The organism is Actinoplanes sp. DH11 (assembly GCF_020873875.1).
In the GTDB taxonomy this organism is placed as follows: Bacteria; Actinomycetota; Actinomycetes; order Mycobacteriales; family Micromonosporaceae; genus Actinoplanes.
In genome coordinates, this window is the sequence record NZ_JAHWGU010000013.1 from 1 (window position 1) to 55331 (window position 55331).

At 71.2% G+C, this 55331-nt stretch carries 60 protein-coding genes and 1 riboswitch (1 of these 61 running past the window's edge); of the genes, 30 read left to right on the forward strand and 30 right to left on the reverse strand.

The features are described from left to right. Positions 1-212 precede the first annotated feature (212 nt). Both rpsT and LPA41_RS19810 read right to left on the reverse strand, forming a co-directional pair. A complete protein-coding gene (gene rpsT / locus LPA41_RS19805; protein ID WP_229072134.1) occupies positions 213-479 on the reverse strand; it encodes a 30S ribosomal protein S20 in 267 nt (88 codons plus the stop codon). Between the two features lie 185 nt (positions 480-664). Beyond that, on the reverse strand, positions 665-1642 hold the full coding sequence (locus LPA41_RS19810; protein ID WP_229072135.1) for a phosphotransferase family protein: 978 nt from the start codon (positions 1640-1642) through the stop codon (positions 665-667). A 202-nt stretch (positions 1643-1844) separates the two neighbouring features. Between LPA41_RS19810 and LPA41_RS19815 the strand changes: the two genes are divergently transcribed. The 4 genes from LPA41_RS19815 (at position 1845) to LPA41_RS19830 (ending at position 5823) form a co-directional block, all read left to right on the forward strand. Continuing rightward, positions 1845-2381: a DUF4240 domain-containing protein gene (locus tag LPA41_RS19815; RefSeq protein ID WP_229072136.1), complete on the forward strand. Its 537-nt coding sequence runs from the start codon at positions 1845-1847 to the stop codon at positions 2379-2381. 287 nt (positions 2382-2668) lie between these two features. Next, positions 2669-3475 carry an MOSC domain-containing protein gene (locus LPA41_RS19820; protein WP_229072137.1) on the forward strand — a complete coding sequence of 269 codons (807 nt, stop codon included), beginning with the start codon at positions 2669-2671 and terminating at the stop codon, positions 3473-3475. A gap of 101 nt (positions 3476-3576) precedes the next feature. Further along, positions 3577-5457 (forward strand): translation elongation factor 4, encoded by a 1881-nt coding sequence (gene lepA / locus LPA41_RS19825; protein ID WP_229072138.1) that lies wholly within the window; start codon positions 3577-3579, stop codon positions 5455-5457. A gap of 84 nt (positions 5458-5541) precedes the next feature. After that, positions 5542-5823, forward strand: coding sequence for a GlsB/YeaQ/YmgE family stress response membrane protein (locus LPA41_RS19830; protein ID WP_229072139.1), 282 nt, complete (start codon positions 5542-5544; stop codon positions 5821-5823). Between the two features lie 144 nt (positions 5824-5967). On the opposite strand, the gene LPA41_RS19835 is transcribed toward LPA41_RS19830, so the two are convergent. The 3 genes from LPA41_RS19835 to LPA41_RS19845 form a co-directional block, all read right to left on the reverse strand. After that, on the reverse strand, positions 5968-7608 hold the full coding sequence (locus LPA41_RS19835) for a PAS domain S-box protein (protein WP_229072140.1): 1641 nt from the start codon (positions 7606-7608) through the stop codon (positions 5968-5970). A 114-nt stretch (positions 7609-7722) separates the two neighbouring features. Then, entirely contained in the window at positions 7723-8589 is an 867-nt protein-coding gene (locus LPA41_RS19840) for a hypothetical protein (protein ID WP_229072141.1), read from the reverse strand. 62 nt (positions 8590-8651) lie between these two features. Further along, complete coding sequence (locus tag LPA41_RS19845) at positions 8652-9395, reverse strand: enoyl-CoA hydratase-related protein (RefSeq protein WP_229072142.1); 744 nt, start codon at positions 9393-9395, stop codon at positions 8652-8654. A 27-nt stretch (positions 9396-9422) separates the two neighbouring features. Between LPA41_RS19845 and hemW the strand changes: the two genes are divergently transcribed. After that, positions 9423-10622 carry a radical SAM family heme chaperone HemW gene (gene hemW / locus LPA41_RS19850; protein WP_229072143.1) on the forward strand — a complete coding sequence of 400 codons (1200 nt, stop codon included), beginning with the start codon at positions 9423-9425 and terminating at the stop codon, positions 10620-10622. 3 nt (positions 10623-10625) lie between these two features. Here the strand turns inward: hemW and LPA41_RS19855 are convergent, their stop codons facing one another. Then, the gene (locus tag LPA41_RS19855) at positions 10626-11141 is read right to left on the reverse strand and encodes a DUF4870 domain-containing protein (protein WP_229072144.1); all 516 of its coding nucleotides are present in this window, start codon (positions 11139-11141) and stop codon (positions 10626-10628) included. Positions 11142-11270: 129 nt separating this feature from the next. Here LPA41_RS19855 and hrcA point away from each other — a divergent pair, with 129 nt between their 5' ends. From hrcA to LPA41_RS19870, 3 genes are all read left to right on the forward strand, one after another. Next, positions 11271-12293, forward strand: a complete 1023-nt coding sequence (gene hrcA, locus LPA41_RS19860; RefSeq protein ID WP_229072145.1) for a heat-inducible transcriptional repressor HrcA — start codon at positions 11271-11273, stop codon at positions 12291-12293. A 34-nt stretch (positions 12294-12327) separates the two neighbouring features. After that, positions 12328-13464: a molecular chaperone DnaJ gene (gene dnaJ / locus LPA41_RS19865; RefSeq protein ID WP_229072146.1), complete on the forward strand. Its 1137-nt coding sequence runs from the start codon at positions 12328-12330 to the stop codon at positions 13462-13464. A gap of 826 nt (positions 13465-14290) precedes the next feature. Then, positions 14291-15019 carry a 16S rRNA (uracil(1498)-N(3))-methyltransferase gene (locus LPA41_RS19870; protein WP_229072147.1) on the forward strand — a complete coding sequence of 243 codons (729 nt, stop codon included), beginning with the start codon at positions 14291-14293 and terminating at the stop codon, positions 15017-15019. Positions 15020-15255: 236 nt separating this feature from the next. Here the strand turns inward: LPA41_RS19870 and LPA41_RS19875 are convergent, their stop codons facing one another. Further along, positions 15256-17667 (reverse strand): beta-glucosidase, encoded by a 2412-nt coding sequence (locus tag LPA41_RS19875; RefSeq protein ID WP_229072148.1) that lies wholly within the window; start codon positions 17665-17667, stop codon positions 15256-15258. Positions 17668-17736: 69 nt separating this feature from the next. Here LPA41_RS19875 and LPA41_RS19880 point away from each other — a divergent pair, with 69 nt between their 5' ends. From LPA41_RS19880 to LPA41_RS19915, 8 genes are all read left to right on the forward strand, one after another. Continuing rightward, the gene (locus LPA41_RS19880) at positions 17737-18081 is read left to right on the forward strand and encodes an HIT domain-containing protein (RefSeq protein ID WP_229072149.1); all 345 of its coding nucleotides are present in this window, start codon (positions 17737-17739) and stop codon (positions 18079-18081) included. A gap of 68 nt (positions 18082-18149) precedes the next feature. Continuing rightward, positions 18150-19598, forward strand: a complete 1449-nt coding sequence (locus LPA41_RS19885) for a serine hydrolase domain-containing protein (protein ID WP_255690006.1) — start codon at positions 18150-18152, stop codon at positions 19596-19598. A 171-nt stretch (positions 19599-19769) separates the two neighbouring features. Further along, positions 19770-20846, forward strand: a complete 1077-nt coding sequence (locus tag LPA41_RS19890; protein WP_229072151.1) for a PhoH family protein — start codon at positions 19770-19772, stop codon at positions 20844-20846. Between the two features lie 24 nt (positions 20847-20870). Next, positions 20871-21341, forward strand: coding sequence for an rRNA maturation RNase YbeY (ybeY, locus tag LPA41_RS19895; RefSeq protein ID WP_014441299.1), 471 nt, complete (start codon positions 20871-20873; stop codon positions 21339-21341). A 2-nt stretch (positions 21342-21343) separates the two neighbouring features. Beyond that, positions 21344-22714: a hemolysin family protein gene (locus LPA41_RS19900; RefSeq protein ID WP_229072152.1), complete on the forward strand. Its 1371-nt coding sequence runs from the start codon at positions 21344-21346 to the stop codon at positions 22712-22714. Then, positions 22707-23087 carry a cytidine deaminase gene (locus tag LPA41_RS19905; RefSeq protein ID WP_229072153.1) on the forward strand — a complete coding sequence of 127 codons (381 nt, stop codon included), beginning with the start codon at positions 22707-22709 and terminating at the stop codon, positions 23085-23087. Before LPA41_RS19900 ends, LPA41_RS19905 begins: the two co-directional genes overlap by 8 nt. Positions 23088-23557: 470 nt before the next feature. Next, positions 23558-24487, forward strand: a complete 930-nt coding sequence (gene era / locus LPA41_RS19910; protein ID WP_229072341.1) for a GTPase Era — start codon at positions 23558-23560, stop codon at positions 24485-24487. Positions 24488-24570: 83 nt separating this feature from the next. Next, positions 24571-25653 (forward strand): acyltransferase family protein, encoded by a 1083-nt coding sequence (locus tag LPA41_RS19915; RefSeq protein WP_229072154.1) that lies wholly within the window; start codon positions 24571-24573, stop codon positions 25651-25653. On the opposite strand, the gene LPA41_RS19920 is transcribed toward LPA41_RS19915, so the two are convergent. After that, positions 25612-26376, reverse strand: coding sequence for a DUF4097 family beta strand repeat-containing protein (locus tag LPA41_RS19920; protein ID WP_229072155.1), 765 nt, complete (start codon positions 26374-26376; stop codon positions 25612-25614). The two genes, LPA41_RS19915 and LPA41_RS19920, sit on opposite strands and share 42 nt — an antisense overlap. A gap of 163 nt (positions 26377-26539) precedes the next feature. Here LPA41_RS19920 and recO point away from each other — a divergent pair, with 163 nt between their 5' ends. Both recO and LPA41_RS19930 read left to right on the forward strand, forming a co-directional pair. Beyond that, complete coding sequence (gene recO, locus LPA41_RS19925; RefSeq protein ID WP_229072156.1) at positions 26540-27316, forward strand: DNA repair protein RecO; 777 nt, start codon at positions 26540-26542, stop codon at positions 27314-27316. Continuing rightward, complete coding sequence (locus LPA41_RS19930) at positions 27313-28095, forward strand: isoprenyl transferase (protein WP_229072157.1); 783 nt, start codon at positions 27313-27315, stop codon at positions 28093-28095. Before recO ends, LPA41_RS19930 begins: the two co-directional genes overlap by 4 nt. Here LPA41_RS19930 and LPA41_RS19935 read toward each other — a convergent pair. Together LPA41_RS19935 and LPA41_RS19940 are read right to left on the reverse strand one after the other, a co-directional pair. Continuing rightward, positions 28082-28768 (reverse strand): HAD family hydrolase, encoded by a 687-nt coding sequence (locus LPA41_RS19935; protein WP_229072158.1) that lies wholly within the window; start codon positions 28766-28768, stop codon positions 28082-28084. The two genes, LPA41_RS19930 and LPA41_RS19935, sit on opposite strands and share 14 nt — an antisense overlap. Continuing rightward, positions 28765-29058, reverse strand: a complete 294-nt coding sequence (locus LPA41_RS19940; protein WP_229072159.1) for an MTH1187 family thiamine-binding protein — start codon at positions 29056-29058, stop codon at positions 28765-28767. The genes LPA41_RS19935 and LPA41_RS19940 overlap by 4 nt, the downstream gene beginning before the upstream one ends. Before the next feature lie 180 nt (positions 29059-29238). On the opposite strand from LPA41_RS19940, the gene LPA41_RS19945 reads away from it, so the two are divergent. Genes LPA41_RS19945 through LPA41_RS19955 form a run of 3 tightly spaced genes read left to right on the forward strand, consistent with a single transcriptional unit; the run spans position 29239 to position 30088 of the window. Further along, positions 29239-29457: a DUF2191 domain-containing protein gene (locus LPA41_RS19945; protein ID WP_229072160.1), complete on the forward strand. Its 219-nt coding sequence runs from the start codon at positions 29239-29241 to the stop codon at positions 29455-29457. Next, positions 29454-29876 (forward strand): PIN domain nuclease, encoded by a 423-nt coding sequence (locus tag LPA41_RS19950; protein WP_229072161.1) that lies wholly within the window; start codon positions 29454-29456, stop codon positions 29874-29876. The genes LPA41_RS19945 and LPA41_RS19950 overlap by 4 nt, the downstream gene beginning before the upstream one ends. Positions 29877-29899: 23 nt before the next feature. Then, positions 29900-30088, forward strand: a complete 189-nt coding sequence (locus LPA41_RS19955; protein WP_229072162.1) for a DUF2191 domain-containing protein — start codon at positions 29900-29902, stop codon at positions 30086-30088. On the opposite strand, the gene LPA41_RS19960 is transcribed toward LPA41_RS19955, so the two are convergent. The 7 genes from LPA41_RS19960 to LPA41_RS19990 all read right to left on the reverse strand — a co-directional run bounded on the left by LPA41_RS19960 (position 30076) and on the right by LPA41_RS19990 (position 36648). Then, positions 30076-30450 (reverse strand): PH domain-containing protein, encoded by a 375-nt coding sequence (locus tag LPA41_RS19960; RefSeq protein ID WP_229072163.1) that lies wholly within the window; start codon positions 30448-30450, stop codon positions 30076-30078. The two genes, LPA41_RS19955 and LPA41_RS19960, sit on opposite strands and share 13 nt — an antisense overlap. Before the next feature lie 27 nt (positions 30451-30477). Next, on the reverse strand, positions 30478-31407 hold the full coding sequence (locus tag LPA41_RS19965) for a 5,10-methylenetetrahydrofolate reductase (RefSeq protein WP_229072164.1): 930 nt from the start codon (positions 31405-31407) through the stop codon (positions 30478-30480). Positions 31408-31432: 25 nt separating this feature from the next. Then, positions 31433-31945, reverse strand: coding sequence for a hypothetical protein (locus LPA41_RS19970; RefSeq protein ID WP_229072165.1), 513 nt, complete (start codon positions 31943-31945; stop codon positions 31433-31435). Beyond that, positions 31942-33651, reverse strand: coding sequence for a PHP domain-containing protein (locus LPA41_RS19975; RefSeq protein WP_229072166.1), 1710 nt, complete (start codon positions 33649-33651; stop codon positions 31942-31944). Before LPA41_RS19975 ends, LPA41_RS19970 begins: the two co-directional genes overlap by 4 nt. Positions 33652-33825: 174 nt before the next feature. After that, entirely contained in the window at positions 33826-34629 is an 804-nt protein-coding gene (locus LPA41_RS19980; RefSeq protein WP_229072167.1) for an energy-coupling factor transporter transmembrane protein EcfT, read from the reverse strand. Continuing rightward, complete coding sequence (locus tag LPA41_RS19985) at positions 34626-36056, reverse strand: ABC transporter ATP-binding protein (RefSeq protein ID WP_229072168.1); 1431 nt, start codon at positions 36054-36056, stop codon at positions 34626-34628. The genes LPA41_RS19980 and LPA41_RS19985 overlap by 4 nt, the downstream gene beginning before the upstream one ends. A 1-nt stretch (position 36057) precedes the next feature. Then, on the reverse strand, positions 36058-36648 hold the full coding sequence (locus tag LPA41_RS19990; protein ID WP_229072169.1) for an ECF transporter S component: 591 nt from the start codon (positions 36646-36648) through the stop codon (positions 36058-36060). 70 nt (positions 36649-36718) lie between these two features. Continuing rightward, a riboswitch (TPP riboswitch) is annotated at positions 36719-36822 on the reverse strand. A 91-nt stretch (positions 36823-36913) separates the two neighbouring features. Here LPA41_RS19990 and LPA41_RS19995 point away from each other — a divergent pair. Together LPA41_RS19995 and LPA41_RS20000 are read left to right on the forward strand one after the other, a co-directional pair. Further along, entirely contained in the window at positions 36914-37732 is an 819-nt protein-coding gene (locus LPA41_RS19995; protein WP_229072170.1) for an alpha/beta fold hydrolase, read from the forward strand. 30 nt (positions 37733-37762) lie between these two features. Beyond that, positions 37763-38329 (forward strand): DUF6328 family protein, encoded by a 567-nt coding sequence (locus LPA41_RS20000; RefSeq protein WP_229072171.1) that lies wholly within the window; start codon positions 37763-37765, stop codon positions 38327-38329. On the opposite strand, the gene LPA41_RS20005 is transcribed toward LPA41_RS20000, so the two are convergent. The 7 genes from LPA41_RS20005 to LPA41_RS20035 are packed head-to-tail and all read right to left on the reverse strand — an operon-like array spanning position 38262 to position 42586. Further along, a complete protein-coding gene (locus tag LPA41_RS20005) occupies positions 38262-38903 on the reverse strand; it encodes a hypothetical protein (protein ID WP_229072172.1) in 642 nt (213 codons plus the stop codon). The two genes, LPA41_RS20000 and LPA41_RS20005, sit on opposite strands and share 68 nt — an antisense overlap. A gap of 17 nt (positions 38904-38920) precedes the next feature. After that, on the reverse strand, positions 38921-39322 hold the full coding sequence (locus LPA41_RS20010) for a Fur family transcriptional regulator (protein WP_229072173.1): 402 nt from the start codon (positions 39320-39322) through the stop codon (positions 38921-38923). Next, positions 39319-39618 (reverse strand): helix-turn-helix transcriptional regulator, encoded by a 300-nt coding sequence (locus LPA41_RS20015; protein ID WP_229072174.1) that lies wholly within the window; start codon positions 39616-39618, stop codon positions 39319-39321. Before LPA41_RS20015 ends, LPA41_RS20010 begins: the two co-directional genes overlap by 4 nt. A gap of 30 nt (positions 39619-39648) precedes the next feature. Then, positions 39649-40515 carry a metal ABC transporter permease gene (locus LPA41_RS20020; RefSeq protein ID WP_229072175.1) on the reverse strand — a complete coding sequence of 289 codons (867 nt, stop codon included), beginning with the start codon at positions 40513-40515 and terminating at the stop codon, positions 39649-39651. Further along, complete coding sequence (locus LPA41_RS20025) at positions 40515-41303, reverse strand: metal ABC transporter ATP-binding protein (protein WP_229072342.1); 789 nt, start codon at positions 41301-41303, stop codon at positions 40515-40517. The genes LPA41_RS20020 and LPA41_RS20025 overlap by 1 nt, the downstream gene beginning before the upstream one ends. After that, positions 41297-42283, reverse strand: a complete 987-nt coding sequence (locus tag LPA41_RS20030; RefSeq protein ID WP_229072176.1) for a metal ABC transporter substrate-binding protein — start codon at positions 42281-42283, stop codon at positions 41297-41299. The genes LPA41_RS20025 and LPA41_RS20030 overlap by 7 nt, the downstream gene beginning before the upstream one ends. A 48-nt stretch (positions 42284-42331) precedes the next feature. After that, positions 42332-42586: a DUF6703 family protein gene (locus LPA41_RS20035; protein ID WP_229072177.1), complete on the reverse strand. Its 255-nt coding sequence runs from the start codon at positions 42584-42586 to the stop codon at positions 42332-42334. 34 nt (positions 42587-42620) lie between these two features. On the opposite strand from LPA41_RS20035, the gene LPA41_RS20040 reads away from it, so the two are divergent. The 4 genes from LPA41_RS20040 (at position 42621) to dusB (ending at position 46210) form a co-directional block, all read left to right on the forward strand. Next, entirely contained in the window at positions 42621-42962 is a 342-nt protein-coding gene (locus LPA41_RS20040; RefSeq protein ID WP_229072178.1) for an antibiotic biosynthesis monooxygenase, read from the forward strand. 16 nt (positions 42963-42978) lie between these two features. Next, positions 42979-43536 (forward strand): hypothetical protein, encoded by a 558-nt coding sequence (locus LPA41_RS20045; RefSeq protein WP_229072179.1) that lies wholly within the window; start codon positions 42979-42981, stop codon positions 43534-43536. A 68-nt stretch (positions 43537-43604) separates the two neighbouring features. After that, complete coding sequence (locus LPA41_RS20050; RefSeq protein WP_229072180.1) at positions 43605-44984, forward strand: glycine--tRNA ligase; 1380 nt, start codon at positions 43605-43607, stop codon at positions 44982-44984. A 92-nt stretch (positions 44985-45076) separates the two neighbouring features. After that, positions 45077-46210 carry a tRNA dihydrouridine synthase DusB gene (gene dusB, locus LPA41_RS20055; RefSeq protein ID WP_308036583.1) on the forward strand — a complete coding sequence of 378 codons (1134 nt, stop codon included), beginning with the start codon at positions 45077-45079 and terminating at the stop codon, positions 46208-46210. A gap of 135 nt (positions 46211-46345) precedes the next feature. On the opposite strand, the gene LPA41_RS20060 is transcribed toward dusB, so the two are convergent. The 6 genes from LPA41_RS20060 to LPA41_RS20085 all read right to left on the reverse strand — a co-directional run bounded on the left by LPA41_RS20060 (position 46346) and on the right by LPA41_RS20085 (position 51851). Then, entirely contained in the window at positions 46346-47449 is a 1104-nt protein-coding gene (locus LPA41_RS20060; RefSeq protein WP_229072181.1) for an MFS transporter, read from the reverse strand. 54 nt (positions 47450-47503) lie between these two features. Further along, positions 47504-48580 carry a DUF2786 domain-containing protein gene (locus LPA41_RS20065; protein ID WP_229072182.1) on the reverse strand — a complete coding sequence of 359 codons (1077 nt, stop codon included), beginning with the start codon at positions 48578-48580 and terminating at the stop codon, positions 47504-47506. A gap of 763 nt (positions 48581-49343) precedes the next feature. After that, entirely contained in the window at positions 49344-49715 is a 372-nt protein-coding gene (locus tag LPA41_RS20070) for a hypothetical protein (RefSeq protein WP_229072183.1), read from the reverse strand. 73 nt (positions 49716-49788) lie between these two features. Continuing rightward, entirely contained in the window at positions 49789-50277 is a 489-nt protein-coding gene (locus LPA41_RS20075) for a roadblock/LC7 domain-containing protein (RefSeq protein WP_229072184.1), read from the reverse strand. Positions 50278-50316: 39 nt separating this feature from the next. Continuing rightward, entirely contained in the window at positions 50317-51471 is a 1155-nt protein-coding gene (locus LPA41_RS20080; protein ID WP_229072185.1) for a DUF4388 domain-containing protein, read from the reverse strand. 32 nt (positions 51472-51503) lie between these two features. Continuing rightward, the gene (locus LPA41_RS20085; RefSeq protein WP_229072186.1) at positions 51504-51851 is read right to left on the reverse strand and encodes a hypothetical protein; all 348 of its coding nucleotides are present in this window, start codon (positions 51849-51851) and stop codon (positions 51504-51506) included. A gap of 273 nt (positions 51852-52124) precedes the next feature. Between LPA41_RS20085 and LPA41_RS20090 the strand changes: the two genes are divergently transcribed. The 3 genes in view from LPA41_RS20090 to dnaG are tightly spaced (at most 50 nt apart) and all read left to right on the forward strand, a layout consistent with a single transcriptional unit that may run on beyond the window. Next, the gene (locus LPA41_RS20090; protein ID WP_229072187.1) at positions 52125-52484 is read left to right on the forward strand and encodes a VOC family protein; all 360 of its coding nucleotides are present in this window, start codon (positions 52125-52127) and stop codon (positions 52482-52484) included. Positions 52485-52534: 50 nt separating this feature from the next. Continuing rightward, positions 52535-53749, forward strand: a complete 1215-nt coding sequence (locus tag LPA41_RS20095) for a deoxyguanosinetriphosphate triphosphohydrolase (RefSeq protein ID WP_229072188.1) — start codon at positions 52535-52537, stop codon at positions 53747-53749. A gap of 43 nt (positions 53750-53792) precedes the next feature. Further along, positions 53793-55331: the 5' portion of a DNA primase gene (gene dnaG, locus LPA41_RS20100; protein ID WP_229072189.1), read on the forward strand. It continues 312 nt past the right edge of the window; the window shows 1539 of its 1851 coding nt (coding positions 1-1539); its start codon is at positions 53793-53795; its stop codon lies beyond the right edge, outside the window.

Consider the following 55331-nt stretch of genomic DNA (forward strand, 5'->3'; position numbering starts at 1 on the left):
CGGGCATCCGTCGCCTACACCCCGGTGCGGCCGGGCGTGTGTTGAAACTTGGGGACGGAGGGTGTGCGGTTGGTTACGGCAGGTACGCGTACGAAGAAATGCAGAAGCCGGGCACTTGGCGTGCCCGGCTTCGCAAAGCTTGCCCACTGATGAGGTGGGCTGTTGTCACAGGTCGCGTCCGTGCGACCGTGACCTGATCCAGAACGAGCGGATCAGGCCGACAGCGAGGCGATCTTCTTGGCGATGGCCGACTTGCGGTTGGCCGCCTGGTTCTTGTGAATGACGCCCTTGCTGGCAGCCTTGTCGAGCTGACGCGAGGCGTCACGCAGCAGAGCGGTCGCCGTCTCGACGTTGCCCGCGTTGCCCGCCTCGTGCAGCTTGCGGATCACGGTCTTCAGCGACGACTTGACCGACTTGTTGCGCAGACGGGCCTTCTCGTTCTGCCGGTTGCGCTTGATCTGGGACTTGATGTTCGCCACGCGACAGCCTTGTCCTGACTAGGTTCGGAAACGGTCTTCAGCGAAGGTGACCGCGATGCTTGCCCCGACCGGCTGGCCGGTAATGCCTGACCCGACCGGCTGGCCGGTGCAGACATCAACAACGCGTCACCACACGCGATGAGCCAGACTACCAGGGCCGCTGCGGGCCACCAAAACGAGACCCGTCAGCGGGTGGGCCAGCCTCGGCGTTCGGCCAGCCAGGCCAGGGCCTGCCCGCCACTGAAACGTTGATGTTGGCGACTGTGCGGTGAAGCGCTGCTGGGGGCGTCGGCGGCGCGCACCAGCCAGTACCCGGCGAGTGCGGCCAGGGCGCCGTCCACCCCGGCGTCCGGTGCCGGCCAGGCGCGCAGGCGGGCGTCGGTGTCGAGACCACTGGCGTACGCGCTGATCAGCAAAGTGACCGCGTCGTACCACTGTGCGCCCAAGCACGGCCATGTCCAGTCGCAGAGCCAGGCACGGCCGGAACGGTCGATCATCACGTTGTCGACCCGCAGGTCACCGTGGCAGAGGGCGGTTCCGGTGGCCAGGTCCGGCAGGGCGCGTTCGAGGGCGGCCAGCTCGCTCAGGTGGGACGGGGCGAGGGTGTCACGGGCGGTGGCAGGCATCGGCCCGTGACCGGATTCGATCAGGGACCACCAGGACATCTCGTGGCGCAGGATGTCCGGCAGGAGGGGCAGCCCGGCATCGCGGATCTGTGGTGGTGGGACGGTGAGGGCCGACGCTGCGGTGGACCAGGAGGCGAGCGCGGCGTCGAGGTTCGCGGCCGACCAGGGCAGCGCCGGGATCCGGCCGTCGATCGGTTCCAGGGCCAGTACGAACCAATCGTTGTCGGTCAGCGTCCAGAGCGGGCGGGCGGCGTTCACCTCGGCCGGGAGAGCGGTGGTGATCGCGTGTTCCCGGGCGTACCACTCGGCTGTCGGGTCACCCAGCGGTGCCGCCTTCACGAATGCGCTGGTCCCGGCCTCGGTGGTGAGGAGCGCGGCGAAGGCCCGGGTGAAGCCGCCACCTGCGCTGCGCGCGTCGGCGACCGGCGAGCCGAGGCGTCGGCTGATCGATGTGCGCACTCGTCGGGGGAGATCGGTCCAGGAGGGGCGTACGGAGGTGGCGTCGTACGGCACGTCCGGGAGCGTGATCGGGCGCATGAGTCCATCCTGACGCGCGTGGGGCGGTCGGGATGAGGTGGGTTCCGGCTGCGGACCCGGCCGGGGAGTGGGGTTCCGGGGCCGAGCGACGTGGGCCGGCCCGGCCGGAGCTCGTCACCCGGGGGCGGGCGGTTGTGGGCGCTGGATCGGGGTTCGCCCCGGCGCGTGCGGAATTGTCGTACCCGGCTGGGAGGATCCAGCCATGAGAACCGACGATTTCTGGGCGGTCATCGACCGCGCCACCGCACAGCGGCCCGCCACCCCGGCCGAGGTCGCCGAGCGGGCCGTCGCCGACCTGGCCGCGCGTGATCCGGAGGAGATCGTCGCTTGGGGGCGTCACCTCGACAAGGTGCTCGCCGCGTCCGGCACGGAAGACCTGTGGGCCGCGGCCTACCTGATCAACGGCGGGTGCACCGAGGAGGGTTTCGACAACTTCCGCGGCTGGCTGGTGGCGCACGGGCGCAAGGCCGTCGCGGCCTCGGTGCAGTCACCCGATGTGCTGGCCGGCATGCCGGCGGTGCGCGCCGCGGCGGAGACGGGCGCGGTCTTCGAGGCGGAGGAGGTGCTGACCATCGCGGCGCGGGCCTACGAGCAGGCGACCGGAGGGCCGCTGCCGGCGGCGGCCGAGCGCCCGCGGACCCGTCCGGAGGTGGCCGATCTGTGGGACTTCGACAACGAGGACGAGATGCGCCGCCGGCTGCCGCGGCTCGCCGAGCTGTTCCTGGAGCCGCCGGACTGACGGGCGCGGGACTGGCAGGCGCCGGCTTGGCAGGCGCCGGCTTGGCAGGCGCCGGATTGGCGGTCGGCGGACTGGCGGGCGGAACTGACGGGCGCCGGATTGGCGGGCGCCGGATTGGCGGGCGCCGGATTGGCGGGCGCCGGATTGGCGGGCGCCGGATTGACGGGCGCCGGATTGGCGGGCGCCGGATTGGCGGGCGCCGGAGGGCGCCTGGTCGGGCGGCGCCGGGCTCGCTGGGTGGGAATCGCGGTTCGGGTGGGTTGGCGTGTCCGGCGAGAATCGGCGGCATGAGTGCTGAGCAAGGGACGGTTGCCGCGGTCAGTCGTAATGACGCCTACACGTTCACCAAGCCGAACCGCGACGAGATCGTGCTGGTCGCGGGCCTCGGAGTGGAGGGGGACATCCACGCCGGGGTCAATGTCCGGCACCGCAGCCGGGTGCGGGCGGATCCGGCGCAGCCGAACCTGCGGCAGGTGCACCTGATCCACGCGGAGCTGTTCGAGGAGGTGGCCGGGAAGGGGTACGAGGTTCCGGCCGGCGGGCTGGGCGAGAACGTGACGACCAGCGGAATCGACCTGCTCGGGCTGCCGCGGGGGACCGTCCTGCGCTTCGGCCGGCCCGCACCGGGCGCGGGCACCGGCATGGGAGGCGCGGGCACCGGCTCGGAAAGCGGCGGCGGCTTGGAAGGCGGCGATGCCGGGCCGGGACTGGCGGCCGGGCATCCGGTTGAGGCTGTTCTGGCGGCTGCGGCGAGTGCCTCGCTCGACGGACCCACGTCGCGGGCTGCGGACGCGGTCCAGCGGGAAATGGCAGCTGTCCAGCGGGAAAGGGCTGCGGCCGGCCCGGGGGCGGGGGCTGAGGTTGGTGACGGGCGGCCGGCGGTGGTGCTGGCTGGGCTGCGGAATCCGTGTGCGCAGATCAACGGGTACCGGTCGGGGCTGCTCAAGGAAGTTCTCGGGCAGGACGAGCGGGGCAACGTGGTGCGCAAGGCCGGCGTGATGGCGGTGGTGTTGCGGGGTGGGCCGGTGCGGCCCGGGGATCCGGTCACGGTGGAGCTGCCGCCGGGGCCGCACGGAGCGCTTGAGCGGGTGTGATCGGAGCTGCCCTCGCGGACGTGGGACGATAGGTGGTGCCGGCGTGCGTGCCGGCATCAAGCCCAGCTCCGCGACACCAAGCCTGAGAAGAACGGAAGACCGTGCCTGGACCGCTCGACCCCGGCGTGAACGTGATCGGATCGACCGATCCCGGCCGCATCCGCAACTTCTGCATCATCGCCCACATCGACCACGGCAAGTCGACGCTGGCCGACCGGATGCTGCAGATCACCGGAGTGGTCGACCCGCGTCAGATGCGCGCCCAATACCTCGACCGGATGGACATCGAGCGCGAGCGCGGCATCACCATCAAGTCGCAGGCCGTGCGCATGCCCTGGACCGTCCGGGAGGGCGCGCAGCAGGGCGACACCGCCGTCCTCAACATGATCGACACCCCGGGGCACGTCGACTTCACGTACGAGGTCTCCCGCAGCCTGGCCGCCTGTGAGGGCGCCGTCCTGCTGGTGGACGCCGCGCAGGGGATCGAGGCGCAGACCCTCGCCAACCTGTACCTGGCGATGGAGAACGACCTCCACATCATCCCGGTGCTCAACAAGATCGACTTGCCGGCGGCGCAGCCGGAGAAGTACGCGGAGGAGCTCGCCAAGCTGATCGGTTGCGAGCCGTCCGACGTGCTGCGGGTCTCCGGCAAGACCGGGGTCGGCGTGGGTCATCTGCTCGACGAGATCGTCCGGCAGTTCCAGCCGCCGGTCGGTGACGCCGACGCCCCGGCCCGGGCGATGATCTTCGACTCGGTGTACGACGTGTACCGCGGCGTCGTCACCTACGTGCGTGTGATCGACGGCCGGATCGAGGCCCGCGACCGGATCAAGATGATGTCCACCGGTGCGGTGCACGAGCTGCTCGAGATCGGCGTCGTCTCGCCCGAGATGGAGAAGGCCGGCGCGCTCGGTGTCGGCGAGGTGGGTTACCTGATCACCGGCGTGAAGGACGTCCGCCAGTCCCGGGTGGGTGACACCGTCACCGGCAACAGCCGGCCGGCCAAGGAGGCGCTCGGGGGTTACAAGGACCCGAAGCCGATGGTCTACTCGGGCCTCTACCCGATCGACGGCTCGGACTACCCGGCGCTGCGTGACGCGCTCGACAAGCTGAAGCTGAACGACGCCGCGCTCACCTATGAGCCGGAGACCTCGGCGGCGCTCGGTTTCGGGTTCCGTGTCGGTTACCTCGGCCTGCTGCACCTGGAGATCATCGGGGAGCGGCTGGAGCGCGAGTTCGGCCTGGACCTGATCTCGACCGCGCCGAACGTGGTCTACCAGGTGATGACCGAGGACGGGAACGTCCTCACGGTGACGAACCCGAGCGAGTTCCCGACCGGCAAGATCGCGGAGATTCAGGAGCCGGTGGTGCGAGCCACGATCCTGGTGCCGAACGAGTACGTCGGCGCGGTCATGGAGCTGTGCCAGAGCCGCCGCGGCAACCTGCTGGGCATGGAGTACCTGTCCACCGAACGGGTGGAACTGCGCTACGTCCTGCCCCTGGCCGAGATCATCTTCGACTTCTTCGACCAGCTGAAGAGCAAGACCAAGGGGTACGCGTCCCTCGACTACGAGCCCTCCGGCGAGCAGACGGCCGACCTGGTCAAGGTCGACATCCTGCTGCACGGGGAGCCGGTCGACGCGTTCAGTGCCATCGTGCACAAGGACAAGGCGTACACGTACGGCACGACGATCGCCGCCAAGCTGCAGAAACTCATCCCGAGGCAGCAGTTCGAGGTGCCGATCCAGGCCGCCATCGGCAGCCGCATCATCGCCCGCGAGACGATCCGGGCGATCCGCAAGGACGTGCTCGCCAAGTGCTACGGCGGTGACATCAGCCGAAAGCGCAAGCTGCTCGAGAAGCAGAAGGAAGGCAAGAAGCGGATGAAGATGGTCGGCCGCGTGGAGGTCCCGCAGGAGGCCTTCATCGCCGCGCTGTCCACATCCGAGTCCGGTGACACCAAGGGGACAGCAAAAAAATAGGGCGGTTTGATTTCTCGAGGGGTCGGGAATTGTGGGGCTCGACGGACGCAACCACTTGCTCCACCCCCCGAGGAGGAAGACATCATGGAGTTCACGCTCACCGGAATCATCGTCGCTCTTATCGTCGGTCTGGTCATCGGCGCCCTGGGTCGTCTTGTGGTGCCGGGCAAGCAGAACATTCCGATCTGGCTGACCATGGTGGTCGGTGTGGTCGCTGCCCTGCTGGGCACCGTGATCGCCCGGGCTACCGGTGTCGCCGAGACCGCCGGTTTCGACTGGATCGAGTTCTTCTTCCAGGTCGTGCTGGCCGCGATCGGTGTCGCCCTGGTCGCCGGTGTCGGTGGCCGTCGTCGCCTGACCCGCTGATCCGAGCGGGCGGCCGCGACAGCGCGGTAACAACAATGGCTTGAATGCCGGACCCCTTCCCCCGGGGTCCGGCATTCGGCCGTTTCAGGGCACCGGGTCGAAGCCCGGCATTCAGCTCTGCGACGGCGGGGCCGGAAAGCCTTTCTAGTACCGGAACTTGTGCTGGGCACTGCGCCGGTTCACCCAGGCCGGCAGATCCGCCACGTGGTCCTGCTGCGGCGTCTGCTCGAACGGGTCGTGCCGGTCGGTGATGTCCCGCAGCGTGACCACGAGACCCTGGACGAGCCGGTCGTCGCGCAGGTCGCGGTAGGTCACCTCGACCAGGACCTGGCTCTCGTCCGCCCGTTGCAGGGCACAGAAGACCGTGCCGTCGCCCTCGGTGCGCAGGGTGCTGCGTACCCGTGCCCGGTCGTCCGGGTGAACCAGGTCGTCGAGGGCGGTGAGCGGCGGTAGTTCGTCGCCGCCGAGGAGGCCGCGCAGCGCCGGGCTGGCGTACCGGATGCGGTGGTCGGAGTCGATCACCGCCATGATCTCCGCTGTGTTGCGGATCACCGCGCGCAGGTAGAGGTCGCTGTCGCGCCGCCCGACGGCCTCCACCAGGGTGATCCGGTCCAGCGCCAGGGCGGCCTCGCCGGCCAGCACCTCGAGTGCGTCCCGGCCCGCGGCCAGCGCGTCCTTGCGGCCGGTGAGGATCAGGGCGCCGCCGCTGGGCCGGGCCACCGCGAGGGGTTCCAGCCGTAGCGGGCAGATCAGGATGTGCTCGTCCGGGTCACCGGCCGGCGCCCACCAGCTGCGGGAGCCGGCGCCGGCGGGTGCCGCCGGCAGTTTCTGAGCGGCGAGCCGGCCGTCGTCGGTGGCGAGCACCACATCACTCACCACGCCGGGCGGCAGCAGCCGGGTGATCGCGGCGCGCACGGCCGTGTTGACGGCGGGCAGGTCGGCGGCCGCGACCAGGGCGGTGTTGGCGCTGCGCAGGCCGCGTTCCCGGTTCAGCGCGGCACTGTGCTGGTGGATGGAGTCGGCCAGCCTGGTGATGGTGAGCAGCAGCGTGACAGCGCCCGTGACGGCGATCACCACGCCGTCGCGCACCTCACCTGAGAGCGCCTCGATCAACAGCACCGCCGGTGGGGTGGCGGCGGAAGCGGCGAGCAGCACGGTCCAGCGGAACTGCCACGGTGTCGGCACGGGTGTCCGCGGCTCGGTGAGCCGGGCCATCGACGGGTGCAGGGCGGAGGCGCCCCAGCAGACGTAGAGCACCACGAACGCCAGCTCCGAGGCGCGCGAGCCACCGGACAGCGGGTAGAGGAAGTCCCCCGCGAGCAAGCCGAGCGCTCCCGTGAGCAGCAGGATCGCGGAGACGTTGCGGCGGTCGGCGATGACCAGCCGGGTCGCGACGCCGACCAGCAGCAGGCCGCCGATCACGTCGGCGGCGTTGACCGAGCCGAGCTGCCCGGCCGATCCGATCACGAAGACCCAGATCACCAGCAGCGTCGAGCAGGAGAACGCGAGCAGGTCGATCAGCCGGGCCCGGTCGGCCAGCAGGGAGACGTCCCGGGTGAAGTACAGCAGGCTCACCACGACCAGCGGGAACATGGCGAGGTAGCAGACCTCGGCCAGGTCGGTCCGCTGGAGGTCGTAGAGCACGTCGCCGGCGCCGAGGGCCGCGACCGAGCCTGCCAGCAGCATCCACGGCGCCGTGCGGTTCGGCCGGTGGCGCCGCACGCCGATCAGGATGGCGACAACGCTGCCCGCTCCCAGCAGGATCCACTCGATCGCCGTCAACACGCTCTACTTAGTACCAGGGCGGTTGCGGACTGTCCATGTCGATGTATACGCAGCGCAACCCGCATGTGGCGAAATCGAACGTTACGTGCGGTCACCGAGAGTTGCGGGATTCGGTTACCGGAAGACCTCGGCGACGACCTGGCCCGTGTTGCCCTGGGCACCGTCCGTGACCGGTTGCCACTTTCCCTCCGGGGCGTGCCACTCCAGGTCGGCGAAACGTACCCGTTCGAGGCCACTCACCGAGGCGTGCGACACCAGCCAGTGCGCGTACCGCCAGCCGGTGTCCGCGCTCGAGACGGCCACGGTGAGGCCGGCCGTGTCGCTGGCGGCCGCCGTCTTCGGCAGTTTCTTGCCCCAGTCCAGCTTCAGGCCGGCGAGCAGGGCGGTGGCCGCCTCGGCGCCGCGGATCACCGGCGTTCCGGTGATCCGGCACTCGACCGCGCCGGTGGCCCGGCCGGTGAGGGCGGCGGCCAGGACGCGGGACTCGTCGGCCCACTTCTCGTAGGCGTTCGGGTAGGCGGACCGCTGCACCTTCTGTGCCGCGTCGGTGATCCGCATCTCCTCCCAGCCCTTGACCTTCTTGAGCGCGGAGTAGAAGCGGCCGGCCGCGTACCGCGGATCCTTGATCTGCTCGAAGGTGCCCCAGCCCTGGCTGGGCCGCTGCTGGAAGAGGCCGACCGAGTCGCGGTCGCCGTCGTCCAGGTTCTCCAGTTTCGACTCCTGGAAGGCGGTGGCCAGGGCGACGACCACGGCCTGCTCGGGCAGGCCGCGGCGAACACCGACCGCGGCGATCGTCGCGGCGTTGGCCATCTGCGCGGAGTCCAGGGTGACCTCACCGTCGGCCCGGACGACGCACTCCGGGCCGAGCTGCGGCAGCTTGATGTTGCCGACCACGGTGCGCAGCACCACGAACACACCCAGTGCGCCGAGGAGCGCCAGCAGGGCAGCCCCCGCCACGACGGGCTTCTTGCGCACCCTCACCTCCGGTGTCGTCGGACGCCAAGCCTAGACAACGAGCGCCGCCGCCCCGGCGTCACTTCCGATCATGACGAAATCCAGGAGGGGTCCCGTTTCTCCCGGACCGCCGCGACGCCCTCGCGTCCCTCGGCGGACTTGAAGTATCCGGCCGAACGCTGTGCGAGGTCTTCCAGTTCGGTGCGGATGGACTCGTTCCGCGTACGCCGCAGAAGTTGTTTGGTCCCGGCAAGCGCGAGCGGACCGCCGCGGATGAGGGACGCGCAGAAGCCGGCCACGGCGTCGTCCAGCTCGTCGTCCGCGACCGCGGCGGTGACCAGGCCGATCTGCTCGGCCCGCGCCCCGTCGAAGACGTCACCGGTCAGGTAGAGCTCGGCGGCGGCCCGTGGCGCGAGCCGGGGCAGCACGGTCGAGCTGATCACTGCGGGGATCACGCCGAGGCGCACCTCGGTGAACGCGAACGTCGCCGAGCGGGTGCAGACCGCGATGTCGGCCGCGCCGATCAGGCCGAGACCGCCGGCCCGGGCCGGACCGGCGATCCGGGCCACCACCGGTTTCGGGAACTCCCAGAGCACGGCGAGCACGTCGGCGAGGAACTCGGCCGGCAACTTCGCGCCGGGCGGTGCCGCGGCGGTCTCCTTGAGGTCGACGCCGGAGCTGAAGACCGGGCCGTTGTGGGTGAGGACGACCACCCGGCACGCCGGATCGGCGGCGGCCGCGGCCAGGTCGTCGAGCATGCCGCGCAGCACAGCGGTGGAGAGCGCGTTGCGGCTGGCGGGATTGTCCAGGGTGAGGGTACGCACCGGATCCATGCCCGGAACCTTAACTACGCTTGAGCGATGGCCGGCGCACTCCCCGACGGCGAACCCGTACCCAGTGACGGTTCGCTCCCCGACGAAGCCACCCGATCCGTGGGTAAGAACGGCTTCGCCGTCTACGTTCATGTCCCGTTCTGCGCCAGTCGCTGCGGCTACTGCGACTTCAACACCTACACGGCCGGTGAGCTGGGCGGCGGTGCGAGCCGCGACGAGTACGCCGGCACCGTGCTGCGCGAACTCGAGCTGGCCGCCCGGGTGATCGAACCGGGCCGGGTGGACACGGTGTTCGTCGGTGGTGGCACGCCCACCCTGCTGCCCGCCGACGACCTGGCCCGCATCCTGGACGGCATCGACCGGACCTGGGGGCTGGCCCCGGGCGCCGAGGTGACCACCGAGGCGAACCCCGAGTCGGTGGACCCGGCCTACCTCGGCGCGCTGCGCCGGGCCGGCTTCACCCGTGTCTCGCTGGGCATGCAGTCGGCCGCCGAGAACGTGCTGCGCGTCCTCGACCGCAAACACACCGCGGGACGCGCGCCGCAGGCCGCGATCGAGGCGCGCGAGGCCGGCTTCGACCACGTCAACCTCGACCTGATCTACGGAACGCCGGGCGAGACGGCGGACGACTTCGCCCGGTCGCTCGACGCGGTGATCGGCGCCGGGGTGGACCACGTCAGCGCGTACGCCCTGATCGTCGAGGACGGCACCCGGATGGCGGCCCGGATGCGCCGCGGCGAGCTGCCGTTCCCGGAGGACGACGTGGCGGCGGACCGCTACCTCGCCGCGGAGGAGGCGCTCACCGGGGCCGGCTTCGGCTGGTACGAGGTCTCCAACTGGGCGCGGGACGACGCCCGGTGCCGGCACAACGAGCTGTACTGGACCGGCGCCGACTGGTGGGGTCTGGGCCCGGGGGCGCACAGCCACGTCGGCGGGGTCCGCTGGTGGAACGTCAAGCATCCGTTGGCGTACGCGCAGCGGCTGGCCGGTGGGGGATCACCGGGCCTGGCCCGCGAGGTGCTCACGGCGGAGGACCGGCACATGGAGGACGTGATGCTCCGGGTCCGGCTGCGCGAGGGCATTCCGCTGGACCGGGTGGACGCGACCGGCGCCGCGCGGGCCCTCGCCGGCGGGTTGCTCGACGAGAGCGCCTACGCGGACGGCCGGTTGGTGCTGACCTTGCGGGGCCGGCTCCTGGCCGACGCGGTGATCCGCGACGTGCTCTGAGCCCTACTTGATCATGTTCATGTTCATCGGGTACCGGTACGGCTGGTTGTTCGTCGCCTTGATGCCGGCGATCAGCGGCACGATCCAGGCGACCAGCCAGCCGACGAAGACCAGGACCCAGCCGACCAGGATGCAGGCGGTGATGTAGCCGACAAGCGTGATGACCGACCACAGGATCTGGAAGTTCAGGGCCTGCACGGCGTGGGCGCGCACCACCGGCGACCGGGAGCCCTGTGCGAGCAGGGAGATCAGCGGCATCACCCAGCCGAGCAGGCCGCTGCTCAGGAACGCCACGAGAGCAGCGATCAGGTGGGTGAGGACGATCCAGGTGCGGTCATCGGCGGAGGACGGACCCGGCTGGTACCCGTACCCGTATCCCGGCGGCGGCTGATGACCAGGCGGCGGATAACCAGGCGGCGGATAACCGGGCGGCGGATAACCCTGTTGGTTGTCGTACGGGGGCGGCACCTGCTGGTAGGGGTCGCCTCCGCCTTCCGGCGGGCGAGGAGGTTCGGTCATGTGACCACGCTAGGACGCAAGATCCAGCCGGTTGTGACCGGCCTCCGTCCTTTCGATCATCGCGTTGCCGCCCCGGCCGACGTAGACTGGCACTCTGTCTTCAGGAGTGCCAACAGGGGGAGGGGTCATATGAGTCTGGATGACCGCAAGCTCGAGGTGCTCCGGGCCATCGTCCAGGACTATGTCGAGACCCGGGAGCCGGTCGGGAGCAAGGCGCTCGTCGAGCGCCACCAGCTGGGTGTCTCGCCGGCCACCGTGCGCAACGACATGGCGGTGCTCGAGGAGGAGGGCTACATCCGGCAGCCGCACACCAGTGCCGGCCGGGTGCCCACCGACGCGGGTTACCGGCTGTTCGTGGACCGGCTCACCCGGATAAAGCCGCTCAGCCCGGCCGAGCGCCGTGCCATCGAGCGTTTCATGGTCGGCGTCGTCGACCTCGACGACGTGGTCCACCGCACGGTCCGGCTGCTGGCACAGCTCACCCGCCAGGTTGCCGTCGTGCAATATCCGAGCCTGTCCCGCTCGGCGGTCCGTCACCTGGAGCTGGTGCCGATCTCCACGACGCGGCTCACCCTCGTGATGATCACCGACACCGGCCGTGTCGAGCAGCGTCTCGTCGAGATGCCCGGCCCGATCCCGGCCGAGGACGTGTGGGAAATGCGCCGCCGGGTGAACGAGAAACTCGCCGGGCAGCGACTCGCCGACACGCCGCCCCTGGTGCAGAAACTGGTCGACGAGACCGCGCCGGAACGCCGTCCCACGATGGCCTGCCTCGCCTCGGTCCTGCTCGAGACGCTCGTCGAGCGCAGTGAGGAGCGCCTCGCCCTCGCCGGTACGGCCAACTTGACCCGCGGTGGTGTGCTGGACTTCCAAGGCACGTTGCGCCCCGTCCTCGAAGCCCTCGAGGAAGAGGTCATCCTGCTGAAACTGATCGGTGACCTGGAGCCGAGCACCACCCGGGTCCGGATCGGCGACGAGAACGAGATCGACAACCTGCGGTCCGCGTCCGTGGTGAGCAGCGGTTACGGCCCGGGTGCGACGATCGTAGGTGGGCTCGGTGTGCTAGGACCCACCCGCATGGATTATCCGGGCACCATCGCTACTGTTCGTGCAGTCGCGCGGTACGTTGGCGACCTGTTGGCACAGAATTGACGGATTCGCGCAGACATTGAGGACTCCAAACCCCGTGGCCAAGGACTACTACGGAATTCTCGGCGTCAGCCGGGAAGCCACCGACGACGAGATCAAGCGCGCCTACCGCAAACTGGCTCGGCAGTACCACCCCGACGTCAACCCCGACCCTGCGGCCGCCGAGAAGTTCAAGGAAATCAACGCGGCCTACGAGGTCCTCTCCGACGACCAGAAGCGGCAGATCGTCGACCTGGGCGGTGACCCGCTCGCGCCCGGCGGCGGTGGCGCGCCCGGCCCCGGCGGCGCGGGCACGTTCGTCGGTTTCCAGGACATCATGGACGCGTTCTTCGGCACGGCAGCGGGCGGCGGCTCGCGAGGCCCGCGCCCCCGGACCCGTCCCGGCGCCGACGCCATCCTCCGCCTCGAACTCGACCTGGTCGAGACCGCCTTCGGCGTCGAGGCGCCGATCACCGTCGACACCGCGGTGCTCTGCACCCAGTGCTCCGGCGCCGGCACCGCGCCCGGCACCCACCTGGCCACCTGCGAGGTCTGCCAGGGCCGCGGCGAGGTCCAGTCGGTGCAGCGCACCTTCCTCGGCCAGGTCGTCTCCTCGCGTCCCTGCGCCAACTGCCAGGGTCACGGCACGACGATCCCGACGCCCTGCCCCACCTGCGCCGGCGACGGCCGGATAAGGACCCGACGCTCCCTCACCGTCAAGATCCCGGCGGGTGTCGAGGACGGCATGCGGATCCGGCTGGCCCAGCAGGGCGAGGTCGGCCCGGGCGGCGGCACCGCCGGCGACCTCTACGTCGAGATCCACGAGCGCCCGCACGACGTCTACTCCCGCAAGGGCGACGACCTGCACTGCCGCGTCACGCTCCCGATGACCGCGGCCGCGCTGGGCACCCGGATGACCATCAAGACCCTCGACGGCGAAGAGAACATCGAGGTCAAACCGGGCACCCAGCCCGCCAGCACGCTGCGCATCCGCACCAAGGGCGTGCCGCACCTGCGCGGCCAGGGCCGAGGCGACCTCTTCGTGCACCTCGACGTCAAGACGCCGACCAAACTCACCCCCGACCAGGAGCGCATGCTGCGCGACTTCGCCAAGACGCGCGGCGAGGACGTGGCCGAGCTGAGCAAGCAGGGCGGCTTCTTCTCCCGGATGCGGGACGCTTTCAACGGGCATTAAAAACCGCTGTCGCAGCTCCGGCGGCGGTCCGGACCGCCGCTCACGCCGAGGGCCCGGGGCTCGGCGCCGGCCGCTGGCGCGTCCGTGACGCGCCGGCGCCCCGGGCGGCGTGCGTGATGGGTTGCGCCCTTTTCCTGTCAGTCCCCGCCCGCGGGCTTCCACCCCCTTCACCCGGCGCGGCGGGTCTGCGCTCTTCACCCGGTGTGACGCGCCCGCATTCTTCGCTCGGCGCCGCGGGCCCGCAGCCTTCACCCGGTCCCGCGGGCCCGCACTCTTCACCCGGCCCCGCGGGCCCGCACTCTTCACCCGGCGCCGTGTGCCTGCACTCGGGCAGCGGGTGCACGCTTTCTGTGGGTTTGTGTTGGTAGCAAGGTTCGGGATCGGGCATGGCGCGCGGGATGTCGACGTGGCGGCGGATGTGTTGCTTGCCGTGGGCTCTGTTGCGTCACTGGACAAGTACCCGCGGTCGGCTGCGTTGCGTCCGCAGCGAGACCGCCCACCTGCGCCGCATCACGTGGCGATGTTGATCTGCTAGCGGTGCGAAATCGCGGTTTTGACCCCTTGATCACAGCGATTTCGTAGCGCTAGCAGATCAACATCTCGCCGGGGCGGGCATGTCCGGCGCGATCGGGCCGGAACCGGGGACGCGGGGTTCACGCGCGGGCGGTGTCGGCTGGGCGGTGATCGTGGTGGGGCGCAATGAGGGCCGGGCTGGGCGGTGATCGTGGTGCGGCGCGGTGGGGGCCGGCTGGGGTCGATCTCGAAGGTGATGGGGTGGGCGCAGCGGTGGCGTGGGGGTGGCTGCGGGCTGGGGTAGCGTGCGGGAGTGTCTGCGCCGCTGTTCCTTGTCGAGAGTTTGCCCGCCGGGACGTCGTACACCCTGGACGGGCCGGAAGGGCACCACGCCGCCACCGTGCAGCGGCTCCGGGTCGGTGAGGCGCTGATCCTCGCGGACGGCCGGGGCGGTGCGGCGAAGGCCGAGGTCACCGCCGTGGGCCGGGGCAGCGTGGACGTCGTGGTCGGTGAGCGGAGCGGCACGCCGGCCGCCGACCCCCGCCTGGTCGTGGTGCAGGGCATCGCCAAGGGCGACCGGGGCGAGCTGGCCGTGCAGGCGATGACCGAGACCGGCGTGGACGAGATCGTGCCGTGGGCGGCCTCCCGCTCGGTGGCGCAGTGGCGCGGCGAGCGGGGGTTCAAGGCCCGCGACAAGTGGGCGGCCACCGCGCGCGAGGCCACGAAGCAGGCGCGCCGGTCGTGGCTGCCGGTGATCGCCGGTGACCCGGACTGCTCCACGAAGCAGGTGGCGGCGCGGCTGGACGGCGCGGCGGCGGCGTTCGTGCTGCACGAGGAGGCGACGGAGCGGCTGACCACGGTGACGCTGCCGGAATCCGGGGAGATCGTGCTGGTGGTCGGCCCCGAGGGTGGGATCAGCGACGCCGAGCTGGAGTCGTTCGGCGCGGCGGTGCCGGTGCGGCTGGGTGCGGCGGTGCTGCGTACGTCCACCGCCGGAGTCGCGGCCCTGGCCGTCCTGTCCACCCGCCTCGGCCGCTGGTAATTCCCCGCCGCCTGGGCCGCTCGGGGCCGCTGTACGTCCCGCCGGCGCCGCTGGGAAGTCCTCAACCCGCGGGCGCCGCTGGCAAGTCCTCCACCCATCCGCGCCGCTGGCAAGTCCTCCATCCGGCTCCGGCTGCTGGGGGAGTCCTTCACCCGCCCCGGTCGTTGGTGAGTCGCCGGAGCGGGCCGGCCCGGTGAGCTGAGCCGGCACGCTCAACTCACCGGGGCGCGGGAGCGTCAGGCGGGCACGATCAGCTCGGTCGTGCTGCGGGGGTCGTCCAGAGCGTGCGCCGCGATCACCGTGTAGGTGCCGGGCACGGTGCGCCAGCCGTCGTCCCAGATCTGGAAGGCACGTTCCGGCAGTGGCACCCGCACTGTGACCGTCTCGCCGGGAGCGGCCGACACCGAGGCGAAACCGGCCAGCCAGCGTTCCGGCCGCTCGACCGGGGAGACCGGGGAGACCGCGGAGACCGGGGAGTCGCCGGCCGACAGGTAGACCTGGACGATTTCGCGCCCGTCCCGCTCGCCGGTGTTGGTGACGGTCAGGTGCGCTTCTGGTCCGGTGACCGTGAGGTCCCCGTACGCCCAGGTCGTGTAACCCAAGCCGTGACCGAAAGCGAACAGTGGGCTGGCCGCCGAGCGCAACCACGCCCGGTAGCCGATGAAGATATCCTCGTCGTAACCGAGGGTGCCGTCCACCGGCCGGACGTCGAGGACTGGGCAGTCCTCTTCGCGCCGCGGCCAGGTGGTGGGCAGGCGCCCGCCCGGTTCGGCGACGCCCAGCAGCACGTCGGCCAGGGCAGCGCCCGCCTCCTGGCCGGGGAACCAGGTGAGCAGGACCGCGGCCACCTCGTCCGACCAGGGCAGCAGCACCGGGGAGCCGGCGTTGACGACGACCACGGTGCGCGGGTTGGCGGCGGCGACCCGGCTGACGAGTTCGTCCTGGCGGCCGGGCAGGGCCAGGGAGGTGCGGTCGAAACCTTCCGATTCGACCTGTTCGGTGGTGCCGACGACGACGACCGCGACGTCGGACCGGGCGGCCAGTTCGACCGCTTCGGCGATCAGGCCGTCCTCGTCCGGGCCGGGCGGGCGGTGACCGAGCGTGGTGGCGACGGAGTGTGCCGAACCCGGCTCGAAGGTCTGCCGCAGCACCACCGGCACTGTCACACCGGCTTCCAGCGTGACCGGGAAACGCTGTTCACGCGGGTGCAGGAGCAGGTCGGCGCGGCCGGTGCCGGGCGGGTGCAGGGAACCCTGGTAGATCTGCTGGCCGCCGACGGTGAGTTCGAACGCGCCGAACCCGGAGATCGCGAGCAGGTGCTCGCCGCTCGTCGTGGGTGTCAGCGACGTGTGCAGCACCAGGCTGGTGACGGTGGCGACGTCGCAGCCACCGGGCAGGTCGCCGATCCAGCGGACCGTCGCCGTCTCCACCGCGAAGTCGTATCCCTGCAGGTCGAGGCGGAACGGTGCCCACTCCGGGCCCTGCGCGGGCGGCAGGAAGGGCCGCGGGTCGGCGCCGATCGCGTAGGGCACGTCGACGCCCGGCAGGTCGCGGCGGATGCCGTCGAGCGGCGAGATCACGTGCGGCGGGGTGACCTGGGCGCTGCCGCCGCCGAGCACCCGGGCGTCGGTGGCGAGCGCCCCGATGACCGCGACCCGGTTCAGGTCGCCGGCGGTGAGCGGCAGCAGGCCGTCGTTGCGGGCCAGCACGAACGACCGGACCGCGACGTCGTGGGCGACGGCGGCACCGTCCTCGTCGAGCGGGGCGTCCGGCACGCCGGCACCGTCGATCGAGCCGCCGAGCGCCCCGGTCCGGGCGGCGAGCCGCAGCACCCGCCGTACCTTGTCGTCGATCAGTTCCTCGGCCACCTTGCCGTCCCGGACGGCGGCGACCAGTTTCGGTCCCCACGGGTTGTCCATGGCGGGCATCGCGATGTCCAGCCCGCCGGTCGCGGCGGTCACTGTGTCGCGGGCGGCCCGCCAGTCGGAGACGACCGCGCCGTCGAAGCCCCACTCCCGCTTGAGGATGTCCTCCTGGATCGTCCCGTTGGCCGCCATCGGCGCGCCGTTGACCCCGTTGTACGCGCTCATCACGCCCCACCCGCCGGCGGCCGCGACCCGTTCGAACGGTGCCAGGTAGAGCTCCCGCAGCGCCCGCGGCGGTATCCGCACGTCCACGGTCATCCGCTCGGTCTCGAAGTCGTTGCCGACGAGGTGCTTGACCGTGGTGCCGACGCCGTGGCTCTGCACGCCCGCCACGAATCCGACCGCGATCTCGCCGGTGAGCAGCGGATCCTCCGAGTAGCACTCGAAGTGCCGGCCGCCGAGCGGGGTGCGGTGCAGGTTGACCGTGGGGCCGAGCAGCACGTGCACGCCCTTGCGGCGCGATTCCTGGCCGAGCAGCCGGCCGGCCCGTTCGGCGAGCGCCACGTCCCAGGTCGCGGCGAGCGCGGTCGGGCTGGGCAGGGCGATCGACGGGTCGTCCGGCGCGTAGCCGGTGCCGCGCACCCCGACCGGTCCGTCGGACATCACCAGCGAGGTCAGGCCGATCCGGGGGATCGCAGGCAGGGACCAGAAGTCCTGACCGGTGATCAGGGACACCTTCTCCTCGAGGGTCAGTTGCCCGAGCAGATGGTCTAAATCGGTCATGAGAGCGCTCCCACTAAAAGCAATGATGATCCGCCGACCATTCAATCGTCAACGCATAGGATCCGACAGGTGGAAAACTGCCTCTTCTGCCGCATCGTCGCGGGCGAGATCCCGGCGACCGTCGTGCACCGCACCGAGACCACCGTCGCGTTCCGCGACATCGACCCGAAGGCGCCGACCCACGTGCTGGTCATCCCGGTGGCGCACCACGCCGACGTGGTCGCCCTGGCCGCCGACCCGGCCGCCGCCGCCGACGTGCTGGCCGCCGCGGCAGCGGTCGCCGAGCAGGAGGGCCTCACCGGCGGATTCCGGTTGATCTTCAACACCGGCCCGCACGCCGGTCAGGAGGTCTTCCACGTCCACGCGCACGTCCTCGGCGGCGAACCGCTGGGCCCGATGCTGGCCGGCAAGTGAAGCCGGACACCGGCGGGCAGACGGCGCCCGGCACTGGCGGGCAGATGGCGCCCGACGGCGGGGGGCAGATGGCGCCCGACGGCGGCGGGCAGGTGCGGCTGGACACCGGCCGGCAGCTGAGCGCCGCGCCCACCCCCCGCTACGAGCGGACCGCCCGCCGGGCCCAGGCGGACGGCCGCATCCCGGCCCTGTCGGTGGCGCTGCACCGCGCCGACCGCGAGCCCTGGGTCTTCACCGTCGGCGAGTCCGGCAACGCCGCGCATCCGCTCACCCCCGGCACCCGGTTCCGGATCGGCTCGGTCACCAAGACGTTCACCGCGGTGCTCGTCATGCAGGCCCGGGACGAGGGACTGCTCGACCTGGACGCGCCGGTCTCGGCGTACCTCGGCGTGCCCGCGCACGGCGACGCCACGGTGCGTCGGCTGCTCTCGCACACGGCCGGCTTCCAGCGGGAACCGCACGGCGACATCTGGGACACCCTGGTCAGCCCGGACGCGGCCCGGCTCGTCGCCGAACTCGACCGGGCCGAGCGGGTGCTGCCGAACGCGCGCCGCTTCCACTACTCCAACCTCGGCCTCGCCGTCCTCGGGCAGGTCGTCGCGAAACTTCGTGGCGGCACCTGGGACGAGATCGTCGCCGAGCGCGTCCTGGTCCCGCTCGGCCTGGCGGCCACGACGGTGGCGACCCCGCCGGAGGCCGCTGTCGGTTACGTCGTGGACGCGTACTCCGACGCCGCCCGCCCGGAGCCGCCGATCGAGCTGGCCGGGGTCGCGCCCGCCGCGCAGCTGTGGAGCACCGCCGGCGACATGGCGAAGTGGGCCGCGTTCCTGAGCAGCCCGGAGGTCGTCGACCCGGACGGCCGCGTGCTCGCCGCCGCCTCGGTCGACGAGATGCGCTGGCCGCTGACCACGACCGACGAGGCGCTCTGGGGTGCCGGTTTCGGTCTCGGCCTGATCCTGATGCCGGAGGGGCGGCGGGTGGTGCACGTCGGCCACGACGGCGCGATGCCGGGCTTCCTGGCCGGCGTCTACGGCCGGCGCGGCGGCGAGGGCAACCCGGGCGCGCTGGGTTGTGCCGTGCTCGGCTCCTCCGGCACCGCCGGCCAGGTCAACGAGCTGGTGCACGAGCTGCTGCGGCTCACCGTGGAACTGGACCCGGCCGAGATCCGGCCGTGGCGGATCGCCCCGCCCGCGCCCCGGGCCTACCGCTCGGTGCTCGGCCGCTGGTGGAGCGAGGGCTCCGAGTTCGTCTTCGCCTGGCACGACGGGCAGCTGCAGGCTCGTCTCGCCGAGGCGCCCGCCGACCGGCCGCCGGCGATCTTCCAGGTGTTGCCGGACCGGCCGGACGTGCTGCGGACGGTCTCCGGCCGGGAGACCGGCGAGCTGCTGCGACTCACCCGCGACGACGCCGGCGAGGTGGTCCGGATGCACTGGGCGACCTATCGCTTCCGCCGATTCCAGGACGGCTTCGACGGCGGCCCGGCCTCCGCCGGCCCGGAGCCGGCGCCCGGCGACTGACCCGCCGCCGGGCGGCCCCGCGCCGGGCGGGTGACGCGCGGGCGAGCCGGGCGATAATGGCATCGGCGGGGGCGCGGGGGAGCGGATAGGATGGCACGATCCTTGAGCACGCCGTCCAGCGGGGACGACGCAGAGAAAGAGAGCAGGTGCGGAGGCCCTCTGGGCCGCCCTATGACCGGTACGCCGAACTCCTCCAGCACGGGCTCGTCCAGCCCGGTGCGGGCGCAGACCAAGATCTCGGTGAACGACTCGAAGATCATGGTGAACCTGCTCGGCGCCAAGGACGAGATCCTCCGCCTCCTCGAGCGGTCTCTCACCAGCGACGTCCACGTCCGCGGTAACGAGATCACCATCACCGGGGAACCCGCCGACAACGCCATCGCCGAGCGTCTCTTCTCCGAGCTCATCGAGCTCATCGAGAAGGGCGAGACGCTCAGCGTCGACGCGGTCCGCCGGACCCTCGACATGATCGAGACCAACACCACCGAGCGCCCGGCCGAGGTGCTCACCCTCAACATCCTGTCCCGGCGCGGGCGCACCATCCGGCCCAAGACGCTGGGCCAGAAGCGCTACGTCGACGCCATCGACGAGAACACCATCGTCTTCGGGATCGGCCCCGCCGGCACCGGTAAGACGTATCTCGCCATGGCGAAGGCGGTGCAGGCGCTCCAGGCCAAGGAGATCAGCCGGATCATCCTGACCCGGCCGGCGGTCGAGGCCGGTGAGCGGCTCGGCTTCCTGCCGGGCACGCTGACCGAGAAGATCGATCCTTACCTGCGCCCGCTGTACGACGCGCTGCACGACATGCTCGACCCGGAGTCGATCCCGCGGCTGATGGCCGCCGGGACGATCGAGGTCGCGCCGCTGGCGTACATGCGTGGCCGTACGCTCAACAACGCCTTCATCATTCTCGACGAGGCGCAGAACACCACGCCCGAGCAGATGAAGATGTTCCTGACCAGGCTCGGTTTCGGTGCCAAGATCGTGGTGACCGGTGACGTCACCCAGGTCGACCTGCCGGGTGGCACCTCCAGCGGCCTCAAGGTGGTGCGGGAGATCCTGCGCGGCGTCGAGGACGTGCACTTCGCGGAGCTGTCCAGCTCCGACGTGGTGCGGCACCGCCTGGTCGCGGAGATCGTCGACGCTTACGCGCGATACGACGCCGACCAGGAAGAACAGGCAGCACAATCCGTCCACGCCGTGCCGGGCCGGGCCGCCACCGGCGGTCGTCCCAGCCGCCGGCGCTGATTCACAAGGGGTAATCGCACCGCTATGTCCATCGAGATCGCCAACGAGTCGGGAGTCGAGGTCGACACCGACGCGATCCTCGCGGTTGCCCGGCACGCCCTGGACGAGATGGGTGTCAACCCGCTCGCCGAGCTGTCCATCCTGCTCGTCGACATCGACTACATGGCCGAGCTCAACCATCGCTGGATGGGCAGCGACGGCCCGACCGACGTGCTGGCCTTCCCGATGGACGAGGGCAGCGTCGACCACGGCCCCGGCGAGTCCGGGGTCGGCGAGCCGGCGCTGCTCGGCGACATCGTGCTGGCACCGGAGGTGGCCGCGAAACAGGCGGCCGTCGCCGGTCACTCGGCCGCCGACGAGCTGCACCTGCTGACCGTGCACGGTGCCCTGCACCTGCTCGGTTACGACCACGCCGAGCCGGACGAGGAGCGCGAGATGTTCGCCCTCCAGAACAAGCTCCTGCAGAGCTGGCGCGCCACTCGCAAGGCCGGCTGACCATGGAGCCCGCCTCTCTGCTGGCAGCGCCCGCCTCGGCCGGCCTGCCTGACCTGCAACTGATCATTTTCGCGGTGGGCCTGGTGCTGCTGGCCGGCCTGGCGTCGATGACCGACGCCGCGCTGGCCACGGTCAGCCAGGCCCGGGCCGCGGAGCTGGAACGCGAGGGGCGGCGCGGCGCGACCGCGCTGGCCGCCGTGGCCGGTGACGTGGTCCGCTACGTCAACCTGCTCCTGCTGCTCCGGCTGCTCTGCGAACTGACGGCGACCACCCTGGTGGCGCTCGTCGCGGTGGACACCTGGGGTGTCGGCTGGCAGGCGGCGCTCGTCGCGGCCGGCACGATGACGCTCGTCAGCTTCGTGGTGATCGGGGTGGCGCCGCGGACCGTCGGGCGTCAGCACGCCTACGCGGTGGGCCGGGCGACGGCGCCGCTGGTGCGGTGGCTGGGCAAGGTGCTCAACCCGCTGGCCCAGCTGCTGATCCTGATCGGCAACGCGGTGACCCCCGGCAAGGGCTTCCCGGAGGGGCCGTTCGGCAGCCAGGTGGAGCTGCGGGAGCTGGTCGACCTGGCGGAGCAGCGCGGCGTGGTCGAGCACGGCGAGCGCGAGATGATCCATTCGGTGTTCGCGCTGGGTGACACGATCGCCCGCGAGGTGATGGTGCCGCGCACCGACATGGTGTGGATCGAGGCGCCGAAATCGCTCCAGCAGGCGCTCTACCTCTTCCTGCGCTCCGGGTTCTCCCGGATCCCGGTGATCGGCGAGAGCGTCGACGACGTGCTGGGCGTGCTCTATCTGAAAGACGTGATCCGCCGGACCCAGAACGGCGATCCGGCGGCGGCCGCGCAGGCGGTGGCGGACGCGATGCGGCCCGCGACCTACGTGCCGGAGTCGAAACCGGTGGACGATCTGCTCTCCGAGATGCAGGCGGCCCGCATCCACCTGGTGATCGTCGTGGACGAGTACGGCGGCACCGCCGGCCTGGTCACCATCGAGGACATCCTCGAGGAGATCGTTGGCGAGATCACCGACGAGTACGACGTGGAACGCCCGCCCATCGAGCACCTGGCGGACGGCGCGGTGCGGGTGGCCGCCCGGCTGCCGATCGAGGACCTGGGCGACGTGTTCGGCGTGGAGCTGCCCACCGACGAGGTGGAGACGGTCGGCGGCCTGCTCGCGCAGACGCTGGGCCGGGTGCCCATCCCCGGTGCCGCCGTCGACGTGGGCGGGTTGCACCTGGTCGCCGAGGGCACCGCCGGCCGGCGGAACCGGATCGACTCGGTGCTGGTCTGCCCGGTGCAGCCGGAGCCGGACGCCGAGAACAACGACGAGAACGCCAACGACACCGAGGAAAGACAACCAGCAGATGCCTGAGCAGACCTTCGCCGCTTCTCCCGTGCCTGGCACGGACGGCACCCCCCTGAGCGCCGAGGACGCCAAGCTGGTCACCCTGGCGCGCAGCGCGCGTGCCCGGGTGGGCGCGGTCGAGGGCGCGGCGGTACGCGACCAGGACGGCCGCACCTACGCGGCGGCCTCGGTCGCGCTGCCCAGCCTCGCGCTGACCGCGCTCCAGGTCGCGGTGGCCCAGGCGGTGGCCTCCGGTGCGACGAAACTGGAGGCGGCCGCGGTGGTGACCGAGTCGTCGACGCTGGACGGGGCCGGGCAGGCCGCGGTGCGTGACCTGGCGGCCGGTGCGCCGATCCACGTGGCCGGCACCGACGGTTCTCTCCTCGGCACGGTCCAGTGACGTCCCCCGAGCCGGAGAAGTCCCGGCAGCCGGACGAGCGGCGGCTCAGCGCGGGCGAGCGCAACGAGCGCCGCCGGCAGGAACGCCGGATGGCGAAACGCCAGGAGCCGGGCGGGAACAAGCCGGGCGCGGTCCGTGGGGCCGGTTCCGGCGGGCGTGCCGGGCGGGCTTCGGGCTCGGCGGGTACGGGTGACCGCAAGCCCCGCCGGGACTGGACGCCGAGCGGGCCGGCCGGCGATCGCAAGCCCCGCCGGGACGGTGCGGCTGGTGGACCGGCCGGTGACGGCAAGCCTCGCCGCGACGGTGCTCCGGGTGCGCCCGTGGGTGACCGCAAGCCTCGCCGCGACGGTGCTCCGGGTGCGCCCGTGGGTGACGGCAAGCTTCGCCGGGACGGTGCGGTGGGTGCGCCCGTGGGTGACGGTGGGTCCGGTCGGGACGTGACGGCCGGTGAGCGTACCGGTAAGTCCGGAATGCGCCGCGTGCACCGGCACAAGGCCGCGCGTTCCGACAAGCGCGCGGACGGCGTCTATCGCGCGGGTTTCGCGTGTTTCGTGGGCCGGCCCAATGCCGGCAAGTCGACGCTGACGAATGCGATAGTCGGTCAGAAGATCGCGATCACGTCGAACAAGCCGCAGACCACCCGGCACGTGATCCGCGGCATCCTGCACCGGCCGGACTCGCAGCTGGTGCTCGTGGACACGCCGGGTCTGCACCGGCCGCGCACGCTGCTCGGCGAGCGGCTCAACGACCTGGTCCGCGAGACGTGGAGCGAGGTCGACGTGATCGGCATCTGCTTCCCCGCGGACGAGCCGATCGGTCGTGGTGACCGGTTCATCTCCTCGGAGATGAGCGAGCTGAAGGCCACCGTGATCGCGGTGGTCACCAAGGTCGACCTGGTGAGCCCGCAGGTCCTGGCCGAGCGGCTGCTCGCGGTCGCCCAGCTCTATGACTTCGCGGAGATCATCCCGGTCAGCGCGGTCTCCGGGCACCAGGTGGAGATCCTCACCGACGTGATGGTCAAGTACCTGCCGGAGTCGCCGCAGCTCTACCCGGACGACGTGCTCACCGACGAACCGGAGCAGGTGCTGATCGCCGAGCTGATCCGGGAGGCGGCGCTCGAGGGTGTGCGCGACGAACTGCCGCACTCGATCGCGGTGCTGGTCGAGGAGATGCAGGTCGAAGGGCGGACCACCAAAATCTATGCGGATCTGTACGTGGAACGGCCCAGTCAGAAGTCGATCGTGATCGGGACCCGGGGCGAGCGATTGAAGCAGGTCGGTTCGCAGGCGCGGGTGCAGATCGAGGAGCTTCTCGGTACCAAGGTTTACCTGGATCTTCACGTGCGGGTCGCCAAGGAATGGCAGCGGGATCCGAAGCAGCTTCGTAAGCTGGGATTTTGAATCGATAATTAGACATTTCCTGACTATGGGATAATTCACCGGGATTTGCGCTATTCGGCCGAACGCGGGTAACACCTTCGGTCATGCGGAACCGGTACCTGGATCTGTTGCGCGCCGCCGCGACCGTGCGGGTGGTCGTCTACCACCTCACCGGCTGGGCGGCGCTCACCGTGATCTTCCCGGCGATGTCGGTGATGTTCGCGCTCGCCGGCTCCCTGATGGCGGCGTCGCTCGATCGGTTCGGTGTGTGGGCCGTCGAGCGGCGCCTGCGACGGCTGCTGCCCTCGCTCTGGGTGCTCTGCCTGGTGATCGCGGTGCCGGCGATGCTGCTCACCGGGACCCCGTTCGACGTACACCTGCTGCTCTGGGGTTTTCCGCTCGTCGACCCCGAGGCCACCGGCTGGTGGATGCAGTCGCTGAGTCATGCCTGGTACCTGCGCGACTTCCTGTGGTTCGTCCTGCTGTCGCCGTTGGTGTTGCCGCTGTTCCGCAGGTTCCCGCTGATCTCGATCCTGGTGCCCTATGCCGCGCTGGCCGTCGTCGAGCTCGCCCGCCTCACGGTGCCGCCGGTGCCGCGGGACCTGGCCCTCTACGGCGGCGCCTGGCTGCTCGGTTTCGCGCACCACGACGGCCACCTGCGCAGGCTCGGCCGCAAGCGGCTCGTCACGCTGGCCGCCGCCCTCGCCGTGCCGGCTGCGGCCTGGGTGATCACCCATCCGGGTCCGCGGGGGTACGACCTCAACGACATCCCGCTCGGCAACGCGCTCTGGTCGGCCGCGTTCATCCTGGTGGCCCTCGGGTCGTCCCCGATGGTCCGCGAGCACCGGGTGCTGACCGTCCTGAACGCGCGGGCGCTCACCATCTACCTCTGGCACATCCCGGTGATCGTGGCGGTGACCCAGGCCGGCGAGGCGCATGGGTTGCCGGTGAGCGGCTGGGTGGGCATCTCGTGGCGTACGGCGGTGGTCTGCGTCCTGCTCGGGGTGGTGCTGGCGCTCGTCGGCTGGGTCGAGGACGTGGCCGCCGGCCGGCGACCGCAGCTGCTGCCGGGCCAGCGGATGCCGATCCCGGTCTCGCCGGCACCCGCCCCGGGCGCGATCCCCGCCGGCCCCGCCGGTTCTCCCTCAGCCGGTCGTCACGAAGAGGTCGCCGCTTCGCGTGCGTAGGTCGAGCACGTGCGTCGCCTTCGCGTCGTTGGCCAGGTTCTCCACCATCACGTCGCCGCCGCCCGCCTCCGTCTTCACCCGGTAGGCGCCGTCCGGAACCGTCAGGTTGAGGTCGCCGCTCTGCACCGACGCGGTCACCGAGGCGGGGACGTCGAGCACCAGGCTCATGTCACCGGAGGTGGCGCGTGCCTCGATCGGGCCGGCGATGTCGTCCGCCCTGATGTCACCGGAGGTCAGTTCGACGGTCAGCGACGGCGCGCCCGTCACCGACATGTCGCCGGACGTCGCCTCGATCGCGACCGGGCCGGTGGCCCGCTCCACCAGGATGTCGCCCGAGGTCATCTTCAGATCGACGGCACCGACGCCGGTCAGGCCCATGTCGCCGGAGCGCACGTCGCCCTTGACGGCGACACCCGCCGGCGCGGTGATCTCGTAGCTGACGTGACAGTTGCGGCCGCAGTCGGTCGAGATGTCGAGCGTCGAGCCGGAGAGCGAGTAGGACGGCCCGGGATCGGTGCTGCCCCGGATCACCCGCCGGATCGAGGTCTCCGTCGTGTCGGCCGTGTTGATCAGCACGTCACCGCCACCGCCCCGCAGCACGATGTCGGTGATCTTCGCCTTCTCGGTGTCCTCGAAAGTCATCCGGGCGCCGACCACACCGTCACAGCCGGCCAGGGCGATCATCGAGGCGGCGGCGAGGACGAGAGCAACTTTTCGGCTCATGCTGTGCCTTCCGTCAGGCGTGCCCGGCCGGGGTGCCGCTCGGTGCAGTCGGTCATGCCCCTGACGCTATTTCCGCCGGCACTCGCGCACCACCGGTCCCGTCCCGGAGGCGACCCTGAGATCCGGGTCAGGGTTTGTCGTAGGCACCGGGCAGAATGGCGGGGTGCCTGCCGGATACCGACGCCAGCTCTACCGCGACGACGCGGTGGTCCTGCGTGTGCAGAAACTCGGCGAGAGCGACCGCATCGTCACCCTGCTGACCCGGCGGCACGGCCGGTTGCGTGCCGTCGCCCGCGGCGTGCGGCGCACCTCGTCGCGCTTCGGTGCCCGGCTCGAGCCGTTCGGCCACATCGACCTCCAGCTCGCCGGCTCGCCGGAGGGGGTGGGCAGCTCGCTGCACTCGGTGAGCCAGGTCGAGGCGGTCTCCCTCTTCGGCAAGAACTTCCTCACCGACTACCCGCGATACACCGCGGCCAGCGCGATCTGCGAGACCGCCGAGCGGCTCACCCCGGTGGAGCGCGAGCCCGCGCTGCGGCTGTTCCAGCTGACCCTCGGCGCGTTCAAGGCCCTCGCCGCCGGTGAGCACGCCGGCAGCCTGGTGCTCGACGCCTACCTGCTGCGCGCCATGGCCTTCGGCGGCTGGGCGCCGGCGGTCGACGAGTGCGCGGTCTGCGGCACCCCCGGCCGGCACGCCGCTTTCGCCGTCCCGGCCGGCGGCGCGGTCTGCCCCGACTGCCGTCCGCCCGGTGCGGCACACCCCAGCCCGGCGACCCTCGGCCTGATGTCGGCCCTGACCAGCGGTGACTGGGCAGTCGCGGACGCCTCCGAGACGCCGGTGCGCCGGGAGTGCAGCGGCCTGGTCGCCGCCCACCTGCAATGGCACATGGAGCGGGCGCTGCGCTCGCTCCCGCTTGTCGATCGACGGGAGTTGAACCCTTGAGCCCGCGTCCGCCCACCCCACACATCTCCGGTGCGAGGCCACCAAAACTGCCGGCCGCCGCGCTGCCGAAGCATGTGGCGATAGTCATGGACGGCAACGGCCGCTGGGCCAAGGAGCGCGGGCTCTCCCGCACCAAGGGACACGAGCAGGGGGAGCACTCGCTGTTCGACACCATCGAGGGCGCCATCGAGCTGGGCATTCCGTACCTGTCGGCCTACGCCTTCTCCACCGAGAACTGGAAGCGCTCGCCCGAGGAGGTGCGCTTCCTGATGGGGTTCAACCGCGACGTCATCCGGCGCCGCCGTGACCAGCTGGTCGACCTCGGTGTGCGGGTGGTCTGGTCCGGCCGGGCCGGCCGGCTCTGGAAGAGCGTGATCTCCGAGCTGCAGACCGCCGAGGAGATGAGCCGGAAGAACTCGACGCTCACCCTTCAGTTCTGCGTCAACTACGGCGGCCAGGCGGAGATCGCGGATGCCGCGGCCGCCATCGCGCGCGACGTGGCGGCGGGCAAGCTCAAGGCTGACAAGGTCAACGAGAAGACCATCGCCCGCTACCTCTACCACCCGGAGATCCCCGAGGTGGACATGTTCCTGCGGCCCTCCGGCGAGCAGCGCACCTCCAACTTCCTGCTCTGGCAGTCGGCGTACGCGGAGATGGTCTACCTGGACACCCTCTGGCCCGACTTCGACCGCCGCCACCTGTGGTACGCGTGCGAGCTCTACGCGCAGCGTGACCGCCGGTTCGGCGGCGCCCTGCCGAACCCGGTCAGCCCGACGTAAGGGCCCGGACCGCGGCCTCGGCGTCACTCAGGTCGGTCAGCACGGTGTGCGCCCCGGCGGCGGCCAGCTCGGCCGCCGGGGTCGCGCCGGTCGCGACCGCGACCACGGCGGCGCCGTTGGCCAGGGCCGCCGTCACGTCGTTCACCGTGTCACCGACGACGACCGGGCGGAACCGCTCACCGTACTTCGCCTCCGCCCGCGCCAAGCTCCGCTTCACCAGGGTGGCCCGGACACTGTCGTCGGTGCCGTACCCGCCGACCTCGAAGTCGAAGTCGTCGGCCAGCCCGAACGCGGCGACCTTGAGCCGGGCCACCTGCGGGATGTTGCCGGTGACCAGAGTCTGCACGATCCCCGGGTCGGTGCCGAGATGGGTGAGCACCTCACGGACGCCCGGCATGAGCGCGCCCTGCTCGGCGAACTCGTGCCCGGCCTGCTCGACCAGCTCCACATATCGCGCGAAGAAGCGCTCCGGGGTGCAGTCCGTCACGCCGTGCGTGGCGAAGACCTCGGCGCAGATGTCCAGGTCGGTGCGCCCGCCGAAGACCGGGGTCTCCCGCCAGCCCACCCCGGTGACCTCGGTGAACGCCGCCTTCCACGACCGGGCCGCCACCCCGCCACCGCGCAGCAGCGTGTAGTCGATGTCCCACATGACCAGCAGCCGCGGAACTCTCACTGCCCGAGAACCCGCTCGATGTGCTCCACTTTCGCGGTGAGCGCGCCGGTCACGCCGGGCCGGACGTCGGCCTTCAACGACAGGCTGACCCGGGGCGCGACCGCGGCGACGGCGTCCACGGCCTGCTTCACGACCGCCATCACCTCGTCCCACTCGCCCTCGATCGTGGTGAACATGGCGTCGGTCCGGTTCGGCAGGCCGGAGGCGCGAACCACGCGGACAGCCTCGGCGACGGCGTCCCCGACGGAGTCGCCGGCGCCCAGGGGCGTGACGGAGAAGGCTACGAGCATGCCCTCATCCTCTCAGGCCGAAGCCTTGAGTCGATCTATGCACGGGACTAATCTAGTCGCATAACAACTAGGCGCGAGTTGGCAAGCTGGGCTGGTCGCGCTGGCTGGGCTGGGCTGGTCGGGCTGGCTGGGCTGGTCGGGCTGAACTCCGCCGCATGAGAGCACGGGGATAGTGGCTGCATGGGAGACGTGATGGTGAAGAGCCTGGTCGATCTGGACGCCGAGGCGCTTATCGACGCGTCCGAGCACCTCGGCACCTCCGGGTGGGGGGATACCGTCAACGCCGCGCTGCGTGAGATCGCGGTGATCCACCGGCGGCGCGAGGCTCTGGCTCAGCTCACCGCGCTAGCGCGGACGGGTCAGTTCGACGAGTTGCTCGAGAAGAAGCGCCGGCCGTGACCACGAAGTATCTGATCGACACCAGCGCCTTCATGCGGCTCCTGTGCGAGCCGGCCGTCCAGTCGGCATGGCTCGACCAGATCGACGCAGGTGTGCTGGGGGTCTGCCCGCTCACCGAGCTGGAGATCCTCTTCACCGCGAGATCCAAGGTCGACCGCGGCGAACTGGAGGCCGCGATCAGGGGGTCGTGCGCCTGGCTGACGGTTCCGGACCGGGCGTTCGACCGTGCCCTGTCCGTGCAGAAGGACCTGACGGATCGCGGGGCGCACCGCTCCGCCGGGCCGGTCGACCTCGTGGTCGCCGCGACCGCCGAGCATCACCGGACCACGATCTTGCACTACGACAGAGATTTCGAGCAGGTGGCAGCGGTGACGGGTCAGGCGGCCCGATGGGTGGCGGATCCGGGTTCCGTCGACTGAACGCCGTGCGGAGAGGAATTCGAATGATCAAGAGGGCTATCGAAGTCGATCAGGCCGCGCTGGCTGTGGCTGCCGGTCTGCTCGGCACCGCGGGGGAGGAGGAGACAGTGAATGCCGCCCTGCGCGAGATCGCCGCTCTCCGCCGGAGACTGCTCAGCTTCGACGAGAAGGCGGCGGAGGCCGGTGGATCCGCTGCTGCTCAGAGGACGTAATTGGCGATCATCTGGCTCAGCTGGCGGATGTCGACGTTGCGCTTGAACTCGAGGCGGACCTTGCCGAGGCCGCTGTACCAGAGGTCGAGCTCGGTGTCCCGGTCCAGGCTGCCGGCGGTCTCCACCGAGAAGGCCTGAATCTTGCTGTACGGCAGCGACGTGAAATCGGTCTTCGACCCGGTGATGCCCTGCACGTTCGCGGCGATGAGGCGCTTGTTGGTGAAGACGACGAAGTCGCGGACCGATTTGAACGTGTAGAAGACCTGCTCGCCCTGGATCAGGAACGGGGCGACCTGGGGGATCACCTCCTGCGGGTCGCAGGGGTTGAGCTTGAACACGGAACCGTTGGAGAAGTCGATCACGCACTGACCCTAGCCGCGGCGGTGGCCCTAGCCGCGGCCGCGGCGGTGGCTGAGGAGGCCGGCGATCTCGGCGGCCAGGTCGGTGGTGGCTTCGATCTCGGTTCGGCGGATGGAGACGTTTTCGATGTTGAAGCCGTACGGGATGCCCAGGTGTTCGCAGAAGTCGATGAGGTCGCGGGCGATCGCGACGCACTGGCGGTAGGACTCGGTCAGGGGGTCCTCGGCGTGGCGCAGGGAGTTCTGCAGCCAGCGGGGGACGTCGACGCCCAGCCAGCCCAGGAACTCCAGGGTCTTCAAGGAGCCGCACAGGGACAGCGTGAAGATGACCGTGCGGGGTTCGACGCTCTTGGCGCGGCAGGCGTAGTAGTAGTCGGAGAGCAGGTTCTTCGTCTCGTTGACGTGGTAGACGACCTGGGAGACGAAGAAGGCGGCACCCCGGTCCTGTTTGGCAAGCATGCGCAGGTGCTCGTCCGGGCGTTCGCCGATCACCACGGCGCCCAACGGCAGGTCGGGGCGCACCTGGGTGCGCAGTGCCTGTGCCCGGCGCAGGTCGGTGCGGACCGCTTTGCCGCCGGAGGAGGCGCCCACGAAGACGCTGAGGACCCGGTCGTCGACGCCGGTCATCCAGTCCCGCAGCTCGTCCTCGGTGTACTTGCCGACGCAGCGGTAGATGATCACCGGCTGGTGCCAGTCGCTCAGGTGGTCGGCGTAGTAGCGGGCCGGGTCGAGGGTTTCCAGGTAGGGGAAGGGCCGCTCGTCCGGGTTGCGGTCCGACTCGTCGTCGATGTCGTAGATGATCAGGCCGTCGAGGTCGAGACCGCTGAGCCGGTCCAGGGTGACCTTGGCGATCTCGCGGACCCGGTCGTCGGGGGTGCTGCGCCGCGGCGGCGTGATGCTGAAGAGCAGCACGCCGCTGCGGGTGTCGGCCAGCAGTTGTCGCAAACGGGGACGAGACATGCCCCCAACAGTAGGGATGTGCCGGTCAGTGATCGGCACAACAGGGGGTGGGATCCCGCCTTTCGAACGGGATCAGCCGCCCACCGGCCGCCGGGGTGGTGACCAGCACCAGTTCGCCGGCCCGGAACTGCGGGCGGACGAAGTCACCGGTCTCGACCACGGTGTCCGGTTGAGCCGGCCCGCCGCCCAGCACCTCGACCCGGGAGATGGAGCTGCGCTGCAGGATCTCGCTGACGGTCAGTTCGCCGGTCAGCCGTTCGACGCCGGGGAACCGCACGGCCCGGCCGGACTGCCCGGCCGCCGCTGCCCGCGCGGCCGGTTCGAGGGCCGGGTCGCTCGGGAACGAGGCGTCGGTGAGCAGGCTGATCGCCACGTGCGGATGCGGCTCGGCGACCAGGTGCGTGCAGGCCAGCACCGGCGCCGGGGTCAGCGCCCCGATCCAGTGGTCGGCCTCGGCCAGGGTGGTGTGACCCAGGCTGAGGCCGACGATCCGGGCGGCGCCGGCCGCCGGAGCGGCCGGCGCGACGGAGGAAGTCATCGGGGCAGAACCCAGATGGGGTTGGTGTAGAACCACAGGTCGCCCCACGGGTCGGCGGCGCCGGCCACGTCGAGCTGGGGACCGTACGGGTCGACCGAGGCGCCCATCAGACCCGGCTGGGTGCGGTTGCCGTCGGTGCCGCGGACCCGCAGGTAGAACGGCTTGTCGAGCCGGCCCAGCGAGTACGTGAACGACACCTTGCCGCTGGTCCGGGAAACCTCGAACGACTTCACGACCCGGGTGTTCGGGGTGGTGAAGGTGTCCCGGTCGCCGACCGGGCCGGTGACCGTGCCGACGATCACGTCGACCCGCTTGAGGGCCGGGACGAAACCGGCCCAGTTCGGGATGTCCTGCAGGTCGATCTCGAGGGTCAGCTCGGTCGAGGTGCCCCGCTTGACCTGGAGGACACCGCCGAGGGGGGTTCCGGTGAAGCCGCGGCGGTCACCGGCGACCCGGACCCGGGCGTCCAGGCCCTTGATCAGCCGGCCGTGGTCGACCCAGACGCGCCCGGCGCGCAGGCCGTCGACGACCGCCTTGTAGCCGAACGACGACGCGCCCACGTTGGTCCGGCCGTAGAAGCCGGGCCAGAAGTCGCCGGCCTGGGTGTTGATCGAGCCGTTGTAGACCGGGTCGTTGTACTTGCCGTTGGCGTTGAAGTCGCTGCCCGGGCCACGTTCGGTCTGGTCGAGGTAGTTGACGTGGCTGTCCGAGTTGACGGTGATCCACCACGCCTTGCCCTCGGCGAGCAGGCTGTCCCAGAGACCACCGACGGTCGAGGTCATCCAGTCGAAGCCACCCCAGGTGCGGTAGCTCTCCAGCGGGTAGCCGGGGAACGAGGCGGCCGACGGGTTGTTGTCGTAGTAGCCGCGGGCGCCGCCCCGGCCGTTCGGGGCGGGGATGCCGGCGGCCTGGTGACCGGGCGCGCCCTCGAAGCCGACGGCGACGCTGGGGTCGGCGTCCCGCCAGCCACGGATCTCGTGCGGGGAGTCGATGCCGCGGCGGGCCGGGTGGTTCGCGAAGAAGAGCGCGCCGTCGATCTTGCGCTTGCGGACCTGCTCGCCGAGGAACTTGATGCCGGCGATGGCCAGCGCCTCGTTCTGGGCGGCCGTGTTCGTCGACGGGGCGAACGTGCCGTCGTACGCGTTCTCGAACTGCTTGAGAACCGAGACCTCGTTCTTGCTGGGCGTGACGAACACGGTCGCGTGCTCGGCGGCCGGGATGTTCCACTCCAGGCCCTGGAAAGTGAGCAGCCCCTTGAGCTCCTCACGGGTCTTCACGATGTCCGGGTTGACCTTCTCCACACCGATCTTGGCGTGGGCGGCGCTGCCGTGGTCGGTGATGACGATCCAGTCGAGGCCGTACGCGTGGCCCTTCTGCGCCTGGTCGAGCACCCGGTACTGGGCGTCGGAGCTGTACTGCGTGTGGATGTGGTGGTCACCACTCAGCCACTGGAAGCCGCCTTTGCCCGTTCCGCCGCCCACCGGGCCGTGCGTGTGCGACAGGCCGGCCGCCTCGGCGGCACCGGGGCGGGCCAGCACGGAAGCGGCTGCGCCGGCACCGAGCAGGCCCGCGCCGAGCAGGAAGCGGCGCCGGGACCGGTCGCCGGGGGAGAGTTCGGTTTCCGGAACGCTGAGGTCGAGGGCCTCCGGCAGATCCCCGCCGGAGGTGTCCATGTCGTGGTGCGAGTGGTCGTGGCCGTGACCCATGTCGGTGAACTCCTACGAGGAAACGTGCAGTGGAGATCACCCTGGTCCGGTCAGGACAACTTCGGCTGTCGCACTCGTGACGCCGAAGCGAACGATCAACCGACGATCGGACGGGCGGCGAGCGGGGCGGCGGGCGGCAAAGAGCCGGGCGGCGGGCGGCGAAGAGCCGGCCGGTCAGCCGACGATCGGGCGGAAGAAGCCCAGCAGCACCGAGAGGGTCAGGATCGTGGCGGAGGCGATCACGGCGGTGACGACCAGGGCGGTGTCGGCGCCGGTGAAGTGCTGCCGTCGCGCGTACGTCCGCGGGATACCGGAGTCGAAGCCGCGCGCGTCCATCGCGACGGCCAGCCGCACACCGCGCCGCAACGCCCCGACCAGCAGCGCGAACGCGGTGGAGACGAAGAGCCGCAGCTTGGCGGCGGGGTTGCGCCCGGCGTCGACGCCGCGGGCCCGCCGGGCGAGGGTGAGCGCGCGCCATTCCTGACCGAGCAGCGGGAGCAGCCGGAACGCGGCGAGGGCGCCGATCGCGAACCGGGCCGGCGCCTTCGCGTTCTGCACCAGCGCGTCGGCCAGGTCGGTGGGGTCGGTGGTGGCGAAGACGATGATGCCGGGCAGGGCCACCGCGAAGATGCGCAGGATCAGCCCGGCGGCGGTGGCCACGACGCCGCTCGTCACGTCGAACGGCCCGAGCGAGAAGTACAGGGTGCCGCTGCGGTCGGCGGCGAACAGGGTCATCGCGACGAGGACGCCGGCGGCGGCGAGCAGCAGCGGTGCGGCCCGGCGCAGCAGGACGCCGAACCGGACACCGAAGAGCGGTAGCAGCGCCAGTTCCAGGACGAGGGCGACGGCCGGCGCGAACGGGTCCACCGTGGAGATCAGCGGCAGGGAGAAGAGCAGCGCGGCGGCCAGCTTGGCGACCGGGTTGCGCCGGGCGAGGGGTGCGGACGGGTCGGCGATGGGTTCGAGGGCGAGGGTCACGGCCGGACCCTCCGGGGCAGCGGTTCCGGGTCCGGCTCGCCCAGACCGATGGCGCGATCGGCGAGGGTACGCACGAACGCCTCGTCGTGGGTGACCGCGAGGATCCCGTGCCCGGCGTCGCGCAACTCCGCGAGCAGGGTGATCAGTTCCAGCCACGTGCGGCGGTCCTGGCCGAACGTCGGCTCGTCCAGCACGAGCAGCCGGGGCGCGGTGGCGAGAGCCGTGGCGACGCTGAGGCGCCGGGCCTCACCGCCGGAGAGGGTGTACGGGTTCGCCCCGGCCAGCTTCGTCAGGCGCAGCCGCTCCAGCAGGTCGTCGACGATCCGCCGGGTCTCGGCGGGGGAGCGGCCGATCCGGCGTGGCCCGAGCGCCAGTTCGTCGGCGACCCGGCCGGTGACGAACTGGTGTTCCGGGTTCTGGAAGACGGACCCGATCCGCTGGGTGAGGGTGGTGGCCCGCCAGCGGTGCGGCGGCCGCTTGTCGCCGAACGCCTCGATCCGCCCGGAGTCCGGTGCCAGCAGGCCGCCCAGCAGCAGCGCGAGCGTCGACTTGCCGGCGCCGTTGGGCCCGGTCACGGCGAGCACCTCACTGTCGCCCACAGCGATCGAAACCGGTCGGAGCCGGCCACGGACGGCGACGTGCTCCGCTCGTACCAGATGGTCTGTGGGCCTGGTCGTGGCCCGGACCGCCGGGAAGCTGAAACCGGGCACCCAGACCCCGTCCGCCGCCAGTCGGTCGCCATAGGCCGCGAAGATCACTTCGGGCGCGCCGTCGGCGCGCACCCCGCCGCCCGGCTCCAGCACCACCACCCGGTCCACCAGCGGCAGCGCCTCGGCCACCCGGTGCTCCACAATGATCATCGTGGTCTCCGGGCCGATGGCCTGGCCGACCGCCTCCCGGATCAGGGTGGCGCCGGGCGGGTCGAGGTTCGCGGTGGGTTCGTCGAGCAGCAGCAGCCCGGGCCGCAGGGCGAGGACCCCGGCGAGCGCCAGGCGCTGCGCCTCGCCGCCGGAGAGCGCGGCGGTGGAGCGATTGATCGGGTACGGGAAGCCGACCCGATCCAGCACGTCACTCACCCGTGGCCAGATCTCACCGGCCGGCACGCCCCGGTTCTCCAGGCCGAACGCCACGTCGTCGCCGCTGCGAGCCATCACCAGCTGGGTCTGCGGGTCCTGGAAGACGACGCCGGTCCGTTCGCGCGCCTTGGCCGGCTCCAGCCCGTCGATCTCGATGACGCCCTCGGCCTCGCCGGAATCGTCCGGCAGCAGACCGGCGAGCGCGGCGAGCAGGGTGCTCTTGCCGGCGCCGGAGGGACCGAGCAGCAGCACCCGTTCGCCGTGCCGGACGTGCAGGTCCAGCCCGCGGACCGCCCAGGCGCGGCGCCCGGCGTGCCGCCACCCGAACCCGCTGAACCGAACCTCGCTCACGTCAGATCAGTGCCCGTTCCCGGCCCGCTCCGAACCGGTCCAGGACACCTGTCGGCGCGAGCGCCCGGACCAGCAGCCAGCTGCCCAGCCCGGCCACGAGGACGCTGCTCACCACGGTGAAGGCGCCGTACGGCACCCGGTAGCTCCACAGCTCGTACGCGTAGGTCCAGGCGAAGAAGTCGTAGATCGCCGCACTGAGGCCGGTCAGCGCGCCGGCGAGCAGGGCGATCGGCAGCTTGTAGGACCGGTAGCGCAGCGCCGCGAACGCCAGCTCGGCGCCCGCGCCCTGGATCAGGCCCTGCAGGATGACGGTCCCGCCCCACTTGTTGCCGAGCAGCGCGGACAGGATCGCCGCGACGGTCTCGGTGTAGAGCGCGGCCCCCGGCTTCCGGATGATCAGGCCACCCAGCACGGCCGGCATCAGCCAGATCCCGTAGAGGATCGACTGTGCCGGCGGGAAGAACGCGAACGCCGCCTCGGTGACCGACCAGACCGTGTTCCAGGCCCAAAAGATCACGCCGAACGCCACGGCGATCACCGAGGCGATCACGATGTCTATCGTGCGCCATCGATTCGGATTGGTGTTGCTCATGAAACGCCTCCCAGCGGGTACCGGGAGGAGACGCACGCCGCGGACGGGCAACGGTGCCCGGACACGGCGCGGCTGGGAAAGACCGAACTTCCTGCGCTGGCATTACCCAGATCAGGTACGAGGGTCTGCGGCGTGGCCGCACTCTCAGCGCTGTGCGCTCCCCTGTCGGATCGAGGTCCGCCCGCGGAAGCGGACGAACTTCGGTGTATGTGCTTCGATGACGCTAACACCTGGTGAATCGCCGGGATAGGGAGGTAGCAGTCACATGGAGATCAAAGCTCGTGGCCTGACGTTCGAGGTGTCCGAGGGCGGGCCACAGGACGGCGAGCCGGTGCTGCTGCTGCACGGTTTCCCGCAGGACAACCGGGAGTTCGAGCGGATCCTGCCGCGCCTGCACGCGGCCGGCCTCCGGACGTACGCGCTGAACCAGCGCGGCTACTCGCCCGGCGCGCGGCCCGCCGACGTCGAGGAGTACCAGCTGACCGAGGCGGTGGCCGACGCCCGCGCCGTGCTCGACGAGCTCGGCGTCGACCGGGCGCACGTGGTCGGCCACGACTGGGGCGCGCAGGTCGCCTGGGTGCTCGCGGCCGGTCACCCCGACCGGGTCCGTACCCTCACCGCGATCTCCGTGCCGCACCCGCGGGCCATGCTGCTGGCGATGCGCGTCCGGCCGTCGCAGAAGGCCCGGCTCAGCTACTTCGGGGTGTTCCGCTCGGCGGCGGCCGAACGCCTGCTGCTGGGGCGCGACGCCGCGGTGCTGCGCTGGATGTTCCGGCCGCTGTCGGCCGAGCGGACCCAGCGGTACGTGGACGCGGCGCGCGAACCGGGCCGGCTGACCGCGGGACTGAACTGGTACCGGGCGTACCGCACCGACCAGGTGGCCGGGACCGGTGTGATCACGGTGCCGACGACCTACGTGTGGAGTGACCGGGACGGCGTGGTGGGGCTGACCGCCGCACTGCGTACCGCCGACTGGGTCTCCGCCGACTACCAGCTCGTGGCGATGCGCGGGGTCAGTCACTGGGTGCCCGAGGAGGCTCCGGAGGAGCTGGCCGACGCCGTCCTGGCACGCATCGGAGTTTGATGATCGCCGCGTCGGGGAACCGGGCGCGGCATGGCGGTCGATACATCTTCTCCTCGCAACAAAGAAACCGAGAAGCAGCGCTGGGACCGTAACTTCGCGGACCTGCTGCAGGAGCTGCGCGTCGCACAGACCGGCGTGCAGATCCTCTTCGCGTTCCTGCTCACGCTGCCGTTCAGCAACGGTTTCCCCAACGCCACGAACTTCCAGAAGGACACCTATGTCGTAGCCCTGATCAGTGCCGCCTTCGCCACCGCGATGATCATTTCTCCGGTGGCGTTCCACCGGGCGCTGTTCCGGCAGGGCCGCAAGCCGGAACTGGTGCGGTACGCGCACCGGATGGCCTCCGGCGGCCTCGCCTTCATGCTGATCTCGATGGTCAGCAGCGTCCTGCTGATCACCGACTACGTGCTGGACTGGAAGTGGGCGATCCCGCTCACCGTGATCACCGCCGTCTGGTTCCTCGGCCTCTGGGTCGCCCTCCCGTTCGCGCACCGCAACTGGGGTGAGGACGACGACGAGGACGGTTACGTCATCGACGACGCGAAGGACCGGAAGTCGGCGAAGAAGCGCGACGAGGACGCAGACCGAGACTCCTGAGCTCCAGTTCGGCGAGTGCGTCGACGGCGTCCTCATCGCCGGCCCGCCAGCTCTGCGCGATGTCCGGGCCCAGCCGGGACAACTCGCGGAGCGGGCGGCCGGCGAGCGCGCGCAACGCCAGCAGGTCCCGGCCGGCCGGGTCGTCGCGGACCGCGGCGGCCAGAGCGGCCCGGCGCATCCAGCGCAGACGCAGCGGCAACCAGAGGAAGAGCACGAGCGCCAGCGGCACCGCGATCGCCACCAGCGGCAGGATCAGCGCCAGCTGATCGACGAAGTCCTGCTGGTCCTGCCCGGCCTCGGCAATCGCCCGGGCGGCGTCGGCGGCACCGGTGAACGGCTTGGTCAGGTCGTCGCCGACGACTGGGACCCGGCCCACCTTGCCGCCCGCGTCGGCCAGGTTGTCCGCGATGCCGCTGCCGGCCGACTCCAGTTTGGCACCCGGGACGGCCAGTTTCTCGACGGTGTCGTGGACCCACATGGCGACCCGGATCCACAGATAGATCCAGAGGACCACGAGGATGTCGGTGACGAGCTGGCGGATCGCGGTGGGCAGCCGGTCGGCGTAGGGCTTCACACGCGAAAGCCTCGCACTCAGCCCTTCGCGGCGCACTCCTGGCAGGTGCCGAAAATCTCCAGCGTGTGCGAGACGTCCACGAAGCCGTGCTGCCCGGCGACCTTGTCCGCCCAGGACTCCACCGCCGGCCCGGCCACCTCGACGGTCCGGCCGCAGGACCGGCAGACCAGGTGGTGGTGATGGCCCTGGCTGCACCGCCGGTAGAGGTGCTCGCCACCGGGTGGGCGCATCACGTCGATCTCACCGGAGTCGGCCAGCCCCTGCAACGTCCGGTAGACCGTGGTGAGACCGACCCGCTCGCCGCGGTCACGCAGCATCGCGTGCAGGTCCTGTGCGCTGTGGAAGCCCTCGGTCTCGGCGAGGACGGCGCTCACCGCGCTGCGCTGCTTCGTGTTTCGAGGGGTCGTTTCCGCGTTCACTGTCGGCTCTCCCTGGCATGGCTCACCGCGTCGGCGACGATGTGGGCGACGTGTTCGTCCACCAGGGAGTATGCGATCTCCCGTCCCTGGCGGACACCCCGCACCACGCCCGCCCCGCGCAGGACCCGCAGGTGCTGGGAGACGAGGGGCTGAGGGGCGCCCAGTTTCTCCACGAGGTCGTGCACGCAGCGCTCGCCGGCGCCCAGCTCGGTCACGATCGCCACGCGGATCGGTGCGGAGAGGGCGCGCAACAGGGCCCCCGCCGACTCGTACGCTTCGTATCCGATGGTCGTCATGGCTGCGACCACCGTACAGCGGTGCGGCGCTCAGACATGCAGCACGACATCCGGAGGTTCGGCGGCGACCGGCGGCCGTGACCGCCGGACCACGGCCCGGCGCAGCACGCCGGCCAGCGTGGTGCCGAGGAAGGCGGCCAGGGCCAGCAGCACCGTGGTGGCGCCGGGTGCGGTGTCCGCCTCGGCCGAGACCACGATGCCGGCGCCGGCCGCGCCCACGCCGATCAGCATGGCCACCGCCATCGTGCTGCGGAAGCCCCGGGTGACCTGCTGTGCCGCCGCCACCGGGACCACCATCAGCGCCGACACCAGGAGCAGGCCGACGGTACGCATCGCGATCGTCACGGTCACCGCCGTGGTCACCGCGAGCAGGATGTTGAGGGTCCGCACCGGCAGGCCGCTGACCCGGGCGTACTCCTCGTCGTTGCAGAGCGCGAAGAGCGCCGGCCGCAACGCCAGCATCGCGATCAGCACGGCCGCGCCGAGGCCGCCGATCACCGCGATGTCCTGCTCCGACGTGGTGATCAGGGAACCGAACAGGTACTGCATCAGGTTCGAGTTGCCCTTGTTGTCGGAGAGCCCGACGAGCACCACGCCACCGGCGATGCCGCCGTAGAAGAGCAGGGCCAGTGCGAGGTCGCCGGATGTGCGCCCGCGCTCGCGGATCAGCTCGACGCCGACCGCGCCGATGGTGGCGACCAGCACGGCGGCCAGCACCGGCGAGTTGTTGGTGAGCAGGCCCACGCCGACGCCGGTGAGCGCCACGTGCCCGATCCCGTCACCGATCAGCGACAGCCGGCGCTGCACCAGGTAGATGCCGAGCGCCGGCGCGGCCAGCCCGATGATCAGCGCGCCGATCAGCGCGCGCTGCATGAAGGGGTAGGTGAGCAGTTCCATCAGTACGCCTTCGTCTGTTCGGTGGGCGCCCACTCACAGATGCCGGCCTGGACCTCGTCGGCGTGCGGGTGCACGTGGTCGTGCCCCGGCTCGGCGTGGTGCCCGGCCGGTTCGGGCGGCGTCCCCTCGTGCGCGATCCGCCCGCCGTGCACCACGACGCCACGCCCGATCAGCGGCCGCAGCGGGCCGAGCTCGTGCAGCACCAGCATGATCGTGCCGCCGGCCGCGGTGAACCGGGTGAGTGCCGCGGCGAACGCCTCCTGACTGGCGGCGTCGACGCCGGCGTTCGGCTCGTCCAGCACCAGCAGGTCCGGCTTGCCGGCGAGGGCCCGGGCGATGAGCGTGCGCTGCTGCTGGCCGCCGGAGAGGGTGGCGACCGGGTCACCGATCCGGTCCAGCAGCCCGACGCCGGCGAGCGCCTCGCGCACCGCGGTCTTGTCCGCCGCGCCGGGGAAGCGGAAGATGCCGCGCCGGGCCAGCCGCCCGGACGCGACGACCTCGCCGACCGTCGCGGGCACGCCGCTGCCGGCGCCGAGACGCTGTGGCACGTACCCGATCCGCTCCCAGTGCCGGAACCGGCGCTGCGGGGTGCCGAACAGCTCGATCTCGCCGCGGCGCAGTGGCACCAGGCCGAGGACGGTCCGGATCAGCGTGGACTTGCCGGACCCGTTGGCGCCGAGCACCGCGACGACGTCACCGGCGGCCACGCTCAGCGAGACGTCGCTGAGGACCTCCCGTCCGTCGTAGCCGGCGGCGGCGTGCCGTACCTCGACCACAGTGCTCACGATTCACATCCCAGCGCCTTGGTGAGGGCCGTCAGGTTGGCGCGCATCACCGAGAAGTAGTCCGCATTCTCGTCGGTCAGACCCTCCAGCGGGTCGAGCACCGCCGTCTGGGCGCCGACCTCCTTGGCCAGCGTCTCGGCGACCTTCGGGCTGACCAGCGTCTCGAAGAAGATCGTGGTGGTGCCGTGCTCCTTGGCCTCCTCGGCGACCGCGGCGAGCCGCTGCGGGGACGGCTCGCTCTCCGGGTCGATGCCGGTGATGCCGATCTGGGTCAGGTCGTACCGGTCGGCGAGGTAGTGGAACGCGGTGTGGCTGGTCACCAGCTCGCGCCGCGCGCAGGTCTTGAGGCCGGCGGTGAACTCGCCGTCCAGGGTCTTCAGCTCGGTGCTGAGCGCGGCGGCCCGGGCGGTGAAGTCGGCGGCGTGCGCCGGGTCGGCCTTGCCCATCTCGGCGGCGACCTTCTCGGCGACCGTGGCGAGCCGGGTCGGGTCCAGCCAGAAGTGCGGGTCCAGGCCGGTCGAGCTCTCCTCGACGTGCTCGCCCGCACCCTCGGCGTGCTCCTCACCCTCGGCGTGCCCGGCCTCACCCTCGGCGTGCTCCTCGCCCTCGTGCGAGTGCACGTCGGCCGCCTCGGCGGAGTCCAGCCGCACCGCGGAGGCGGCGTCGAAGGCGTGCTCACTGCCGTTCTGCTTGACGGCGTCGTCCACCGCCGGCTGGAAGCCGCTCAGGTAGACCACCAGGCCGGCGTCGGCGATCTGACCGACCTGACCGGCGTTGAGCTCGACGTCGTGCGGCTCGGCGCCCGGCTTGGTGAGATTGCTGACCTCGACCACGTCACCTCCGACCCGCTCGCTGACGAACTGCAGCGGGTAGAACGCGGTGACGACGGAAAGCTTCCCGTCGTCGCCACCGCCGCCCGGGTTGTCCCCGCAGGCGCTGAGGGCGACGAGAAGGGCGAGGGCGGGTACCAGGCGGCGCATCATGCCAGCAACTGTGGTCGATAATGACAATGATTGTCAAAACTGCATGAGTCAGAGCACCTTCGCCACGGCCGCGGCCACCAGCAGGCCCAGCAGGACCAGCCGGACCGCGCGGGTGATCGGCGACTGCACCGGCCAGGTGGTGAACGTCAGCGCGGACAGCCCCGCCGCGAGCGCCGCCAGCAGCAGCCCGCCCACGATGCCGGGCAGGAAAAGCCCCGCCAGCAGCACGGCGAGGGCCACCAGGAACGCCACGGTCGGGTTGACTCGGGCCAGGCGGTGCAGCAATGGGTCGGACGGCGTCACAGATCGGCTCCCTCGGCGTGCGTACCCTCGTCACATGCTGGTGCTCAACCGCTTCCACGTCCCACCGGAAACGCACGACGGATTCGTCGAGCGTGCCCATGCCGCCCTCGCCGCGCTGGCGCAGAGCCGGGGATACCTCTCCGGCCGGCTCGCCCGCGCCCTGGAGGACCCGGCGGCCTGGACCCTGATCACCGAGTGGGAGTCGGTCGGAGCCTACCGGCGGGCCCTGGGCGGTTTCGACGTCAAGGTGCACGCCACCCCGCTGCTCGCCGAGACGATCGACGAGCCCTCGGCGTTCGAGACGCTCGCCGCCGCCGAACCCGGTGAGCAGGTCGTGATCACCGCCAGTGACCGGGCCGCCGAGCCGTGGCGCTGACAACTAGGCTGGGGACATGAGTACGGCGCCGCACCACGTCCCGCCGCATGAGTTTCCGCCGCATCAGGCCTCACCCCAGCAGGCCCCGCAGCACCACGTCCCGCCGCCCCCGCCCGGCCCCGGCGTGCACCCGCCCTTCCCGGCGCCGCCGGTCGAGGGGCGCGGCCGGCGGATCGGTCTCGGCCTGGGCATCGGCGCCGGCGTGCTGGTGCTGGTCTGCGGCGGTGGCGCGGCCGCCCTCGCCGGGCTCACCACGGCGATGGACGACGCGCTCAACGAGCAGGCGCACGTCGTCGTCGGCCGCTATGTCGACGCCGTCCGGGACCGCGATTTCGCCCGGGCCTACGACCAGTTGTGCGCCCAGGCCCGCAATGCCGAGAGCGAGTCGGCCTACACGGCCCGGCTCGCCGCCACGGAAGCGTTTTCCTCGTACCAGATCGGGGAGCTTGATTTCACGTACGCGTCCGTCCCGGTTCAGTTGATCTATCCGGACGGCCGGGCCGTGACGGTCGAGGCCGAGCTGGATCAGAACACCTCGACAGGCGCGTTCGAAGTGTGCGAACTCGGGGAGTAATCTCGCTCTTCGTCCCATAACCACGATTTCCCCGCCGACACCCAGCCGGCGTAGGAGGAAAACAACAAATGCCCGCCGATCGTATCGATGCCGTCGTCAGCCTGGCCAAGCGCCGGGGCTTCGTCTTCCCCTCCAGCGAGATCTACGGAGGCACCCGCTCGGCGTGGGACTACGGTCCGCTCGGCGTGGAGCTGAAGGAGAACGTCCGCCGGCAGTGGTGGCGGACCATGGTCCAGCAGCGCGACGACATCGTCGGCCTGGACTCCGCCGTGATCCTGGCCCGCGACGTCTGGGCCGCCTCCGGACACCTGGACGCCTTCGTCGACCCGCTGACCGAGTGCCAGTCCTGCCACAAGCGGTTCCGGGCCGACCACCTCGAAGAGGCCTACGAGGCGAAGCACGGCAACCCGCCGGCGTCGCTCAAGGAGCTCAACTGCCCGAACTGCGGCAACAAGGGCACCTTCACCGAGCCGAAGATGTTCAACGGCCTGATGAAGACCTACCTCGGCCCCACCGAGAGCGCCGAAGGCCTGCACTACCTGCGCCCGGAGACCGCGCAGGGCATCTTCGTGAACTACAACAACGTGGCGACCGCGGCCCGCAAGAAGCCGCCGTTCGGCATCGCGCAGATCGGCAAGAGTTTCCGGAACGAGATCACGCCGGGCAACTTCATCTTCCGGACGCGTGAGTTCGAGCAGATGGAGATGGAATTCTTCGTCCCGCCGGGCAGTGACGAGGAATGGCACGAGTACTGGCTTCAGCAGCGCTGGGACTGGTACCGCGACCTGGGCCTCTCGGAGAGCAACCTGCGGTTCTTCGAGCACCCCAAGGAAAAGCTCTCGCACTACTCGAAACGGACCGTCGACATCGAGTACCGCTTCCAGTTCGGCGGCACCGAGTTCGCCGAGCTCGAAGGCATCGCCAACCGCACCGACTTCGACCTGTCGACGCACTCCAAGCACTCCGGTGTCGACCTCTCCTTCTTCGACCAGGAGAAGGGCGAGCGCTGGGTGCCGTACGTCATCGAGCCGGCGGCCGGTCTCACCCGCGCGGTGCTGGCGTTCCTGCTCGAGGCCTATGACGAGGACGAGGCGCCGAACACCAAGGGCGGGGTCGACAAGCGTACGGTCATGCGGTTCGACCCCCGGCTCGCCCCGGTCAAGGTCGCGGTGCTGCCGCTGTCGCGCAACCCGGAGCTGTCGCCGAAGGCCCGTGAGCTCTCCGCCAACCTGCGCAAGCGCTGGATCGTCGAGTTCGACGACTCGCAGGCGATCGGCCGGCGGTACCGGCGGCAGGACGAGATCGGCACGCCGTTCTGCGTCACGGTCGACTTCGACACCCTCACCGACAACGCGGTGACGGTTCGCGACCGCGACACCATGAAGCAGGAGCGGGTCTCGCTCGACCAGATCGAGGACTACCTGATCAAGCGCCTGCCGGGCTGCTGATTCCCGATCGTCGATGCGGGGCATGGTTCGCCCATGCCCCGCATCCCGGCTCGATTCGGAGGTCGGGCGGGGTGCGTGGCACGCTGGAGCGCGTGACCGCACCACTTCAGCTCGGCGACCACGTCGTCAACCCGCCCGTCGTGCTCGCCCCGATGGCGGGGATCACCAACGTGGCGTTCCGGCGGCTCTGCCGGGAGCAGGGCGGCGGCGTCTACGTCTGCGAAATGATCACCACTCGGGCGCTGGTGGAGCGGATCCCCAAGACGCTCAAGATGATCACTTTCGCCGAGGACGAGGGGTTCCGCAGCCTCCAGCTCTACGGCGTGGACCCGGACGTGACCGCCGCCGCCGTCCGGATGGTCGGCGAGGACAACCTGGCCGACCACATCGACCTCAACTTCGGCTGCCCGGTGCCGAAGGTGACCCGGCGCGGCGGTGGCTCGGCCCTGCCGTGGCGGCGGCGACTGTTCGCGCGGATCGTGTCCCAGGCGGTCGAGGCGGCGAAACCCTACGGGATCCCCGTCACGATCAAGATGCGCAAGGGCATCGACGAGGATCACCTGACGTACGTGGAAGCCGGTCTCGCCGCCCAGGACGCCGGCGTGGCAGCCGTGGCGCTGCACGCCCGCACCGCCGAGCAGCGCTACTCCGGCAAGGCCGACTGGGACGCGATCGCCACCCTCAAGCAGGCGCTCGACGTGCCGGTCCTCGGCAACGGCGACATCTGGGAGGGCTCGGACGCGCTGCGCATGGTCGAGCACACCGGCGTGGACGGCGTCGTCGTCGGCCGGGGCTGCCTGGGCCGGCCGTGGCTCTTCGCCGACCTGGAGGCCGCGTTCACGCAGGGCGCCGGCTACCGGCCGGTGCTGCCCACCCTCGGTGAGGTCGCGAAAATCATGTCCCGGCACGCCCAGCTGCTGGTCGAGGCGCTGGAGGACGAGAAGCACGGCTGCGCCGACTACCGCAAGCACGTCGCCTGGTACCTCAAAGGCTTCCCGGTCGGCAGCGAACTGCGCCGCAGCCTCGCGATGATCTCCTCGCTGGCCGAGCTGGACGACCTGCTCGCCAAGCTGGACCCCTCGGTGCCGTTCCCGGCCGACACCCTGGGCCAGCCCCGCGGCCGGGTCAACGCGCCCGGCAAGGTGTCGCTGCCGCACGGCTGGCTCGACAGCCGCGACGACGACACGGTCCCGGAGGGCGCCGAGACCGAGGACTCCGGCGGCTGATCCGTCGCCGGCGGGAGCATGCGGCCGGTGGGCCGGTGGGCCGGTGGGCCGGTGGGCCGGTGGGCCGGTGGGCCGGTGGGCCGGTGGGGTCGCGTCGGCCGGCCGGTAGCCGGGTTTCCGCCTGGTCGCAGGTGGTCAGGTGCGGTGGGTCAGCAGGGCGGTCAGGGCCAGCGGGACGGCCATCAGGGTGAACAGCGGCGGCAGCGGGAACGGCAGGGCGAACCCGGCGTAGAGGAGCACCGCGAACACCTCGGCGCCGAGACCGGCCGCGGAGAGGACCGTGGTGCGAGCCGGGCCGGTGATCGTCTCCTGGAGGCGGGACTCGGCGTGGACCATGGCGAACTGGAGCAGGCCGAACGCGGCCGAGACGGCGAGCATGCCGGCCAGGTGCGGTACGGCCGCGCCGGCGGCCAGGCAGGCGGCGGCCAGCAGGAGTGAGCGGGTCAGCGGGCGCGGCGTGGCGGGGGACACCCGGGCGGCGAGGGCGCTGCCGGCGGCCATGGCGAGGGCGGTCAGGGCGAAGAGCAGCGGTACGGCCGGATCGGCGGCGCCCTTGTCCCGGGAGAGCAGGGGCAGGTACTCGTCCAGGGCGCTGAACCCCGGCACGGCCGCGGCGACCAGGACGGCCCGTCCCACGGTCTTGGCGTTGCCCGTCACCTCGGACACGCCCGTGCGCAGGGTGGCCAGGTAACCGCCGGGTGTGCTGTCGTCGGAGTCGTCGCCCGTACTCCTGGGATCCGGCAACCACAGCGCGAGCAGACCGCCCAGGGTGACTGTCGCGATGCTCGCCGTGCCCACCAGGAAGTAGCCGCCGGTGGCGAAGGCCGGCGCGGCCAGCAGGGTGGCGGCGAGCATGGCCAGCAGTCCCGCGGTGTCGGCGCGGCCGATGACCCGGGCGTACGAGCCGGAGTCGCCCAGCTCGTCGTAGACGAGGGATTCGAGCGTGCCGGAGCTGAACGCGCCGCCCAGCCCCCACAGCACGAAGCCCAGGGCGAAGCCGGCGTAGGACGGCCAGATCAGCCAGCTCGCGAACCCCGCGGCCGTGAGCAGCTCACCGAGCGCGTAAAGGCGTTTGCGGGACCACACGTCGGCGAGCGCGCCGGCCGGGATCTCGCACACGAAGGAGACCACCGACCAGATCGCGAACAGGGACGAGATCTCGGCGGTGGTGAGCCCGGTGTCCGCGAAGAGCAGCGCGTAGACCGGGTAGAGGAGCACGCCGTTGGCGCAGGCGTACACCGCGTACAGGCGTCAGCGTCAAATCGGGTGCATGACCCCAGCATGCCGCACCCGTCAACGCAATTGGGCCTCGTCCGCGGCGGCCCGGCCCGACTCCCAGCCCTCGAGGCTGTCCACCCGGCTGCTGCGGGTGCGGACCGTCGTCGGGAAGACCCGGTCCATCGCCGCGCGCACCTGCACGTCCCGGTCCCGCAGCACCGGCAGCAGGTCGCTGTGCCCGGCCATCTCGCGTTCCGCGGTCTGCCGCAGCCGCTCGCCGATCCGGACCGCGTAGGCCACCAGGAACGACCGCCGGAATGCTTTCACCCTGGCCTTGCCCTTGGCCGGCTCGTCGCGGGTCATCGCCCGGTTCGCCTGCACCAGCAGCGACGTGTAGAGCAACTCCACCGCGTCGATGTCGGCGTCGAACCCGAAGACGGTGCTGAAGCCGAGTTCCGGGGACCAGACGGTACGGCAGTTGTTGGCGCGCGAGACGGCGTCGAGGAGGCTGGCCTTCTCGTTCTCGTACGGGTGGTCCACCCCGATCCGGCGCGCGAACGGGGTCACGTCCACGGCCGGGGCAGTGATCTCCTCGATCCGGTACCGCGTGATCAGCTCCTGCGCCTTGGCACTGTAGGCCTCCGCCTCGGCCGCGAAGTCGGTCTTCTCCGCCTTGGCCAGCAGCGCACGGACCCGGTCCAGGATCCGCTTGTCCTCGTGGTGCGGCACGGTGGTCAGCGGGGTGCCCGGCGGTGGAACGAGGATCTCGATGGCCGGCAGCCGGCGCAACTCGGTGAGCAGGCTCAGTTGCGCATCCAGAACAGTGATCCGGTCCGGTCGGCGGCCGCGGTCGGCGGGCAGCGCCTCGGCCTGCGCGCGCCAGCGCTCGTCCACCGGCGTGCGGCTGCGCGCGAAATCACGGGCGGCGACGGCGACCAGGCCCGCCTCGATCGGGTTGCCCCGCCGCGCCACCACCCGGTGCAACTCGGCCGGCTGCCACCCGTTGTCGAACAGACGATCAAACTCGGACTCGAGCGCGTCGGCGATGGCCGCGTCCACCTCGGCCGCGGGCACGCCTGTCAGCGCGTCGAGGCCGGCCTCGAAATCCAGCGCACCCCGGCGCACGCTGTCGATGATCTCGCGGGCGGACACCTGAGAATCGTAGATGCCCGGGTCCTGGTTCCGGCCCGGACCCCGGCCCGTGACCCCGCCGAGCGGCCGGACGGGTCACGGAGTCAGCGCGCGCCGGGCCGCCTGGGGGCCGTCCTGGGGGCCGGCATGCGGCCGCTGGTTGACCGTCATGCGGCCAGTTGGGGCCGTCTTGAGCCCCTTGGTTGGGCGGCCTGCGGCCCGTTGGTTGGCAGGCCTGCGGCCGGTGGGCGGACGTCTTGGCGTTTCGGTTGACCGCCATGCGGAGCTGTGTCCATTTGCAGCGCTGCAAAAGACGCCCTGCGTGGCCAGCCCGCCGGGCGGCAAGGGCGGGCGGTTGGCTGTGGGCCGCGCGCCTGCGCGTGAACTAGCACTGCGTCTGGGGTTGACCGGTCAACCTCAGTGCGGTTTACCGGTCAACGGGCGGCAGGTTGCTCTGTCGAGTCCTCTGGCCAAGTGGCCACGTCGACTGCGTGCGTCCGCGCAGCGGTGTTGATCTGCTAGCGATGCGAAATCGCGGTTTTGACCCCATGATCACAGCGATTTCGTAGCGCTAGCAGATCAACATCTCGACAGGTGGGGCGCCGGTGGCCCGGGTTCCTGTGCGGGCGGCATCGGCTGGCCGGTGATCACGGTGTACCGGTTGCAGGGGCGAGCCAGCGCCTTCGCCGCGCCCGGGGCTTGGGTGTCGCTGGGGGCGGGGAGGGTGGTGCGACCCTCCCCGCCCAGGGGTGGCGATCACGGTTCAGCGGGCGGTGAGCGAGACTTAGACGTCGAGGTCGTTCTCGATGCGCCGGAGCTGGTGGCGGGACATGGCGAGGTTTGCCCGGTCCCGCCGCAGGGCCACGTAGAGGAAGAGTCCCTTGCCCGACCGGCTCGTGAGTGGGCGGATCATGTGGTACTGCGTGTCCAGCGTGATGAGGATGTCCTCGATCTTCTCGGTGAGGTTGAGCATCTCCATCGCCCGCAGCTTGGCGCGGACCACGTCGGTGTTGCCGGCGGCGGCGACCGTCAGGTCGAGTTCCTTGCCGCCGCCGAGGGTGCCCAGCGCCATGCCGCTGGTGTGGTCGACGAGAGCGACGCCGATGCAGCCGTCGATCTCCATGATTTCCTTGAGCGCGGTGTCCATGTCAGCCATGGGATTCGTTCCTCCGTCGGAAGTGGTGGGATGGCGGTTCCGCGCGGCGGGTGCCGCGCCGGTGGGCCTGCCGTCAGCCGGCCGCCTGGCGGCGGCGTGCGACGTTCGACAGGGTGGACATCGGGGTCCGCCGGGCCAGCGGAGTCGATGGTCCTGGCTGGGTGGGGATCTCCGGCCGCAGCTGCGGGGCGGTCTCCAAAGCCATGATTTTGATGAGCCGGCGTACGCACCGGCGTGCTTCCAGATGCACCATCGCGAGGTTGGCGTCGCCGGAGGTGACCAGGGTGAGCAGGGCGTTCGGCCCACAGGTGTACGACGTGATGTAGCCGCCGTCGCACTCCACCACGGATTCCCGCAGCTCGCCGTGGTTGACGGCGTGCGCGAACCGGCGCGCCAGCGCCAGGTGCGCCGCCGCGAGGGCGGCCAGGGTGTCCGGTTCGAGTCCGTGCGAGTCGTGCGCGACGACCAGCCCGTCGGCGGTGGCCAGCACGCTGCCGGCAAGCTCGAGCACCTTGCTGCGCAGGCGGCCGAGCTCCTCGAGTACCGCCGGATCCACCGTCATCGGATCCTCGCTCCTTCTGCTGGTCGGGGGGTGCGCGCGTCATCGCAGGGCCCGCAGTGCGGTGCGGATGCGCTTGAGCAGGACTTCGTCGGTGCCCTGATGCACCGGCGGGGACTCGGCGGCGGCGATCTCCTTGGGGAGCTTCGCCCCGGGTTTGCGGCGGGCCAGCCGGGGCCGATTCAGCCCGGTGTTGTGGTCGCCGGGCGGCGGCGGCGAAGGCGGCGGCATCGGGTCCGGCTGGCCGGTAGGACCGCGGCTCTGCGTCGGCTCGGGCTGGGCGGTGGGACCGCGGCTCTGCGCGGGCTCCGGCTGGGCGGGACGGCCGCGATCGTGTGCCGGCTCGGGCGGGGCGGTGCGGCGGCGGTCCGGTGCCGGGTCCGGGTTTCGGCCGGCGGGTACGGGCGGAGCGGGGCTGACCGGTGCCCCGGGAGGGTTTCCGGGTGGGCGGGTGACCGGCACCGCGGCACCCCGGGGCTGGGGGAGCCGGACGAACTCGGGTGCTTCGGTGGCCCGTACCACCGGAAGCTCGATCATGCCGAGGGCCGCCAGGCGCCGCAGCTCCTGGATTGTCGCGTAGCCCGCGCGGCCGAGGAGCAGCGCCAGGTCGCCCGGGGTGCGCTGGCCGTCGGCGTGCACCAGCAGCTCCCACTGGCGCGCGGTCAGGCTGATCCGCTCGCGGGGCGCCCGGGTGACCGGGATGACCGGCGCGGTGTCGATCCGCGGGTTGGGGAAGATGTCGTCGAGCAGCGCGACCCGGCGGCGCACCTCACGGCCGACCGCGGCCGCGTCGATGTGCACCACCGCACCCAGCCAGTGCGTCGCGCCGGGCAGGAAGTCCACCGTGGCGGCCGGCTGGGAGAGCACGAAGTACGCCGCGTCGTAGGTCGCGCCGAGCACACAGAGTTCCAGTTCGCCCTGGGTGAGGTGGCCCTGCTCGACCAGGATCCGGCCCACCCGTGCGGTGGAGGTGCCCAGGTCGAGGGCGCTCTGCCAGGTGCGCCCGGCCAGCCGACCGGACGACGTGAGCAGCTCGCCGACCCCCGGCGCGGCGGGTGATTCGGCGTAGATGATCCGGCCCTCGAAGACGTAGACCGCGCCGCCGGGCTGGCCGCTCACCACCAGGGCTCCGGTCTGCCGCTCGCCGGTGACCTGCGTCAGCAGATCCCCGGGCGCTGCGGTCCTCGTGGCGGCCACCGATCGCTCCTGTTCGGGTGGTTGGCGGTTGGTTACGTCGTGACCAGCTCGTCGGCGAGTCGTTGCATCTGGCGGCGGGCCACGGCGAGGTTGCCGCGGACCCGGTCGAGCCAGACGTAGAGCACGAGCCGGCTGTCGAACTCGGTCTGGACGATCCGCAGAAGGTGGTAACCCCCGGCGGTGGTGATGATCAGGTCTTCGAGCAGGTCGTGCGGGATGGCCGAGACGAACAGCGAGCGGCTGTTCGCGGCCTGGACCACGTCCGCCGTGCCGGCCGCCGCGGCCTCGTGGTCCGAGTTGGGTGCGGCTCCCGTCGTGGCGACCGGGAAACCCGTGGTGTAGTCGACGATGCTGGCCCCGACAGCGCCGGGAATCGTCATGGCCTCCTGTAGACAGTGGTCGACGCCGGGCACTTCACTCCTCAGCGCTTCGTTGCTCCCGGTCTGCCGGGCTTCGTTGCCTTCGATGGCGTCTCGTCGATCCCTGCGCCGCCACCGTGGGCCATCCTCCGGTCACAGCACGGCGACAAGTCGCACGGCTTGTGCGTCATGGTCCAGTCGGCGGGGATCGGGTTCACCCGGCCGGGTCGCGTAAAGTCATCGTCACATGTCGATCGCCTGGCCCGGGGGTCCGGCCGTTCTTACGGAGGCGCGATGCCCAGCCGCTGGGAGCAGGTCGTGGTGGACGCCGAGGACCCGGCGCAGCTGGCGCGCTGGTGGGGCGAGGCGCTCGGCTACGTGATCGTCAACGAGGAGCCCGGTGAGGTGGAGATCCGGCGCACCCCGGACGAGCGGCCCGGCCTGCTCTTCGTCCCCGTTCCGGAGGGCCGGACCGGCAAGAACCGGCTGCACCTCGACCTGCGCCCGGACGACCAGGCGACCGAGGTGGAACGGCTCGTCGGGATGGGGGCCCGGCCGATCGACATCGGTCAGGGTGACGTCGGCTGGGTGGTGCTGGCGGATCCCGAGGGCAACGAGTTCTGCGTGCTGAGCTCGCCGGCGCCGCCCGGCTGACGGATCGGCCGGGCGGCCGGCGGATCGGCCGGACGGCCTAGTCTGGGATCATGACGGCTGCGGACGCCCAGCGGTGGGCCTCGGAGCCCGCCAAGGACAGCGGGTACGGCCGGACGCCGTACCAGCGTGACCGGGCCCGGGTGCTGCACTCCGCCGGGTTCCGCCGGCTCGCGGCCAAGACCCAGGTGCACACGGCGGGGTCGGACGACTTCCTGCGTACCCGGCTGACCCACTCGCTCGAGGTCGCGCAGATCTCCCGGGAGATGGGCGCCCGGCTCGGCTGTGACCCGGACGTGGTCGACGTCGCCGGGCTGGCCCACGATCTCGGGCACCCGCCGTTCGGCCACAACGGCGAGGCCGCCCTCGACCAGGTGGCCCAGCCGTGCGGCGGGTTCGAGGGCAACGCGCAGACGCTGCGGGTGCTGACCCGGCTCGAGGCCAAGGTGCCCGGCGCCGGGCTCAACCTGACCCGGGCCACGCTGGACGCCTGCTCGAAGTACCCGTGGTTCCGCAAACCCGGTAATCGCAAGTTCGGGGTCTACGCCGACGACCGGCCCGTCTTCGCGTGGCTCCGGGACGGCCGCGACGACGAGCGGCGCTGCCTGGAGGCCCAGGTGATGGACTGGGCCGACGACGTGGCGTACTCGGTGCACGACGTCGAGGACGGCATACACGGCGGGTACCTCGACCTGGGCCCCCTGCTGCGTGACGACGGCGAGCGGGCCGGGCTCTGCGCCGACGTGGCCGCCACCTACTCCGCGGAGACCCCGGACGAGCTGGGTGCCGCCCTCGACCAGCTGCTGGCCGACCCGGTGGTGGCGCAGGTCGCCGGCTACGACGGGGGGTACGCCGCCCAGGTGGCCCTGAAACGGATGACGAGTGTGCTGACCGGCCGATTCGTGGCGTCCGCGGTCGGCGCCACGCACAGCCGGTTCGGCACCGACCCGATGCGCCGCTACGACGCCGACCTGATCGTGCCGCGAACGGTCCGCAATCAGTGCGCGCTGCTCAAGGGCATGGCGTTCCGGTATGTGATGCGGTCGCGGGCGGCCGAGAGCTGGTACGCCGAGCAGCGGGTCATCCTGGTCGAGCTGGTGGACGCGCTGACCCGTACGCCGGACCGGCTCGACCCGCTCTTCGGCCCGTTGCATGCCGCCGCGGCGGATGACGCCGCGGCACTGCGCGTGGTGATCGACCAGGTCGCGTCCCTCACCGACCACGCGGCCGTCGCGTGGCACCGATCGCTGGTGTCGGCGCGCCGCTAGCCCCTGGTGGCGGGTCCGCCCTCCGGCGAGGCAGGATGTAGCCGTGGCAGGCAGGGTCAAGGACGAAGACATCGCGCTGGTCCGGGACCGGTCCTCGATCGTCGACGTGATCAGCGAGACGGTGACGCTGCGGTCGGCCGGGGGCGGCAACCTCAAGGGCCTGTGTCCGTTTCATGACGAGAAGACGCCGTCCTTCAACGTGTCACCCGCCCGGAATGTCTACTTTTGTCACGGCTGCGGCCAGGGTGGCGACGCGATCAAGTTCCTGATGGACGCGGAGCACCTGTCGTTCATCGAGTCGGTGGAGCGGCTGGCCGGCAAGGCCGGGATCCAGCTGCGCTACGACACCGACGCGCCCGGTTCGACGCTGCCCCGGCCGCAGACCGGCCAGCGGCAGCGGCTCCTCGCCGCGCACGCCGCCGCCGTCGAGTTCTACCGGGACCAGCTCGGTTCGCCGGGTGCCCGCAAGGCCCGCGAGTTCCTGGCCGCGCGCGGTTTCGGGCGCGACGCCGCCGAGAAGTACGGGTGCGGCTTCGCCCCGGACAGCTGGGACGCGCTCGCCAAGCACCTGCGGATGAAGGGTTTCACCGCCGAGGAGCTGACCACGGCCGGCCTGTGCAAGCCGGCCCGGTCCGGCTCGCTGATCGACCGGTTCCGCCGCCGGCTGCTGTGGCCGATCCGGGACGTGAGCGGCGACGTGATCGGGTTCGGCGCGCGCAAGCTGTTCGACGACGACGACGGCCCGAAATACCTGAACACCCCCGAGACGCCGATCTACAAGAAGTCGCACGTGCTCTACGGCCTGGACCACGCGAAACGCGAGATCGCCAAGCGTGGCCGGGCGGTGATCGTGGAGGGCTACACCGACGTGATGGCCTGCCACGAGGCGGGGGAGCCGACCGCCGTGGCGACCTGCGGCACCGCGTTCGGCGTCGACCACATCCAGGTGCTGCGGCGCCTGCTGATGGACAGCGACAGCTTCACCGGCGAGATCATCTACACCTTCGACGGCGACGCGGCCGGGCAGAAGGCGGCGCTGCGGGCGTTCGAGGAGGATCAGCGCTTCGTCGGGCGTACCTTCATCGCGGTGTCACCCGACAACATGGACCCGTGCGACCTGCGCCTGGCCAAGGGTGATCTCGCCGTGCGCGACATGATCGCCGGGCGGGAGCCGCTCGTCGACTTCGCGCTGCGCCAGACCATCGGGCGGTTCGACCTGGACACCGTCGAGGGACGGGTCGAGGCGATGCGCCGTGCCGCCCCCCTGGTCGCCAAGATCAAGGACCGGGAGAAGCGCCCGGAGTACGCGCGAAAGCTCGCCGGCGACCTCGGGATGGACCTGGAACCGGTGCAGCGGGCCGTCAACAACGCGCTGCGCGGTGAGCAGCCGGCGCCGCAGCGCACCCCGCAGGCCCCGGCCGACTCGCCGCAGCGGATGGTCGAGCGGGAGGCCCTGAAACTGGCCCTGCAGGAGCCGGTGCTGGCCGGGCCGATGTTCGACGCGCTCGGCCCGGAGAACTACGCCGACCCGGTGCTCGCCGCCGTGCGCGAGGCGATCGGTGACGCCGGTGGGGCGTCGGCG

Coding starts and splice junctions, on each gene's coding strand:
- LPA41_RS19810 (WP_229072135.1), bottom strand. CDS start 1,642: ATGCGCCCGATCACGCTCCCGGACGTGCCGTACGACGCCACCTCCGTA.
- LPA41_RS19815 (WP_229072136.1), top strand. CDS start 1,845: ATGAGAACCGACGATTTCTGGGCGGTCATCGACCGCGCCACCGCACAG.
- LPA41_RS19820 (WP_229072137.1), top strand. CDS start 2,669: ATGAGTGCTGAGCAAGGGACGGTTGCCGCGGTCAGTCGTAATGACGCC.
- LPA41_RS19830 (WP_229072139.1), top strand. CDS start 5,542: ATGGAGTTCACGCTCACCGGAATCATCGTCGCTCTTATCGTCGGTCTG.
- LPA41_RS19845 (WP_229072142.1), bottom strand. CDS start 9,395: ATGGATCCGGTGCGTACCCTCACCCTGGACAATCCCGCCAGCCGCAAC.
- hemW (WP_229072143.1), top strand. CDS start 9,423: ATGGCCGGCGCACTCCCCGACGGCGAACCCGTACCCAGTGACGGTTCG.
- LPA41_RS19855 (WP_229072144.1), bottom strand. CDS start 11,141: ATGACCGAACCTCCTCGCCCGCCGGAAGGCGGAGGCGACCCCTACCAG.
- hrcA (WP_229072145.1), top strand. CDS start 11,271: ATGAGTCTGGATGACCGCAAGCTCGAGGTGCTCCGGGCCATCGTCCAG.
- LPA41_RS19875 (WP_229072148.1), bottom strand. CDS start 17,667: ATGACCGATTTAGACCATCTGCTCGGGCAACTGACCCTCGAGGAGAAG.
- LPA41_RS19885 (WP_255690006.1), top strand. CDS start 18,150: ATGGCGCCCGACGGCGGCGGGCAGGTGCGGCTGGACACCGGCCGGCAG.
- LPA41_RS19890 (WP_229072151.1), top strand. CDS start 19,770: ATGACCGGTACGCCGAACTCCTCCAGCACGGGCTCGTCCAGCCCGGTG.
- ybeY (WP_014441299.1), top strand. CDS start 20,871: ATGTCCATCGAGATCGCCAACGAGTCGGGAGTCGAGGTCGACACCGAC.
- LPA41_RS19900 (WP_229072152.1), top strand. CDS start 21,344: ATGGAGCCCGCCTCTCTGCTGGCAGCGCCCGCCTCGGCCGGCCTGCCT.
- LPA41_RS19905 (WP_229072153.1), top strand. CDS start 22,707: ATGCCTGAGCAGACCTTCGCCGCTTCTCCCGTGCCTGGCACGGACGGC.
- era (WP_229072341.1), top strand. CDS start 23,558: ATGCGCCGCGTGCACCGGCACAAGGCCGCGCGTTCCGACAAGCGCGCG.
- LPA41_RS19915 (WP_229072154.1), top strand. CDS start 24,571: ATGCGGAACCGGTACCTGGATCTGTTGCGCGCCGCCGCGACCGTGCGG.
- LPA41_RS19920 (WP_229072155.1), bottom strand. CDS start 26,376: ATGAGCCGAAAAGTTGCTCTCGTCCTCGCCGCCGCCTCGATGATCGCC.
- LPA41_RS19940 (WP_229072159.1), bottom strand. CDS start 29,058: ATGCTCGTAGCCTTCTCCGTCACGCCCCTGGGCGCCGGCGACTCCGTC.
- LPA41_RS19945 (WP_229072160.1), top strand. CDS start 29,239: ATGGGAGACGTGATGGTGAAGAGCCTGGTCGATCTGGACGCCGAGGCG.
- LPA41_RS19955 (WP_229072162.1), top strand. CDS start 29,900: ATGATCAAGAGGGCTATCGAAGTCGATCAGGCCGCGCTGGCTGTGGCT.
- LPA41_RS19965 (WP_229072164.1), bottom strand. CDS start 31,407: ATGTCTCGTCCCCGTTTGCGACAACTGCTGGCCGACACCCGCAGCGGC.
- LPA41_RS19970 (WP_229072165.1), bottom strand. CDS start 31,945: ATGACTTCCTCCGTCGCGCCGGCCGCTCCGGCGGCCGGCGCCGCCCGG.
- LPA41_RS19975 (WP_229072166.1), bottom strand. CDS start 33,651: ATGGGTCACGGCCACGACCACTCGCACCACGACATGGACACCTCCGGC.
- LPA41_RS19990 (WP_229072169.1), bottom strand. CDS start 36,648: ATGAGCAACACCAATCCGAATCGATGGCGCACGATAGACATCGTGATC.
- LPA41_RS19995 (WP_229072170.1), top strand. CDS start 36,914: ATGGAGATCAAAGCTCGTGGCCTGACGTTCGAGGTGTCCGAGGGCGGG.
- LPA41_RS20000 (WP_229072171.1), top strand. CDS start 37,763: ATGGCGGTCGATACATCTTCTCCTCGCAACAAAGAAACCGAGAAGCAG.
- LPA41_RS20015 (WP_229072174.1), bottom strand. CDS start 39,618: ATGACGACCATCGGATACGAAGCGTACGAGTCGGCGGGGGCCCTGTTG.
- LPA41_RS20020 (WP_229072175.1), bottom strand. CDS start 40,515: ATGGAACTGCTCACCTACCCCTTCATGCAGCGCGCGCTGATCGGCGCG.
- LPA41_RS20030 (WP_229072176.1), bottom strand. CDS start 42,283: ATGATGCGCCGCCTGGTACCCGCCCTCGCCCTTCTCGTCGCCCTCAGC.
- LPA41_RS20040 (WP_229072178.1), top strand. CDS start 42,621: ATGCTGGTGCTCAACCGCTTCCACGTCCCACCGGAAACGCACGACGGA.
- LPA41_RS20045 (WP_229072179.1), top strand. CDS start 42,979: ATGAGTACGGCGCCGCACCACGTCCCGCCGCATGAGTTTCCGCCGCAT.
- LPA41_RS20050 (WP_229072180.1), top strand. CDS start 43,605: ATGCCCGCCGATCGTATCGATGCCGTCGTCAGCCTGGCCAAGCGCCGG.
- LPA41_RS20070 (WP_229072183.1), bottom strand. CDS start 49,715: ATGGCTGACATGGACACCGCGCTCAAGGAAATCATGGAGATCGACGGC.
- LPA41_RS20075 (WP_229072184.1), bottom strand. CDS start 50,277: ATGACGGTGGATCCGGCGGTACTCGAGGAGCTCGGCCGCCTGCGCAGC.
- LPA41_RS20085 (WP_229072186.1), bottom strand. CDS start 51,851: ATGACGATTCCCGGCGCTGTCGGGGCCAGCATCGTCGACTACACCACG.
- LPA41_RS20090 (WP_229072187.1), top strand. CDS start 52,125: ATGCCCAGCCGCTGGGAGCAGGTCGTGGTGGACGCCGAGGACCCGGCG.
- LPA41_RS20095 (WP_229072188.1), top strand. CDS start 52,535: ATGACGGCTGCGGACGCCCAGCGGTGGGCCTCGGAGCCCGCCAAGGAC.